The organism is Streptococcus massiliensis DSM 18628 (assembly GCF_000380065.1).
In the GTDB taxonomy this organism is placed as follows: Bacteria; Bacillota; Bacilli; order Lactobacillales; family Streptococcaceae; genus Streptococcus; species Streptococcus massiliensis.
Genome location: NZ_KB904409.1, coordinates 1 through 53,494 on the forward strand (window position 1 = coordinate 1; position 53,494 = coordinate 53,494).

The window sequence follows — 53,494 nt, forward strand, 5'->3', positions numbered from 1 at the left end:
TCGCTTTTCATTATAGGTCTTATGGGACTTTTTTTCTACAACAAAATAGGCTCCATAATTCCTACAGTGGTTTTACCCACTACAGAAATTATAGAGCCCAATAATGCGGCTGCCGCTCCTTTCAGCCTTGATTTAATAGCACTTTCATTTAAAGATGCATTTATTTCATCTATTTCAATTTGAGAACGAACAGGTTGATCACCTTCATTCACGTAAATACAACTTTCATCATGCTCGTCAAATTTATGCGTACTTAAATATACAGTTCCATCTCCTCTTCGATTATAAACTAATCTAGCATTACAGCTATCTGTTGGACAAAAGAGATGTTCTTTTATTTTTAGAAAATCTGACTTATTTGCAATCTCACTTAAACGTATAGAGTATATCCGTTTCCCTCTCTGAACAACTCTTGCACTAGCAAATTTCATATTATATCCTTTCTAATAATTTTATATTTTACAAAACAATTATACTATGAAAGCGCTTTTATGTAAATGAAAAAACAATAAATTGAACTTCTACGAGGATACCAACGGGGCAGGCAATCTCCACGAACACAATGTACCGAGCTTTCTCGCTACAAGAAGTATAAAACATTAAGAAAAACGCAGACATCTGCGTTTTTGCTTTATTCAAAACTATTTTTCTTTAGTTGGACAATCCTTTGCTTGTAAATCCAAGCAAAACGTCCTAAAAGAAGGCCAGAAAGGTACGATAGCCAGCGAATGGACATATTTCTAATTCCCAATTATGATGAGAAAAACAAGGACTTGATACTTGGCTGGCTCCTTCCGCTATTTCCAAGGATTGTAAAAGCGGCTGCCATTGATGAAAAAGAGAGTAAGAGCAATTAGTAAAACAGCAAAGCCTAAAAGAGTCACTAGCTGGTCTGCTCGACCAAATTTTTGAGCAGTGTACCAAGTCCGTTTTTTGTGTTTACCAAAACGTCGCAACTCCATAGCTGTTGCAATGGTCTCAATCCGATCCAAAGAACTGAAAATCAGAGGAGTTATAATTTGTAAATTTCCCTTGATTCGCTGACTTAATTTAGCTTTTTTAGATAATTCCAGACCGCGTGCTTCTTGTGACATTTTAATCATGTAAAATTCTTCTTGCAAGTCAGGAATGTAACGCAAGGTCAAACTGACTGAATAAGCAACCTTATAAGAAAGACCAATCTGATTGAGGCTAGCCGCAAACTGGCTTGGGTGCGTTGTTAGTAAGAAAATCAAAGCCAAAGGAATGGTACAAATATACTTAAGCAGAACATTTCCTAAATAAAAAAGTTCTTGACTAGTAATGCTGTATGCCCCCCAACCCTCAAGTAAAATCTGCTTGGACTGGTAAAGCCCTACTCCATAGTTAGGTGCAAAAAGATAAATCATCACAACATTGAGAAGAGCAAAAAAACTTGCTAGTAAGATCACAATGGATACCTGCTTAAATTTGATCCCAGAAAGGGTAAAAAGGGCTAGTGAACCTAAAGCAATAGCTAAAAGCAGGCGTGTGTCATAGCTCGTCATAGCTGCAATGGACACCAATAGGAAGAATAGCAATTTACTTGTTCCCGACAAACGGTGCAAAAAGCTATCACCCGCTTGGTAACCAATCATTTTTCGACTATCAAACATGAGCTTCCTCCTTGCTCTTACGATAAAAGCGAGTTAAGGCTAAAGGATCTACTCGCAAACGTTCTGCCAGATGGAAAATAGAAGTTTCTTTCAAATTAGCCTTGGCAAGCAGAGCTGGATTGGTCAAGACTTCTAGTGGTGACTGATCTGCAATAATCTGACCATCAACCAAGACCAGAGCCCGATCTGAATAATCCAACATCAGTTGCATATCATGGGTAATCATGATAATGGTATGCCCCTTAGCATGCAAGTCATCTAAGAAATTCATAATCTCTGTATAATTGCGTTGGTCTTGCCCTGCCGTTGGTTCATCCAAAAGGAGAATCTCTGGTCGCAAGACTAAAATAGAAGCAATAGTCACCCGCTTTTTCTGCCCGAAAGACAGGGCTGAAATTGGCCATTTCCGATAAGCATGAAGACCACAAGTTTTCAAAACTTCTTCTACCCGCGCCTCAATCTCGCTTTCAGAAACTCCCCGCAAGCGCAGACCTTTTGCAACCTCGTCAAAAATCATCGTTTCACTAATCATCTGATTGGGATTTTGCAAGACGTAACCAATTCGTTCTGCTCGCTCTTTAATCGAATCTCCTGCGATATCCTCTCCCTGCCAAGTCAAGCTACCAGTCGTTGGAACAAACTGACACAGGGCTTTGGCAAGGGTCGATTTGCCTGCTCCGTTTTTGCCGACAATGGCAATGCGTTGCTTTTTGGGAATTGTCACATCAATACCTTTGAGAACCTCTTGGCTGCCGTAAGAAACCCTCAAATCTTTCACAACCAACAAGGGCTCGTCTGCCGCCAAAGCGCTCGCCTGCTGATTACGTTCTTCAAAAGCAATCCCTGTCAAGTCAATTTGATCCAAGTCTGCTAGATGATCTTGCTTTGTAACATTCATACCCAGCTGACGCAAAGTCGCCAGATAAAGTGGCTCACGAATACCATTTTCTGCTAATAAACTGGTTTTCAAAAGTGCGTCTGGCGTACCATTAAACAGAATTTGACCTTCATTGATGAGGATAATCCGATCAACAGGCCGATACAAAACATCTTCCAAACGGTGTTCAATAATAATTGTCGTTGTGCCCGCTTCTTTGTGCAGCTGATCAATCAAAGCGATAATGTCCTGCCCTGATTTGGGATCAAGATTTGCTAACGGCTCATCAAAAAGCAAAATTGGGCTCTCATCAATCAAAACACCCGCTAGACTGACCCGCTGCTTTTGTCCGCCCGACAAATCCTGCGGCCGATGCTGCAATAAATATCCTAAATCCAATTTTTCAGCCCAGAGCGCCACTTTTTCACGCATAGTTGTTAGTTCTTCAACGTCATTTTCCAGTGCAAAGGCAACATCTTCAGCTACAGTCAAGCCAATAAACTGACCGTCTGTATCCTGAAGAACAGTACTGACCAGATTGGACTTGTCATAAATAGAAAGTTCAAAAGCTTCCTGACCTGCAATCGTCAAACTCCCTGACTGTTTACCAGGGTAAATTGAGGGAATAATTCCATTTAGACACTGGCCAAGCGTTGACTTTCCTGAACCGGAAGGTCCGATGATGAGCACCTTTTCTCCCTCATAGATCGTCAAATCCAAATTTTTCAAGGTTGGTTCTGTCTGTGCTTGATACTGAAAACTAAAATTTTTGCATTCAATCATTGCTTGTTTCATTTTTATCACTCTATAAACGCTGCGCTACCGCTAGGGCAATTGCTGCAACCTTATCCTTTTCATCCAAATCTGCATCATTACCAAGACTGCGTGGATCCCATTTTTCCTCTGATAAGTGGTCTGCTGCATAAAAGAACTGGCACAGGCTTACTTCACGGAAAGCCGCCCAAGCAACCATGGCTGCACATTCCATATCCACACAAACAGCTCCTGCTTCCTTCCTACGATTGAGCTTGTCAATCGTTTCACGATAAATACCGTCTGTTGTCCAGACCTTACCCTGACTATGAGAAATTTTTTCCTCATTGAGAAAATCCAATAAAACTTGTTGAGCAGCTTGATTCAGCAGCAACTCATTTCCTGCCGGAGCATAATGAAAACTTGTTCCTTCGTCTCGCAAGGCGGCAGTCGGCACAATAACTGAAGTCGCAGCAATCGCTTCATTCAATACACCGCATGTCCCAAAAAGCACCAGCTTCTGCATTCCCATAGCCGCCAAATCTTCAGCAATAGCTACACAAGCAGAAGCTCCAACTGGTGAGTTGTAAAGCGCAATGGACTGCCCATCCAGAAGCACCTCATAAACAGGAATTTCAATATTTGCCATACTGGTTCGTGCAATCTCACGATGAGAAAAACCTGCAAGGATTCTAGCAAAAGTTTCACGCGCAAAGCAGGAAACTGCTACCATAGGAAAATCTTTAAGCGACTCAATCAAATCTTCTGGATTAATAATAGCTTTTATCGTTTCTTCAAATTCAGTTAATAGCATACCCGTCCTCACTCCAGTTTGTCTCTCTATTGTACCATAAAAGACGAAGTTCCTCCCCTCACTGTCTACATTTTCTAACTAACACTCGTTATAGTCTACACTTATAACTCTTGTTTTGGAGCATTTTAGTTGATAAAAGCAAAATAAAAAGCCAACTGAAGTTGACTTTTTTCATAAAACACTAATCTTTTTTCAAACTGCCTGCCTTGGTGCGACTACCTGCATAAACAACAAGAAGTAGCGTTCCTGCAATCCCAACAACCAAGGAATTAGCAACTGTTGACCAGATACCTTGGGCAAAGACTTTAGCAGGTGCTTCTGAGTAAATAAGAATATCTCCAAGCGGCGCAATGATTCCCCAACCAATAGCATTGGCTACAACTTGTAAAACATTAAAACGCAGGATGTCTTTGCGAGCAAAAATTCCTTCTTCAATTTTGAATTGTTTACGAGCCAGACCGATAACTAAACCAAAAACTCCTGATACTAAAACCCATGACCACCACGGACTACCAAATTGAATTGCGTCTTTCAAAGCATGCCCGATAAAGCCAATCAGAAAACCAACAACAGGTCCGAAAAGTAGGCTAAAAAGAGCTTGTAAAGCATACTGCAACTGCACGCTCGTATTTGGAATTGGTAGGGGAATATTTACCAAAATCCCGATGATGACAAAGAGGGCCGCTCCAATCCCTGTTGCTACTACATTTTTTATTGAAGTATTTTTCATGATATCTCCTTTTAATTTTTAAACACGTTTGATTTCAATCCGCCATTGCTGGCCGACACCAACATTATAGGCCTTAGCAAAGGATCCTTGGTTAATGGCAAGACCGACTCGATAAACCGAATTGATGTAAAGAATTGGCTGACCAATCCGTACATCGGCAAAAGATTTTCCATAAGTGATCTGGTTTTGATAAACCAGCATGTCTCCATTATAAATGGTTACTTCAAAACGTTGACCAAACTCTGGAGATAGAGTGTTAAATTCCTCGCGCGTGATAGATGTCCAGAGTGACCCAAAACGCACATCAAGAATGTCAATTGCCCCTTGAACAAAGCCTGCTCCAACTACCGTCTCTACGACAGGAAGCTCCACAATATCTGCCACACTTAGCTCAGGTCCTACCTCTTCAAAGCTAATATGTCCACTGGCTAGTTTGGCCCCTGTATAAGCATAGACATCTCTCCCGTGGAAGGTATAGGAATGTTCTGTATTCTTACGGCGGTTGACCACCTCAGAAATTTCCCTTACCGCAACTATTCCGACATGTTTTTTGATGTAGGATAAGGTTCCGTTATCAGGAGTAACGATGTATTGGTTGTTCTTAGTCTTTGCGACAACGCTTTTTCGTTTAGAACCAACACCGGGATCTACGACGGAAACAAAAACAGTATCACTCGGCCAATAGTTAATGGTCTGAAAAAGACGGTAACTCGCTTCAAAGATATTGTAGGGTGTAATATCATGAGTTAAATGATGGATGTCTAGCTCCGGTGCCTCAAGCTTAGCAACACCAACCATGGCAGATACTGCGCCATCCACCAGACCAAAGTCCGATTGCAAGACAAGTAAGTTATTCATTCATTCTCCTTTCTTCTAGGTACACGATAATAGTTTCTTCTATAGCCAACTCAACTTTTATATGAGAACCACTACTTTTGTTTCAAATATTTTTCATTCACCCAACTACCAAGGAAGGCTCCCAGCGCCGCACCCGCAATGACTGTGAAAATAAACCAAGAAATAGTAAAGCCATCTGCTGGCAGCAAGACACGATTGATATAATCAGAGGATTTCCCACGAGCAACTAAAGCTGCTACGTACTGAGAGCGAGCAAGCCACATCAGAAAAATTGGTCCCGTTGTTACAAAGCCAAACAGCAAGAAAGATAAGTTATTGCTGGTCTTATTAATGTAATTCCCCCGTTTAGCCATAAGATCCGCTAACAGACCAAAGAGAAGTCCTGGCACAAAGGCTAGTGCGATATGCCCAGTCAAGAGGAAAAATCCACCCATCATGACACCAACTAAGGTGATCATCCCAAATTGCCGGATACGTGACAAGAAATAAAAGTAAATCAAACCACCAAAAACTCCGGTCAACGCTGGCGCATAAAACATAACTCCCGACTTATCAATAAAACGGTTCACCAAAACGCCCAATCCCATACATAAAAAGTAGAGCACTGCAAATAAAAATGTCTGCTTGATTTTATTAAACATAAATTGCTTTATCATTCTCCCATTTTCATATTCTAATTCCCAATCATTATACCATTTGTAAGAACTCATGTAAACGAATCCTTTTTACTTATGACTTAACTTTCGGGTTAAAAAGTCTCCTGTAAATTGAATTAGGAAAATAATAATGATGATAATTAGAGTGGCTAAAATGGTTACGTCATGATTATAGCGATTAAAGCCATAAGAAATGGCGACATTCCCGATTCCTCCGGCTCCAACAGCACCTGCCATGGCCGTTTCGCCCACAAGGGAAATCAAGGTCACAGTTGTTACACGAATCAAATCAGGTAAACCTTCACTGAGATAAACTCCGACGATATCGCCAAAAGTTGCACCACTCGCTTGTGCCGCTTCAATCACACCGCTATCCAATTCTGCCAGAACCACCTGCACTTGACGTGCAAAAAAAGCAAAAACGGCAAAAGACAGTGGCACTAAAGCAGCATTAGGTCCAATACCCGTTCCCACTATCATATGTGAAAATGGTGATAGTACAGCTAGTAAGATGATAAAGGGAATTGCACGGAAAATAGAGGTCACCTTGTCCAAAATCCAGAAAACCACTTTATTTTCTAAAACGCCCCCTGGAGCAGTCAAAACAAGAAAGAGACCTGCTACTAAGCCTAAGAACCCTCCAATGACAAAGGAAATGACTGTCATGTATAGGGTCAAATAGATAGCCGTTCCCCAACCTGCTTGACCTGCCCAACCCATTCGATAAACATTAGGCAAATACGTTTTAATCAACTCTAACATGTTAGGCACCTCCTTTAAGAACTTTAAGCGTAACTCCAGCTTCATTCAATCCCGCCTGAGCAGCTAAAAGCTGCTCACTATTTCCTGACAAAATAACGACGAGCTCGCCTACAGGTGTGTGTTCTAGGATTTCAATATTACCAAAGAGAATATTAGCCGATACGCCATAGTTCTTGTACAAATCATTGATAATTGCCGTATCGGTCGCTGAACCTGCATATTTTAGATGAGCCAAGATACTATTTTCTGGCAAATTCTTGACAATATCCTGCTGGTAAATCTTCACTAGGGCTTCATCGATTCCTGTTGCTGTTGTGATAAAGTCCTGTGTCAGCTCCTCACGAGGATTTGAAAAGATGTCCAAAACCGATCCTTCTTCAATCAAACTTCCGTCTTGCATAACCGCCACACGATTGGCAATATCTTTGACAATCTGCATTTCATGAGTGATAAGAACGATAGTCAAGCCCAACTTTTGGTTTAATTCTTGCAAGAGCGCCAAGATCTGCTTGGTTGTTTTCGGATCAAGCGCTGAAGTTGCCTCATCTGAAATGAGAATTTTAGGATCGTTGGCTAACGCACGCGCAATCGCCACACGCTGTTTTTGTCCACCTGAAAGTTGAGAAGGATAGTTATCTGCTCGGTCAGAAAGTCCAACCAAATCTAACAGTTCTGTCACCTTCTGTTCTTTCTCTTCTGAAGTTAGATTCGCATGCTTAAGAGCAAAATACACATTTTCTTTAGCTGTTTTTTGACTCATTAGGTTAAAGTGTTGAAAAATCATGCCAATATCACGGCGTTTTTGACGTAATTGCTCAGCTGACAACTGAACGCGCCCTTGGTCAAAGATCACGTCTCCATCTACCGTAATCGTTCCAGCTGTCGGCACTTGTAGCAAATTCACCACACGAACAAGGGTGGACTTCCCAGCTCCAGAATAACCAACAATTCCGTAAATGTCTCCTGCATTGATATGAATGCTTGTGTCTTTGACCGCTTGAATCTGACGTTTTTTCTGCTGAAAAGTCACATCAATGTGCTCCAGCTTGATTATTTCCTTACTCATAACTTGTTATTAACTCCTTGATTAGTTCAACATGGGTGTAGTAGTCCGCAATGCGGACATTCTCATCACCACCATGATCTCGGCTATTTGCGTTGCCCATACCAAAGGCAGCGATCGGCACTTTCAAAGCTTCAAAAACCGTATGCATAGGTCCTGTCCCTGCTGTCGTTGGCAGGACCGCTACACCTGCTGGATAAAAGTTCTTGGCTAACTCAATCACATTTAAAATAGAAGGGGCGCTCATATCACTTCGATAACTCATTTCGCCTAAGGTATAGATGAGTTCCACTTTTTCAAAGCCGTTTTTATCTAATTGCTGACGCAACTTAGCTAAAACATCCTGTGGCTCTAAACCTGGAACTAAGCGCATTTCCATTTTGGCTCTTGCTTCTGCCGGCAAAATCGTTTTTACACCTTGACCTTGGTAGCCCGTGCTCATACCTTCGATATTCAAAGCAGGTTCAAAATAAAATCGACGAAGAAAATCTGCACGTTCAGCTGACAACAGTGGTAAGTCCAAGCCATAAATCGCCTGGGATTCTTCCGGTCCACTCTTAACATATTTTTCAACTAAGGCCAACTCACGCTCATTGGGCTCTTCAATCTGTTCATAGAGACCATCAATCAGGATTTTCCCATTGTCATCTCGCAGGCTAGAGATAGCATTTATCAGGTACCATGAAGCACTGTCAATAACACCACCGAAACTCGAATGAATATCCACCTCTGCGCTCTTCGCTTTCATATCAAAGGTGATGATTCCTTTGTTTCCACCAGAAATTTCCAGACGCCCCAAAGCATCTGTCCTTCCCTGCTCCCAGACTAGCAGATCTGCTCCACGTAAATGTTTCTTATGCTTGGCTAAGTATTTATCCAGATCTGTCGAAGCAGACTCCTCGGCCCCCTCCATGATAAAAGTGATATTGACAGGTAGATCACCTTTTTCTTTTATGTATTTACGGACGGCTGTCAGACGAGCTGTGATATGCCCTTTATCATCGTCAACCCCGCGACCATACATGACTCCGTAGTGAACTGATAAAGTAAATGGGTCTTCTGTCCACGGCTGATCGCTATCAGCTGGCACCGTATCATAGTGGTTATAGAAAATGACCGTTTTAGCTGTAGGATTAGAACTTTTAAACTCTGCAATCACAAAAGGTGCTGTGTAACTCTCATCAATATGCACCGTCGCGCCAGCCGCTGTAAAAATCTCACCTAGATAATGAGCAACCTCAGTCAAGCCTACTTGTTGAGCGAAAACAGATTTTTTAGAAATCAAGGTACGCAGCACTTCAAAATAATGCTGGGCAACCTCATCGCTTTCAAACTTTTTGATTTGCTCTTGCTCTGTTGAAAAAGCCATAACTTCTCTCTTTCTACTTGCCTGCTATTTTATAGCAAAAGTGGAGCTGAAACGCAGACGCCCAGCTCCGATTATATTTCAAAATTTTTATACCTTACAAAACTAAGTTCGAGCTAAATTCTAGAATTTAGACAACTGACCACGGACTTCAACTTCGGAAATTAGAAGGGAGCCCGCACAGTGCTCTCGTTTTCCAACATTCCAAAAACAAAACAGTAATTCTTGATTTTGGAATTAGTGTAGACTTTAGAAAGCGCACACTAGTGGCTTTCGTTTCCCATCAGCACAAAGTGCTAGACAGGAATAAGTCTGTGAGCTGGCTCTGTATCTTATAGAATTGAACACGGACTAAAAACTTCGGAAAAAAGATAATTGTTCCTATTTTTTCCGTAGCCGTTGCGAGTTTTTACTCGCTTACGGATATGGATGCTGGGCGAACAAAGTTCGTGCAGTGCTCTCGTTTTCTTAACGTCCTTTGTATCTTATATTACCACACAGGTTGATCCAAGCCGTCTGATGATTCTTCAATGACTTTCTTAACTTCGTCTGTGTGATAGGCTTTGACGAGTTTTTTGATCGCATCTGCTTTAGGTGATTTTTCCCAGTCTTTTTTGGCAACCAAAACATTATACCACTGATGTGAATTTTCATCTTTTGGTTCGACAAAAAGCGCCTTTTTAAAGTCCAACTTGGCTTCGGTTACAAAAGTATTGTTGACAATCGCTGCATCTGCTGAAGTCAACGAACGTGCTGTTTGGCTAGCATCCAATTCTGTGATTTTCAAGTTTTTCGGATTTTCCTTGATATTTGCAACTGTTGCAAGTGCAGTTCCTGAAACGTCCAATTTAATCAAGCCAGCCGCTTGAAGAACATAGAGGGCACGGCTTTCATTGGTCGCATCGTTTGGCACGGCAATTTCAGCTCCATCAGGAATTTCTGATACCTTAGTGTAGCGATTTTTGCCGTCTTTTGTTCCTGAATAAAGGCGAATTGGTGAAATAACTGTGTCCGCAAAAGCGACTAAATCTTGTTTGTTTTCCTTGTTCCAGTTTTCAAGGAAATTGTAGTGTTGGAAAGCATTGACATCTACTTCACCATCAGCTGTTGCTTTGTTTGGCTGTGAGTAATCGGTAAATTCAGTGAATTCTAATTTGACACCCTCTTTATCTAACAATTCTTGAATTTTATCCCAGAGTTGCTGATCTTTATCACTACGCCCCATTGTTGCAATCTTAATCGTATTTTTGTCTGAATCAGTCTTACTTGTACCACAAGCTGCAAGCCCAAGAGCTGCTACTGCTACAACTGCTATTCCTAGCCACTTTTTAAGTTTCATATTTTTTCTCCTCATATGTAAATTAATACTGTATTAGTATCTCATAGTTCTCTTATTCTGACAAATTGTTATTAACTGGCGAGAGCTATAGGTTAAAACTATACCCCCGCAGACCAACTATAAGAGGCTGTTGCCTCTTATTTTCTATTTGATGTCAGCTTCTGCTGGTAGATAGTTGCCACCAAAGAATTTTTGAGACAATTTTTCAAGCGTGCCATCCTTGTAAAGTTCTTTAATTCGTTTGTCAACAAATGTCTTCAGCTCGTCTTGCCCTTTTGCCAAAAGCGGGTAAACATATGGCTGTTGGTCACTCGGTAATTCAATCACTTTCAAGTTAGTCAATTTTTGATTTTTAATCACCGTTTCAACACCGATTTTATCGAAAATTTTGTAATCGAATTTCCCGTCATTCAAATGACTCATGATTTGTTGGAAGTCAGCTTTGGTGTAGTTCAATTTGGTTGGATTGTCACTGTGTTCTTGATTCCATTTTTCAAGTTGCACCGCAGAGTTGGTTCCTTGAACAACCTCAGTTGATTTACCACCCAAGTCATCTAATGACTTGATGGACTTGTCATTCTTTTGCACTACTAAGACATTAGGATTTTTAGCAGTTGGGTTTGCGTAAAGATATTTGTCTGCCCGTTCTTTCGTATAGCTGATATTGTTAACAGCCAACTGATAGCGATCGCTATCCAAACCTGCAAAAATGCTGGACCATTCTGTTTTTTCAAACTTCACTTCATACTTGTCAGAATCTTTGAAAATGGCCTTGACTACTTCAATCTCGTAACCAGTCAATTCTCCTTTTTCGTCTTCATAGTTGAATGGTTTTGGTGAAGCATTGGTTGCCACAGTAATGGTTTGTTTCTCTGCTGAAGAACTGGAACTTGTCGATGTCTTGCTGTTTGATGAACATGCTGCCAAGAAACCTGCTGCTAACACACCTATTGCTACTAAAGTCGAATACTTTGTAATTTTTTTAAAATTCATCTTTTCCTCCTAAAAAGTTTATAATCAATCCTACCAAATTTTATTTACTTGCGCCAGTATATTGTCTTTATCGCGACGATAGGTTTTCTTTATGGCTCAACAAACTCTTTTTCGGCTGGCAAGTAAGAACCGCCAAAGAATTTCTGGCTGAGTTTTTCCAAAGTCCCGTCCTTGTACAATTCCTTCAAGCTCGCATTAAAATCCTTTTGAAAAGCACTATTTCCCTTGGAAAAGATAATATAATTGAGCGGGTTGCCTTCTAACTCTACTATTGTCAAATCCAAGCCCTTGTCCCGCACAATGGTATCCACCGAAATTTTATCAAAAATAAGGTAGTCAAACTCACCATTATCCAAATCCAGAAGACGCTTGCCCACATCTTCGCCCGAGTAATCAATCTTAGAGGGATTGTCTGCGTGCTTTTCATTCCAGTCGGTCACTAATTTAGCAGTGGAGGTGCCTGTATCATCCTGCGTGGTCTTGCCAGCGATGTCATCCAAGGTCTGAATGGAGGAGCCTTTCTTGGTTACCAGAACCAAGGGATTTTTAGCAATCGGTGCCGAATAAAGATATTTATTGGCTCTTTCTTCGGTGAAGCTGAGATTATTGGCAGCAGCTTGATAACGCCCGCCGTCTATTCCCGGAAAAATGCTTTCCCAACTGGTGCGCTTGTATTCTATCTTGTACTGCGGTAGCTTCTTATCCACAGCCTTTAAAACCTCAATATCATAGCCAGTTAAGTTACCATTTTCTTCAAAATCAAAAGGTTTAATATCTCCAGCCGTCGCAACAACAATGGTCTGAACCTCCTGCTTAGTAGCGTCCTCCTTACTTTGCTGAGCTTGACAGGCAATCAATAAAGGGCTGAGCAAAACAGTCAGAAAAAATAATTTTTTCATAGATAGACAATCCTCCTTTTTTCCTATCATAGCAAAAGAAGAGGAGTCTGCCTATTATAACTTTTTTATCAATGCGATAGCTTTTCTTTATAGTGCTTGAGCAAAAAGAGGGCATTTTCGACATAATAAGGCACAGAGACCCTGAAAGCCTCATCGTCAATCGTCATACAATCGTGGTGTAAATCAGGCGCATCGGGCGCACCGTTTGAGCCGATAAAAGCAAAAACACCAGGGATTTTTTCTTGATAAAAAGCGAAGTCTTCGCCAGCCATAGAAGGGCTGGCAGGAACCAACTCAAGCCCCTCAATATCTCTGGAATTCTCACGGAGGAGCTCTGCCAACTCAGGCGGATTGTAGGTCACTGGCGGAGTATTGTCCCAAGTAAGGCTGACCTTGGCGCCTGTATTTTCTGCTGTATTTTTGACAATACGGATAAAATCTTCTTTCAGCCGCGCCTGCAAATGGGGATTGAAAGAGCGAATAGTCCCCTCAAAAAAGCCCGACTGGGGCAGAACATTCCAAGTAGAACCCGCCTCAATATGCGTCACCGAAAGCACCGCAGGCTCAAAAGGCGATACTGTCCGTGCAACCAAGCGTTGCAAATTTTGCACCATGCTGGTAAGGGTCACAACCGTGTCCACCCCCAAATCAGGGCGCGCCGCATGGCTACTAACGCCATCAACCGTGACTTTGAACTTCTCAACCCCCGCCATGACGCCGCGAGAGCCAATAGCCACTTGCCCCGCGCTTAACTGAGGCATATTGTGAAAGCCGATTATCGCCGCCACATCGTCCAACAGCCCTGTCGCAAGAACGGCTGACGCCCCTTGCGATGTTTCTTCGGCTGGTTGAAAAATGAGCCGAACGGTGCCTGCCAACTCGTCTTCTCTTCTTTTCAGCAATTCTGCTGCACCCAAGAGGCTGGTCTGATGAAAATCGTGCCCACAAGCGTGCATAAGGCCCTCATTTTGACTAGCGTAGGGCAAGCCTGTCTTTTCCAAAATCGGCAAGGCATCAATATCCGCCCGCAGGGCAATAACTGGCTGACCCGATCCGATTTCAGCAATCAATCCTGTCTGAAGCGAGCTATCCAAGACTTTAATCTCCAGCTTTTCCAGTTCTTCACGTAAAAACCGAGTCGTCTCAAACTCCTGCCCAGAAAGCTCCGGATGCTGGTGCAAATAATGACGAATGCCTTTTAATTTCCCATAAAATGTTTCCATATCAAGCTCCTCCACTATCATTTGAAAGCTAGTATAGCATAATTTTGGCAAATAAGAAAAGCCCCACAAGAGGCTTTGGTTTAAAATCCTTCAACGTTAGTATAAACTTTTTGCACGTCTTCGTCGTCTTCGAGGACATCGTAGAGTTTTTCAAAAGTCGACAAATCCTCATCTGACAAGACCACTTCTGACTGAGGAATCATTTCGAGCTCGGTCACTTGGAATTCTTCAATGCCAGAATCGCGCAGAGCAACAATAGCCTTGTGCAAATCAGTCGGCGCAGTGTAAACCGTAATCGTGCCGTCTTCGGCTTCTACATCGTCCACATCAACGTCTGCTTCCAGCAGAAGCTCAAAAATGCTGTCGGCATCGTCGCCCGCAAAAACGACAACCCCTTTGTGGTCAAACATGTAAGAAACAGAGCCAGAAGCCCCCATATTGCCGCCGTTTTTACCGAAAGCTGCGCGGATATTCGCCGCCGTCCGGTTGACATTAGAAGTCAAAGTGTCCACAATCAGCATAGAGCCGTTGGGACCAAAGCCCTCGTAACGCCCCTCGGTAAAGGTTTCGTCCGTGTTTCCCTTGGCCTTGTCCAAAGCCTTGTCAATGACATGTTTTGGCACTTGCGCTTGCTTGGCGCGGTCAATGACAAATTTCAGAGCGGAATTTGACTCAGGGTCTGGTTCACCCTTTTTAGCAGCTACATAGATTTCAACACCAAACTTGGCATACACCTTTGAGTTTGCGCCGTCCTTGGCAGTCTTTTTCGCTACAATATTAGCCCATTTACGTCCCATGGAAATCTCCTTTGTTTCATAGAAAATCTTTTTTCAATCTTTACCATTATACCATAAGTCCCAGCGAATTTCACTAGGGGAGGAAAGATTTTCAGACAAATCCAGCATAAAAATCCAGCCACCCTAAAGCAGCTGGATGCGAAATATAGTTGTCCTCTTTTTAAATATCCTTCGGCTCTGTGATGGAATTTTCATCGACTTTATTCCAAGAAGAATAAGTAACATCTGTTGTGATTTCTAATTTTCCTTTATCTCCATCATAACTTAATTTAAGTTGGAATTCTTTGAAATAAAAATTCTTTTTATCAAATTTCACAGTTAATTCCTTTTGCATATCAGCTTGAGTAATGCCTGTTAACTCAAGGTCAAATTCTTTACCAAACAAACCAATAAGGTCTGTATTTTGGTTTTTCAAGCTAACAACATAGTCATCCCTTTCTTCTTTCAACCTCAGGTCATCGTCAGACATACTTGACAAAGCCTTTAGTAGTTTGAAATAATCCGGTTGTATATAGTAACTTGAATTTTGGCTCTGAACTTGTTTAGTCCACTTTCCATCTTTAGAGCTACGACTGTAAACAGGTAAATTTTCTCCACCAGGCATAATAATTTCCTGATAAGTCTTTTGATCGCCTTGAGTCATATTAAGAACAAGATGTCCTTTAGTCAAGTCAGCATTTTCTTTATTATAAATAAGCTCCCCTTTTATTTCTTGGTTTTTAGCTAGTGAATTTGAGCTCCCAGTGATACCTAGAGCTACATCCACATTCATTGATGTAACATCTGTATTAGCTTTTTTTACTTTGGTTAATAAATCCTTTACTGTTATCGTATTCTTAGTCTGACTTGAAGTCCCTGATTGATTATCAGTAGTCTTCGTAGTAGCCTGTTGACAAGCTACTAAAAAAATTAACATTGGTAATAGTAAAGTAAGTAGCCATAAACGTTTTGATTTCATTTGTAAACCTCCTACAGTTTATGATAAATTTCTCATACAATTATTATAACGCATTTTTAAAAAAACTGCATACATAAATATTAGGACCTTTTATTCTAGTATTGGCAGTCTGCCGTAATTTTGCTCTGGTAAGTCTGGATTGCCCAGCCGGTAAATCCTATCAGCTTGCTGGGTCAGCTCATCCCAAGGGGCTTTGCCAATGCGGCTGACCAAATCAACCTGCGTCTTAATCTTGGACAAATGTTCCTGCCCCTGAGGGCTAAAACCTAAAATATGAATGGATTGAGGCAAACTAGCTTCTCTCGCTTGCACCAAAATATAGGTCAAGATACGCCGAACACGCGCCTTGGTATAGCGCTTGGTGGCTACCGCCTCCAACAATTCGTCCATATTTTCAGCTTTTTTAATTGCTTCTTTCAAGCGCACAGCCAATTCCTGATTGACCTGATAGGTCGCTGTCAAATCGGGCTGGCTGATGATTTGATAGCGCAGCAGAGGAAAATAATCCTGCCAAGTCACGCTGGGGCTTGATGTAATAAGCTGGGCTGCTGGACTAAATTTTTCCAAAAAATCAGACTGGTCAATATGCTGGCGCAAAGCCGTAGCCGAGGCAAAATCGGTGTCTAGCTCCAAGGAATGAAAACCCGCACCCTGCCGCTCAATAGGCTTTAGCTTGATATTTTTGCCCGCGACAACCTTGGCGTAAGCCAGAGCCAAGATGTGGTTGGGCGTATTTCCTGAAAAATCTAAACCTGCGAACTCCTGCCACATGAGCTGGGTCTTTTGCGGATAGCTGAGCGACGGGGAAAGTTGCACCAGAAAATCTTTCATTTGGGTTTGTTTCTCCTCATAAATCTGAGCAACTCTCTCATAATCCAGCCTTTCTTCTGTACCAAAAGCCAGCTGCTCAATGCCCAAACGAGCTAAAATATCAAGGGCACCCTGAGCGAAGAAGTCCGCCGCCTGCACACTGACGAGAAAAGGCAATTCCACCACCAAGTCCGCACCATTTTCCAGCGCCATTTGCGTTCGCGTCCACTTGTCAACGATAGCCGGCTCGCCCCGCTGGACAAAATTTCCAGACATGGCAACAATTTTCAAGCCCTCAACTTGCTCTAATAGATAGGCATGCCCATTGTGGAAAGGATTAAATTCTGCGATAATTCCTGTGATTGCCATGCTATTTCTCCGCGACAAAAAACCAGCGCTTGCTCTTCTCCTCTGGCGCCTTATCCTCAAAATCAGCGTAAATCTGAACATTCTTAAAGCCAGCCTGCTCCAACAGAATTTCGTAGGTCAAAAGTTCGTAGGTCCGCTCCTCATGCACTTCGTCATAGCGCTGAAAGCGCCCGTCCGCCTCCTTGACAAAGAAGGTCAGCTCATGCACCACCGAATGAGGCGGCTCATCGGCGTAAGTATCCCAGACAAAAGCAAAATCCTCCGCATTATCATGGTAGCTATAGCCCGGGAAAACCTGATCCGTCTGATAGGTCGAATGCACATCGAAAAGAAAGCGCCCGCCAGTCTTAAGCTGGGCGTAAACCTGCTCAAAGGCCTGCCCGAGCTCAACTTCGTCCTCCATATAGCAGAGCGAGTCCGAGTAGCAAGTCACCATATCATAGTGGCCAACCTGCGACAAATCCAGCATATTGCCCTCTATAAAATCAAGCTGCGCCACTCCTTGAGCTCGTTTCTTCGCCAGCGCAATCATGTCCGCACTCAAATCCAGCCCCGTCACTTCAAAGCCTTTTTGAGCCAGCATGACCGACAGAATGCCCGTCCCGCAAGCCAATTCCAGCACTTTTTTCTTGCCTTTTGGAAAATGCCGCAGACTAAAATCCAGCCATAAATCGTACAAAGTCTCATCCATAATCGCGTCGTAAACCGACGCAAAGGTTTCGTAAGTTGTCATTTTTTATCCTTTTAAAAACAAACTCAGCCAGCCTTGCTAACCGAGTTCCTCAAAAATATTTGCTTTTACTTTTCCAGCAAAGCTGCCACATCAACGCCTGTCGCTTCGTGCCAGAGCTTTTCTAGATTGTAGTGGTCGCGCATTTCTTCAGAGAAGATATGAACGACGACCCCGCCAAGGTCAAGCAGCACCCAGCCGCCCTTGCTGTCGCCTTCAACATGGCTGGCATTCTGCCCAGCAGCCACGACCTTCTCACGGATATTTTCTGCTATCGCCTCCAACTGGCGGCTGTTCATGGAGCTTGCGATGACAAAATAATCCGTCACACTAGTCAGCCCTTGCAAATCAAGAGCCACAATATCTTCGGCACGCTTTTCATCTGCCGCCTTAATCACGATTTCTAATAATTCTTCTTCTTTCATGTTTTACCTTTCTAAATATTCTACATAAGCATTATAGGTTTCTAGGGTTTGGGGGTAGATCGGCTTGCCCTTATGTGCCAAGTGTTCGACCGTGTGCGCCGTCTCATAGGCGACCGCTTGGTTGAGCGATTTTTGGGCAATAGCTCGCGCTTCTTCCACGCCGGGGAAGGCACGATTGTGCTCGATATAATCCGCCACATAGACAACTTTTTCTAGGTCAGACATCTCACTAGATCCGACCGTGTGAATGGCAATGGCTCCTAAAATTTCCTTGTCTCCAAGTCCCAAATCTTCCTGAATTTTGTAAATACCGACCAAACTATGCCAGACATTATTGCCCCAAGCCTTCAAATCAGGATCTAACTGGTACTTGTCAATCAAAGCCAGAAAATCTTCATCGCTGACTTCCTTGGCATAATCATGGAGAAGCCCCGCCAGTCCAGCCTTTTCACTATCCACACCGTAACGCTGAGCCAAGTCCTTAGCCGCAGCCTCTACGCCTAAAACATGACGGTAGCGCTTTTCCGACATGACCTCCTGCACCTTTTTTAGCAACTCCTCGCGCGACATGCCCACATATTGCTCATAGGTCATTGATAAAGTCCTTCTTTCTGAATGTAATCTAGCACCGCTTTGGGCAAGAGAAAATTCGGCTGGCGCTTCTGGGCAAGAAAATCCCGCACCATGCTGGAGGAGATGTCCATGAGCGGCACATCAACCCAAATGACTGGATAGGAAGTCCCCGCCTTGTAGCGCGGACGCTGAACGCCGACAAATTGTACGAGCTTGAGCAAATCCTCAATCCGATACCATTTAGGCAGATAGTCCACCATATCCGCACCAATAATAAAATAGTAATCCGTATCCGGATGCTGCTCGGTCAAGATTTTCATACTTTCGTAAGTATAGCTGATGCCCTTACGCTCTAACTCAAGCGTTTCAATGCCCAAGCCGTCAACGCCCTCAATGGCTAAGCGCAGCATTTCCAAACGGTGCCGCTCATCAATCGTAGCCTTTTTATCAATGTGTGGCGGCTCATACTCAGGCATAAGCAAAACTTGATCGAGCGAGAGCTGCTGGCGCACTTGGTCTGCTACGACCAGATGTGCATTGTGGACGGGATTAAAATTCCCGCCTAGAATGCCCACTTGCTTGCGCTTTTTGTCCTTGATTTCTGGCTCTAATTCCACCTTGGTAAAAGGAGTTAGTAGTTCGATTGCCATAGATTTCCCTCTTAGATTTCTCTCACCTTGACGGATAATTTCCGATTTTCTTTCTTGCTGGATTGTTTGAAGAGAATGAGCACGCGCCCAATCTTGCGAACCGTTTCGGCTCCAATCTCTTCTTCCAAAATCTCTGCCACCTCGTGCACATTTTCATCTGTGTTTTGCAGCAGGTTAATTTTAATCAATTCTCGTGCATCCAAAGCCTGACGAACAGACGTTTTTATCTGGTCATTGAGCCCATTTTTCCCGATTTGGATAATGGGCTTCATCGTTTGCGCCAAACCGTTGAGATAGGCACGTTGTTTACTTGTTAAAGTCATATTTCTTCTTTCTAAAACTGAAAATAGCTCTTGCCCTACTTCTTAAATAATCGCCTTTCTGACTAGGACTGCGACGCCTTGGGGCGCCCAGGCTGCGATTTTCGCAGGTCCTGTCACGCGCAGCCAGCCCAAGCCTGAAAAGACCACATCCGTCTTTTCCTTGATTGTAAATTCATGGCGGACAAGTTCAGGAAAATCCTCGATTTCCTTCTTCGTCGGCGGCACTAAGAGACTGCCGACATGCTTTTGATAAAAGTCGCTCGCGCCCTCTAGTTTGGTCCTGTGGAGCTTGAGTTCATTGTCAAAATAAGCTGTGAAGCCCTGCTTTTCCCCAGCAATAAAATCAAACCGTCCCAAGCCAGCCAAAAAGAGGGTCTGCTCGGGATTGAGCTGATAAGTCTTGGGCTTGATTCCCTTGCGCGGACTGATGTATTTGAGGTTTTTGGCAGACAAATAATGCGCCATTTGGTGCCGATGAATAATCCCCGGCGTGTCGTAAATATGGCTGCCGTCAGCAAGCGGAATTTCAATCTTATCCAGGGTTGTCCCTGGAAAACGCGAGGTCGTGATGATGTCCTTGTCGCCACTAATTTCCTGGATAATGGCGTTAATCAGCGTGGACTTGCCCACATTGGTCACACCGACCACATAGACATCACGCCCCTTGCGATACTGCTCAATCTTGCCAATCAGCTCCTTAATCGCCGCCTTGTTTTGGGCGCTGGTCAACAGAACATCAATCGGCCGCAAGCCCTCTTCGTGCGCCCGCTCAGTCAGCCACTGGATAACCTTCTTGTCCTTGACCGACTTAGGCAAAATGTCTTTTTTATTGCCGACTAAAAGGACGTCATTTCCCGCCACAAAGCGCGACAAGCCGGGAATGACCGAGCCATTAAAATCAAAAATATCCACGACATTGACAACCAAAGCATGGCTGTCACCCACCTCGTGCAACAATTTCAAAAAGTCATCGTCGCTCAGCTGAACATCTGTGATTTCATTGTAGTGGCGCAGCCTAAAGCAGCGCTGGCAGTAAAGCTCGCCCGTCTCTAAGCCCTTGTCCAAGGCAGATTGGGGCGTGTAGCCCAAGCTCGTTTTGTCCTGAGTCTGAATGGGCGCCCCGCACCCGATACAGAGAATTTCTTCCATGCTAGATTCCTTTTGTATACCGAATTGGTCCGTATTTTTGAGCAATTTTTTGCAAAACGCGCCGCTCACGCGCGCGGTTAATCTGGGTTTTTATCGAATCGTGCTTAACCAAGGGCTTAACCAAAATCGAACGAATGCCAGCCCGATGAGCTGCGCGAATATCGGTCATCAGTTGGTCTCCGACCATGACAACTTCCTTTTTCTCAAAATGAAAGAGGCGCAGAGCCCGATTGATACCGAAAGTAAAAGGCTTGAAAGACCAGTAAACATAATCAATATCAAACTTTTCGACTGCCCGGCGAACTCGCCTTTTCGTGTTATTCGATACGACGATAATCCGAATACCCGCGTCGCGCAAATCATGCAGCCACTGCTTCATTTCAGGCGTTCCGTCAGGATTATTCCAAGCAATCAAGGTATTGTCCAAATCAACCAAAACCGCCTTGATACCGTGCTTTTTTAAACTTTCAACCGTCAAATCATAAACTGCCTCAACTGCAAAATCGGGCATGTAATTCTCAATTTTCACATTCTTCTCCAATTTATGTGCTTCTCTTAGTATAGCATAAAAAGGGTGATTACGCACGATATAAAAAGAGAGGTGCAGAATAAACTTTCCTGACCTCATCTTTTATAAAACATGTATATCTCAGTTTTACATTATTTTCCATGTACTAAACTTGCCTTTTTAATCAAATCTTTAGCAGAAATTAAGGTAACTGCTGACAAAATAAGAACCATTCCTAAAATGTCAATAAAAAAGAAATGCTCACTCATCACCAAAAAAGCAAAGACGACCGCCGCAACCGGCTCGACAGAAGCGAGCAAACTTGACTTAACTGGGCCAATTAAGGTCGCACCTTTTAAAAAGACTGTGTAGGTGAAAATCGTACCAATTCCGATAATCCCGACTAAAGCTAGAAAAATCGGCATAGTTAATTGCCAATGAAAGCTCGCTAAACCACTAAAAGGAAAGATAAGCACTCCGCCCATCAGCATACCAATCCCAATAACCGTGAGGCTACCATATCGACGGATCAACTCGACGGGTAGGATAATGTAGAGCGAGTAAGTCACCGCTGAAAATAGCCCCCAAAAGAGCCCTAGCGGTGTGACTGACAAGACGCCGAGCTCCCCATGGGTCGCAATAAGAAAGGTTCCTAACATAGCAAAAACGATGGCAAACATTTCTAATAAAGTGGGGGCAACTTTATCCTTAATACAGGCATAGCTCAAAACTAAGACAGGACATATATATTGGAGCACCGTTGCTGTTCCAGCATTGGTCTCGTGAATGGCTACCAAATAGGCAAACTGATTGAGCACCAGACCAAAAAGAGCAAAGATAAAGATTTTTCCTAAGGATTTCTTGTTTGATAAAGCCGCCCGAAATTGCTTCCGTGCACTTCCGTATGCCATTAAAGACAACACCAATCCCGCAATTAAGATCCTGATATTGGTCAGGACTAGAGGTGGGATTCCCTGTGCCATCAAATACTGACCACAGGTTCCTGATAATCCCCATGATATTCCTGCTATGAGGACATACAATGTTCCACGTAGTTCTTTTGACATTTCTTTCCCCTTTTCTCACTCCACATTGTATCATAAAAGAGGTCAGTTTCCTAACCTCTTTTGGTAAATAGTAACAATTTAATCCTACTACTGAAATGATTAACATTTATCTCCAACCAGTCATTCTTCTGATATTTACAACTTCTCCAACTCTTCATTGAGCAATTTTTGTGCGACTTGTGGGTTGGCTTGTCCCTTGGTTGCTTTCATGAGCTGACCGATGAGGGACTTGGCCGCGTTTTTGTTGCCGCCCTTGTAGTCGTTGATTGCTTTTTCATTATTGGCAAAGACTTCTTGGATGATTGGCAAAAGCTGCGCTGGGTCAGAGATTTGGATGAGACCCGCTTTTTGCACATATTCTTTAGCAGATCCGCCCTCTTTTGCCAAGTGAACGAAGACTTTCTTGGCAATCTTGGATGAAATGGTGCCATCAGAAACGAGGCTCAACATCTCTGTCAAGTTTTCTGGCGTTAAGCCGATTTCTTCAATGGTCTTGCCTTCGGCATTGAGGTATTGCGCCACATCGCCTTGCAGCCAGTTGGAAACGAGCTTCGCGTCGCCACCTACTGCCACAGCCGCTTCAAAGAAGTCGGAGATGGACTTGCTTGCCGTCAACTGGCGAACATCGTAATCGGACAAACCAAATTCTTCCATGTATCTAGCACGGCGTTCCTTGGGAAAAGCTGGCAATTCTCTACGCACGCGCTCAATCCACTCATCCTCAATCTCAAAGATTGGCAGGTCTGGCTCTGGGAAATAGCGGTAGTCTGCCGAGCCTTCCTTGACCCGCATGAGGAGAGTCTCACCTGTTGCTTCATCGTAACGGCGTGTTTCTTGACGAATTTGTCCACCGCTGCGGAGCACTTCTGCCTGACGCTTTTCTTCAAAAGCGAGACCGCGACGCACGAAGTTGAAGGAGTTGAGGTTTTTAAGCTCGGTTTTGGTACCAAATTCCTCTTGCCCAAAAGGACGAATAGAGATATTGGCATCGACCCGCATTGACCCTTCTTCCATTTTGACGTCAGAAATACCCGTGTATTGGATGATTTCCTTGAGGGCCGTCAGATAGGCATAGGCCTCCTCGGGACTGCGCATATCCGCTTCCGACACGATTTCAATCAAAGGCACTCCCTGACGATTGAGGTCAACATAGGAATAACCGTCGCTACCGTGGGTATTTTTCCCCGCGTCTTCCTCCAAGTGAGCTCGCTCGATACGGATTTTCTTCTTGCTGCCGTCTTCTAGCTCAATCTCAATCCAGCCGTTGTAGCCGATTGGCTCGTCAAACTGGGAAATTTGGTAAGCCTTGGGATTGTCTGGGTAGAAGTAATTCTTGCGGTCAAAGTGCATCTTTTTGTGAATGTCCATGTTGAGCGCAAGAGCTGCCTTGATACCATAGTCAATAACGCCCTTATTCATAACAGGAAGAACACCTGGGAAAGACCAGTCGACAATGTTTGTGTTGGCATTTGGGTCTTCACCAAAGTGGGCTGGCGCTGGTGAGAAAATTTTTGAATTTGTTTTTAATTCAACGTGGACTTCCAGTCCAATAATCGTTTCAAAGTTCATTATTTTCACCTCCAAAAATGACTGGTTTTTGCTTGTGGTAGTCTGTCGTTGCTTCAAAAGCAGCTGCTACTTGGTAAATCGTTTCTTCATCAAAATGATTTCCAATCAATTGTAGCCCAACCGGCAGACCATCCGCAAAGCCTGCTGGAATGGAAATGCCAGGAAGCCCTGCCAAATTGACCGGAATTGTCAAAAGATCAGCCAAATACATAGCTACTGGATCGTGACTTTGAGTTCCTAAGTCGTAAGCAACCGTCGGCGCTGTTGGACCCAAGATTAAGTCGTAATTTTCAAAGACTTTTGCAAAATCCTGCATGATAAGGGTACGGACTTGTCCAGCTTTCTTGAAATAAGCATCGTAGTAACCAGATGACAAGCTAAAGGTTCCCAGCATAATCCGCCGTTTTACTTCGTCACCAAATCCTTCGCTCCGCGATTTAACATAAACATCCTCCAAGTTTTGGATGTCTTCTGCGCGATAGCCATAGCGGATACCGTCGAAACGCTGCAAGTTTGAAGAAGCTTCTGATGAAGCGATGATATAATAAACCGCCACTCCGTACTTGCTGTGAGGAAGACTGACTTCCTCAACCGTCGCACCCAAACTTTCAAAATGCTTAGCCGCCGCAAGAATTGTTTCCTTGATTTGCGGGTCAATGCCCTCGCCGATATACTCTTTTGGAAGAGCAATCTTTAGCCCCTTGACATCCTGACCAATCTTGCTGGTAAAATCAGGCACAGCCACTTGGCTTGAAGTCGAATCTTTCGGATCGTTACCTGAGATGACATTGAGTAATTGCGCATTTTCTTTGACGGTTTGTGAGAATGGTCCGATTTGATCGAGCGAGCTACCAAAAGCGATGAGCCCGAAACGTGACACGCGCCCGTAAGTCGGCTTGAGTCCGACCACTCCGTTGAAGGCTGCTGGCTGGCGAATAGAGCCACCCGTGTCAGAACCTAGCGAGAGGCGCACTTGTCCTGAGGCTACTGCCGTTGCAGAGCCACCTGATGACCCACCAGGTACCTTGGTCGCATCCCAAGCATTTTTGGTTGTCTTGAAGTGAGAATTTTCGCTGGAGCCACCCATGGCAAACTCGTCCATGTTGGTTTTTCCGACGATAATCATGTCACTCCCGTAGAGCTTTTCAACGCTAGTCGCATCAAAAATCGGCTCGTAATTGTAGAGCATTTTAGAGGCTGCCGTGGTCAAAATCCCTTTTGTCGAGATATTGTCCTTGACCGCGAGCGGAATGCCGCTCATAACATTGTCCGCGTCAATTCCCCTGGCGTCAACTGCCGCAGCTTGAGCGAGTGCTTCTTCCTCAGTCACGGTGATAAAGCTATCAACTGCGGCTTCTCGCGCTTTGATGTCTTCCAAGGTCGCCTTGGTCAATTCGACTGCTGAAATTTCTTTTTTGACGAGCAGGTCGTGCAATTCATCGATAGATTTTTGATTGAAAGTCATTAGGCATCTCCTCCTTCGTCAATGATAGCCGGCACTTTGATAAAGCCGTCTTCCTGCTCCGGTACATTTTTAAAGAGCTCCATGCGATCCCAGCCCGCCACAGACTGGTCTTCGCGCATGTAGTTGATATTTTGGGCAACGTTTGAAGTAAAAGGTACACCAGTCGTGTCCACCTCATTGAGCAATTCTACCATGTCCACGATTTTTGACAAGGTCGTCGCAAACTCTGCTGTCTCCTCGGAAGAAAAGGCTAACTTAGAGAGATTGGCAACGTGGGTTACTTCTTCTTGTGTGATTTTCATCTCAAATTCCTTTCGTATCTAGTATTCCTGTTCTATTTTACCATAAAATGCTGTCTTGTGGGTTAGTCTTTTAATTCCAAGCTCAATTCGGCTAACTGCTTGTCCGCAACCAAACTTGGACTTTCAAGCATGGGATCCATTCCTGTTCCATTTTTTGGAAAGGCAATGACTTGGCGGATATTTTCTTCGCCCGCTAAAATCATAACCAAGCGGTCAAGCCCTAGCGCCAAGCCACCGTGCGGTGGGAAACCATAGTCCAGCGCTTCAAGGAAAAAGCCAAAATCACGTTCGTAGCTAACTTTCTCCATACCCAGCAGCTCAAACATTTTTTCCTGTTCTTTACGAGTATGAATCCGCAAACTTCCGCCGCCGATTTCATAGCCGTTGAGGACGATGTCATAGGCGTGGCTGCGGATTTCTGACAAATCTTCTCCCTCGCCAAAAATGCCTTGAGTAAATGGGTGGTGCATGGCTTGATAGCGTTTTTGGTCTTCATTCCACTCCAGAAGTGGCCAGTCGACAACCCAGAGGAAATTGAGCTTGTCTTCATCAATAACATCCAATTCCTTAGCCAGAAGCAAGCGCAGATGTCCGAGCGCTTCCTGCACCCGCTTCTCGCTTCCTGTCACCACAAAGACCAAATCCCCCTCAGCCAGCTCAAAGAGATTTTCAACCTGAGCTTGAGCAGGAGCAAAGCTAAAAGCTAGATTACCTGTAAAGGCGCCATTTTCATAGCTGAAAGTTCCAAAGCTCATAGTGCCAAATTCCTTCATCAGCTCCTTGAAATACTTCATCCGACGATTGCTGAAGGATTTAGCAGCGCCCTTGGCAGCAAGGCCCATAACCACACCATTTTCCTGCACCGCCTTTTGGACAAAGAGGCTAGGATGAGCCTGAGCAATCTCGGTCAAATCCTTGAGCTCCATATCAAAGCGGGTATCTGGCTTGTCTGAACCAAAACGACGCATAGCGTCCGCATAGCTGATAATAGGAAAATCCTCTGTCAACTCTACACCACGCGCAGCCTTGACCACGTCTTTAAGCATTTGTTCCACCAAGGCGCGAATTTCTTCTTCTGTGGCAAAGCTCAATTCCAAGTCCACTTGGGTAAATTCGGGCTGGCGGTCACCGCGCAAATCCTCGTCACGGAAGCAACGCACAATTTGATAATAGCGCTCAATACCTGCTCCCATGAGCAGTTGCTTGAGCATCTGTGGACTTTGTGGCAAAGCGTAAAATTGATTTTTGAAAACGCGACTAGGCACCAAGAAATCACGCGCTCCTTCTGGCGTTGACTTGGTCAGATAAGGCGTCTCCACTTCCAAAAAAGCTGCCTTATTGAGGTAATCGCGAATGGTTGAAGTAACTTGGTGACGCAATTTCAAATTTTGGGTCATTTTCTCCCGCCGTAAGTCCAGATAGCGATATTTCTGCCGCAAATCCTCCCCCGTGTGAGAATGGCTGTCCAGCTCAAAAGGCAAGACCTTGCTGGCTGCCAAAATCTCAATCTTGTCCGCCCGTAATTCGACCTGACCAGACTTGAGGGCTGGATTAACGAAGCGCTCTTCCCGCTGCACCAATTCGCCCGTCACAGAAATCACCGATTCCTTGTGCAAACCAGCTAATTTTTCAAAATCTGCAACCGAGCTATCCACAAAAACCTGCAAAATCCCTTCGCGGTCACGCAACTCGATAAAAGCGAGCTTGCCGTGATTACGGATATTGGCGACCCAACCCGTCGCCGTCAGAGTCTGCCCTATTTGGTCCAGACCATAATCTCCAATAAAAATATCTTTCATCATTTCCTCTTTCTAATTTCTAAAATTTCAAACAAAAAACGACTTTCCTGCTGTTAAACAGACGAAAAGCCGTGGTACCACTGTTCTTCATTGCAAAATGCAATCTCTAGGCTCATAACGTGAGCAACGTTTGCGCTTTTTATCACACAAATGACCTAACAAAGTATGTTTTTCGGACAGATTTCCTTGGCGCTGCTCTCAGCTACCAGCGCTCTCTGGGCAAGCAAACCAGCCTACTCTACTTTTTCATTTTTTATTAAATTGTCTCCATTATAACCGCTCCAAGCACATTTTGCAAGTGCTGAAGGGCAAATTGATGATTTTCTGGCTGAATAGAGGCCACCGCTGACTCCACAACCTCAATCTGGTAACCTAAATTGTAGGCATCAATAGCTGTGTGGAGGACACAGATGTCTGTCAGGACACCGGTCAAAACGACCGTATCCACCCGACGCTCCCGCAAACGAATATCCAAATCCGTTCCCGAAAAAGCCGAGTAATGGCGCTTATCTATCCAGAAAAGACGCTCGCTGTCCTTGTGTTCCTCATAAAAATCCGCCAAAGGACCGTAGAGCTCACGCCCAGCCGTTCCCTTGATATTGTGAGGCGGAAAGAGCTTGCTTTCTGGGTGGTAGCTGTCCTTTTCCTCATGGGCATCAATGGCAAAGAAAATGAAATCTCCGCGCTCATAGGCAGCCTGTGTCACCTGATAGATAGCTTGGGAAATCGCCTGAGCGGGTTTGCCCGCAGTTAATTTTCCCTCGTCAGCTACAAAGTCAAAGGTGTAGTCAATCGAAATCAGGGCTTTTGTCATTTCTCCTCCTCATCAGCTCCAAAATTGTTCAAATTTAGCGACATTTACAGGGTCAAAACCAAGACACCTGCTACAATAAGCAGAGAGCCTGCCACCAGCTTGATACTCAAGGGTTCTCCTAGAAGTACTACCCCTAGAACAATGGCAATGACCACACTCAGCTTGTCAATCGGCGCCACCCAAGAGGCTGGTGCCAGCTGCAGAGCTCGGTAGTAGCATAGCCAGGACAAGCCTGTCGCCAGGCCAGATAAAATCAGAAAGGTAAAAGGACGAGCAGCGATATGCTTAGGAAGTTGCCATTCGTGGCGCCAGCTGATGATAGCAGACGTCACTAGTAAAATGACAACCGTCCGAATAAAGGTCGCTAAATTGCTATTCAGCCCTGCAACACCCAGCTTTCCTAAAATCGCCGTCAAGCCTGCAAAAAAAGCTGAGCCCAAGGCAAACCAAATCCAACTCATACTGCCTCTTTCCTCTACTATTATTTATCTAAGAAACTAGTAATCCCGCTTTTTAATCTCTTCAAAAATATCTGGAATGAGCACTTTCAAGTAAGTCCCTTTCATTCCCAGAGAGCGACTTTCGATGATCCCTGCACTTTCTAGCTTGCGAAGAGCATTAACAATCACAGAGCGCGTAATACCAATGCGGTCTGCAATGACAGAAGCTGTCAGATGACCTTCATTACCGCTTAATTCGCTCAAGATAGCAGAAACTGCTCGCAACTCGGAATAAGAAAGTGTATTGACCGCCATAGTTACTGCCGTCCTGCGACGAATATTTTTTTCGTCTTCTTCGCGCTGAAGGTTGAGCAGTTGAATCCCAACTACAGTGCTGGCAATTTCAACCAAAGTTAAATCATCATTATCAAATTTTTCATCGTTGCGCCAAATAATCAAGGTTCCTAAACGAATCCCTGTCACATGAATCGGAGCAACAGTCGTCCAGCCATCTGGAAACTCATGCTTGGTTTCAACCGGGAAAATAGATAATTCTTGATCTACATCCAAGTTTGCTTCGGTATCATAAATCATATTAGCCGCTTGAATATAAGCTTCTGGGAAGATCTTAGTCTCAAAGAAGGCTTCAACACGTTCTGTATTGGTCTTGTAGCGCATAAAATATCCAAGTAGGATCCCCTTGCTGTTGACAATACAGGCATTACAGTCAATAATATCTGCTAACTGCTTTGTTATAGCATTGTATGGTAATTCATCCTGTAAAGCTTCATCTGAACGCTTAAGGATCGATGTAATTTTTCTTGTTTTCTCTAATAATGTTACCATTGTACACCTCAATTTTATTCAATCCATTATAGCAAATATTCAATAAATTGACAATAATTATCTGAAAATTCATTACTGATATACAATTTTTATACCATTAGCGCCTATATTGATGCAAAAAACGAGTCATCTTTTCTTGAACTTGTGCTAATTCATCAACACGCGGTAGATAAACAATTCGGAAATGATCAGGTTCCTTCCAGTTAAATCCACGACCATGTACTAACAAAATTTTCTCTTGTTTCAAGAAATCAAGAACAAATTGTTCATCATCATCAACCTTATACATGGTGCGGTCAATTTTAGGAAAAATATAAAGTCCTGCTTTAGGTTTTACGGCTGATAAGCCCGGAATATCACTGATCGCTTCATAGATGAAATTTCTTTGTTCGTAGATACGTCCCCCCGGTAGCAAGAGTTCATCAACGGACTGATAGCCACCAAGCGATGTTTGCACGACTTGTTGCGCTAAAACATTTGAGCAAAGACGCATGTTCGACAACATATTAAGTCCTTCAATATAGTCCTTGACATGGCGCTTGGGACCTGACAAGACCATCCAGCCTACCCGAAAACCCGCAATACGATGAGATTTAGATAAACCATTCATACTAACGCAGAAAAGGTCAGGAGCCAGACTGGCAATGGCAATATGCTGCTCGCCGTCCATAACCAAGCGGTCGTAAATCTCATCAGCAAAGATAATCAAATCGTTCTGCCGCGCAATTTCTACGATTTCCTCTAAGATGTCCTTAGGGTAGAGCGAGCCCGTCGGATTATTAGGATTGATGACCACAATCGCCTTGGTATTAGAGGTAATCTTAGACTTAATATCATCAATATCTGGATACCATTCTGCTTGCTCATCACAGATATAGTGCACCGCATTTCCGCCAGCGAGACTCACTGCCGCTGTCCACAAGGGATAGTCAGGCATAGGAATTAAGACTTCATCGCCGTCATCAAGTAAACCCTGCATAGACATGGTAATCAATTCACTGACCCCATTACCCAGATAAATGTCATCAATATCAACAGTTGGGAAATTTTTGAGCTGACAATATTGCATAATTGCTTTGCGAGCCGAAAAAATCCCTCTAGAATCCGAGTAACCTTCGCTGTTGCGTGCATTCATGATCAGATCATGAATCACCTCATCAGGTGCCGTAAAGTCAAATGCAGCTGGATTTCCCGTGTTGAGACGAAGAATTTTTTCGCCATTTGCGATCATACGATTTGCTTCTTCTAATACTGGGCCACGAATATCATAGGCAACATGTTCCAGTTTTGTGGATTTTTTAAATTCCTTCATGGTGAAACCTCGATTTTAAAGACTGTTCTTAATTATACCACAGAATATTCTGTAAAATCCAAAATTCCGCAATGAAATTCTAACGGTAATTTCTTTACATTTTTCATGAAAAGGATTACAATATAAGTAACAAATACATGGAGGTTATCTACTATGGCTCAAAAATATGAAAATATCATGGTTGCTGTTGATGGTTCTAGCGAGTCTGAATTGGCTTTGAAAAAGGGAATTAACGTCGCCCTGCGCAACAAATCCAACCTACTCATAGCCCATGTCATTGATACTCGCGCCCTCCAAAGTGTCTCTACTTTTGACGCTGAGGTTTATAAAGAGCTCGAAGAAGAAGCACAAAAACTAACCTCAAGCTACCAAGAAATGGCAAAAGAAGCTGGCGTTGAACAAGTCGAGGTAGTTATCGAATTTGGAAACCCTAAAACGCTTCTTGCAACGACCATCCCAGATGAACACAAGGTGGATCTCATCATGGTTGGAGCGACTGGTCTTAATGCTTTTGAGCGGCTCTTAATCGGTTCTTCATCTGAATACATTCTCCGTCATGCCAAAGTGGACATGTTGATTGTCCGTGATACCGAAAAGTTATTGTAAAAATAAAATCTCAGTCTTTCAAGACTGAGATTTTTCTGTTTCTGCTGCTATGCTTTGATTGCGCTGATAGGCACGAATTTGTCGCTCTAACTCTGCTTTGATAGCAGGCTCTGGCGCATACTTTTCTTCCCAATCATCAGGTTTGAGAATTTTATGGGTCACTGGGTCAAAGTGCGCTTTTCCATCTGGAAAGATTTTCCCCATATTGGCCTGATGCACGATATCAAAAATCCGTTCAGGATCCACTCCCATAAGAGCAAAACTTCCATAGGTAAAGTAAAGAAGGTCAATTAGAGCATCTACTTGCCCCGTCAGTGAAACTTCTGCTTTTTTCTTACTTTTCACCTTTGTTTGTGCTTTATCTAAAGCGGCATGAAGTTGACGAATTGCAGCATCAAACTCTTCTTCACCCTGACTAGCTGCCTGAACAAACTCAACTAACTCTTCAAGTTTAAAATCGGCGCGATGAATTGCATCTTGATTGCTCCAAACGATCGGCTCTTCCTGAGTGCTCTCGTCCATAAGTCCATGAAATTCTTTAACCTTATTGAAATGGGGGTCGCTGCTGACAAAAACTTTCTCACTAGCTAAAATTCCAAAATGTTCTAGTGCCCTATGAATACCGTCTTGACTATTACTGCTCGTTGTGTGTTTGGCTATTTCTTTAACTTTAGAAGTCCCATTTCCCATAGCGATAGACAGTCCAACACCAGATAACATTTCTAAGTCATTGTCCGAATCACCGAAAGCCATCACCTGACTGATGTCAAAACCGAACTCTTCCCCAATTCGCTTAATTCCCTCAAGTTTTGAGGTTCCTTGATTGATAATATCGGATGCGTAAGGGCTGCTACGAGTAAACTTGAGTTCAGGAAATTGTTCAGCTACCTGTTCACTTTCTTGAGGGGTTGCCAGCATCAGCACTTGATAAATAGGCTGGCGCGACAAAGCTGAAAGTTCTTGAGTATTTTGAGGCACTACCTTTCCAATCAAGCGGTTAAAGCCATTGGTCACACTTTTAACCAATTTCTTGGGCACAAAACGGCTACTCCATTGAGAAACTGGACTAAGCCCAAAACTCATGATCCTACTACCGAATACACCGTCCCTAGTTCCTAGAGCAATTTCCTTACGATTTTTTCGTGCATAAGCGATTAACTGCTGCAAATGCTGCTTATCAATCGGCGTCGCCGAAATAACCTTATCACGCGAGAAAATATATTGACCATTATAGGTAACAGCAAAATCTAACTGAAGTTGCTCCATAAAGGGGCGGACGAAAAAAGGGCCTCGACCTGTGGCTAAACCGACTAAAATCCCTTGTTCTTTTAAACTATGAATGGCTTTTTCCGTTGACTTAAGCACCGTTCGACTGTCATTGATTAGTGTTCCGTCAATATCAAAAAAGACTGCTTTTATTTCCAATTCTTCTATTCACTTTCTTTTATTGTACAATAAATTATATCATATTTAGGAAAGTTCCTCACGAATGAGAACGAAAATTCTTGTATTCCACACTGGTGAAACTATTCCCAACTATGAGAAGATTGAAATTCTAAAAAGCGACTACATCCATATTTTCATAATATAAAAACTGGAATTTCTTCATTTTCCAGTTTTTTATATTATATTCATTCTGCCAACCCTGTAACAGTAACTCCCAGCAGGCGAACGCCGCGCGGTTGCTCTTCCAGTTCGTCATAAAGGGCGTGCGCGACCCGCTCAATCAGCTCCGCCTGATTAGTGGCAAGGCTCAAACTCCGCCGCTTGGTCAAGGTTGAGAAATCAGCGTAGCGGATTTTAAGAACAATGGTTCGCCCCTGTTTTTGATGCTTGGTGAGACCAGCCGCCACCTTCTGCGCCAGCAAGGTCAGCTCTTTTTTGATGTCTTCTTCATCATAGAGCAATTTTTTATAGGTTCGCTCCTTACCGATAGACTTACGAATACGATTGCTTTTGACCGGCGAATTACTGATGCCACGCGCTTTGCGATAGAGGTCAAAACCGAAACGCCCAAACTTGTCTATCAAGGTCATTTCAGGAATTTCCAGCAAATCAGCCCCCGTAAAAACCTGCATGTCATGTAATTTTTCCACTGTCTTTTTGCCTACACCGTGAAACTTGGCGATATCCATTGCCGCCAGAAACTCCTGTGCATCCTCTGGTCGAATGACCGTCAGCCCGTGCGGTTTCTCATAATCGCTGGCAATCTTGGCTAAAAATTTATTATAGGAAACACCCGCCGAGCTGGTTAAATGCAGCTCGTTCCAAATATCATGCTGAATGAGCCGTGCAATCTTGACCGCCGACTTGATTCCCAGTTTATTTTTGGTGACGTCCAGATAGGCCTCATCAATACTCATAGGCTCAATCAAGTCCGTATAACGCTTAAAAATCTCACGAATTTGCAGCCCAACGGCTTGATACTTCTCATAATTTCCCGAAATGAAAACCGCCTGCGGACAGCGCTCATAGGCTTCTTTTGAGCTCATAGCCGAGTGCACGCCGAACTTGCGCGCCTCATAATTGCAGGTCGAAACCACGCCGCGCCCGCCCGTCAAGCGCGGGTCGCTCCCGACAATCACAGGCTTGCCCTTAAGAGAAGGATTGTCCCGCTCTTCAATGGCAGCAAAAAAGGCATCCATGTCGATATGAATGATTTTTCTGGATGTGTCATTGATAAGCGGAAAAATCAGCATGCTGCCCCCTTTAACAGAAATTCTCTTTCCATTATACGCTTTTCTGAAAGATTTGAAAAAGATTTACTATTTACAAAAATATAGTACAAAATTCTTGAAAAATTAAAATCTGTATTATAAAAGAAAGTGTTGTAATTCCCTATTTTGCTTTGTGAAAACGATTACTATATGATATACTGTATCCATAAGTGTAACAGTTCTTGTTACTAGAAAGTCAAAAGAGGAAAAAATATGGTTGTAAAAACAGTCGTTGAAGCACAGGATATTTTCGCAAAAGCTTGGGAAGGCTTTAAAGGCGAAGATTGGAAAGAAAAAGCAAGCGTATCTCGCTTTGTTCAAGCAAACTATACTCCATACGACGGAGATGAAAGTTTCTTAGCAGGGCCAACTGAGCGCTCTCTTCACATTAAAAAAATTATTGAAGAAACGAAAGCTCACTATGAAGAGACTCGTTTCCCTATGGATACAGACCGTGTAGCGTCTATTTCTGATCTACCTGCAGGTTACATTGACAAGGATAATGAAGTTATCTTTGGTCTCCAAAACTCTGAACTTTTCCGCCTTAATTTCATGCCAAAAGGTGGTATTCGTATGGCTGAGACCACTTTGAAAGAAAATGGTTATGAACCAGATCCTAAATTGCATGAAATTTTCACTAAATATGCTACAACTGTAAATGACGGTATTTTCCGCGCTTACACTTCAAACATTCGTCGTGCTCGCCATGCTCATACCGTAACAGGTTTGCCAGACGCATATTCTCGCGGACGGATCATCGGTGTTTACACACGTCTTGCTCTTTATGGAGCCGACTACCTTATGGCTGAAAAAGTTGCTGACTGGAATGCTTTGACAGACATTGACGAAGAAACAATCCGTTTGCGTGAAGAAATCAATTTGCAACACCAAGCACTGCAACAAGTTGTGAAACTGGGTGACCTTTACGGTGTTGACGTTCGTCGTCCGGCCTTTGACACAAAAGAAGCTATTCAATGGACAAATATTGCTTTCATGGCAGTATGTCGTGTCATCAATGGTGCAGCTACTTCTCTTGGACGTGTGCCAATCGTTCTTGACATCTATGCTGAACGTGACCTTGCTCGCGGTACTTATACTGAAAGCGAAATCCAAGAATTTGTTGATGATTTTGTATTGAAACTTCGTACTGTAAAATTTGCTCGTACAAAAGCCTATGACCAACTTTACTCAGGAGACCCAACTTTCATCACAACTTCTATGGCTGGTATGGGAAATGACGGTCGTCACCGTGTTACCAAAATGGACTACCGTTTCTTGAACACACTTGACAACGTTGGTAACTCTCCAGAACCAAACTTGACAGTTCTTTGGACTGACAAATTGCCATATGCCTTCCGTCACTACTGCATGCACATGAGCCACAAACACTCTTCAATCCAATACGAAGGTGTAACAACCATGGCCAAAGACGGTTATGGCGAAATGAGCTGTATCTCATGTTGTGTGTCTCCGCTTGACCCAGAAAATGAAGAACAACGTCACAATATCCAGTACTTCGGTGCTCGTGTAAATGTGCTGAAAGCTCTGCTTACAGGTCTCAATGGTGGTTACGATGATGTGCACAAAGACTACAAAGTATTCGACATTGACCCAATTACTTCTGATGTCCTTGACTTTGATGAAGTAAAAGCTAACTTTGAAAAATCTCTTGACTGGTTGACTGACACTTATGTAGATGCTTTGAACATCATCCACTACATGACTGACAAGTACAACTATGAAGCAGTACAAATGGCCTTCTTGCCAACTCACCAACGGGCTAACATGGGATTTGGTATCTGTGGATTTGCAAATACAGTTGATACCTTGGCAGCTATCAAGTATGCTACTGTAAAACCAATCCGTGATGAAAATGGCTATATCTACGACTACGAAACAATCGGCGAGTACCCACGTTGGGGTGAAGATGACCCTCGTTCTAACGAACTGGCTGAATGGTTGATTGAGGCTTACACAACTCGTCTACGTAGCCACAAACTCTACAAGAACGCAGAAGCTACTGTATCACTTCTTACGATCACTTCAAACGTTGCTTACTCTAAACAAACTGGTAACTCACCGGTTCACCGCGGAGTATACCTCAACGAAGACGGTACAGTCAACACAAGCAAGCTCGAATTCTTCTCACCAGGTGCTAACCCATCTAATAAGGCCAAAGGTGGCTGGTTGCAAAACCTCAACTCTCTCGCTAGCCTTGACTTTGGTTACGCAGCTGACGGTATCTCACTCACTACGCAAGTATCTCCACGTGCTCTTGGTAAGACTCGTGAAGAACAAGTTGATAATCTCGTAACGATCCTTGACGGTTACTTTGAAAATGGTGGACAACACGTCAACTTGAACGTTATGGACTTGTCAGATGTCTATGACAAGATCATGGCTGGTGAAGATGTTATCGTTCGTATCTCTGGTTACTGTGTAAACACTAAATATCTCACACCAGAACAAAAAACAGAATTGACTCAACGTGTCTTCCACGAAGTGCTTTCAGTGGACGATGCACTTAGCTAAGAATTTAGCAAAAGTACTGAAAAACTCTATCTCTTTCTAGCGGATAGAGTTTTCTCTTGCTCATTTTTTTGGTATAATAAATTTAATACGGATAAAGGATTAGACCATGACTGAACGGACACATGTAGACCGCGTGATTGATGTGGCGATGTTAGCAGGGGCTCTGCTCATTCAAAGCGGCTCAGAAATCTATCGGGTAGAAGACACCATGATTCGGATTGCGCACTCTCAAGGCATCAAGGATTTGAATGTCCTAGCCATGCCTGCTGCAATTTTTGTCTCGATTGAGCAAACCAATCTTTCGCGCATGAAACGCATTCTATCTTCATCTTATAATATCGAGAAGGTCTGTGATGTCAATCAGATCTCACGTCAATTAGCCAGTGGCGAGATTGGCTTAGAAGAGGCTTATCAAACCTTGCAAGGGTTGAAAGAAAAACCTCTGCCCTACAAATCTCTACAGACCTTGGCGGCAGCTACTATCGCTGCTCCCTTTTTCTCAGTCATGTTCGGCGGAAATTTTGCGGACGCTTTAGGAGCAATTATCGCTACCTTCCTTGGATTTCTGGTCTATATGGGCATGGAAAAATCGGCTAGAATTCCTTTTGTGTCAGCATTTTTAGGCGCTCTCACCTTTACCATAATTGGACTGATCTGGTCTCACTTTTACCCTGCTGAGACGCATGTGGACTGGATTATGGCTGGCTGTGTCATGCCTTTTGTCCCCGGGATTGCTCTTACTAATGCTGTTCGCGACCTTATGACTAATCATCTCAACACCGGCATGAGTAAGCTCTTTGAAAGTACTCTTATTATCTTTGCCCTTGGAGCCGGAACCACTCTGGGCATTCTCCTAATGAACCAAATCCTATGAATCTAGCAATTTTACTCCTACAAGCTATTTCTAGCTTTATCGCTATCTGGGCTTTCCTGATCGTGCTCAACATCCAAAAGAGCATGCTAATTCCAGCTTCTGTTATCGGTATGGTTACTTGGATGATTTACTATGTCCTAAAGGAACCGACTAATGTCATTGTTGCAACTTTTATTGCTGCTGTTGTCGGCTCTTCTATTAGCCAAATTGTCAGCATCAAGCTGCGCACTCCAACTATCGTTTTTGCCATCGCTATCCTTGCACCATTAGTACCTGGCTACCTGTCCTACCGAACGACTACCCTTTTTGTAAATGGTAATTATAGTCAAGCTGTTGTATCAGCTATTTTGGTTATTATTCTCGCCCTAGCTATTTCGATTGGAATGGCTAGTGGAACTATCGTGCTTAAGCTTTATCGGCGAAACAAACGGAAAAATCTAAAATAGCAAAAGAGGATTAGACACTTGTCTGATCCTTGTCTATTTCCTGAGAGTATTTTTTACCTGCCTTTTTTCGTGAAATATGATAGAATAAGTAGGAAATACTCTTAGTTTTCAAACTAAGTGAACGAGGTTTACTAATGAATATTGGTATTGATAAGATTGGTTTTGCGACGGGTCAATACGTACTACATTTAGAAGATTTAGCTCAGGCTCGCGATACTAATCCTGAGAAATTAAGCAAAGGGCTCTTGTTAAAGGAACTTAGTATCACTCCTGTTACCGAGGACATTGTGACTTTAGGGGCAACCGCAGCTGAAGATATTTTAACAGACGAAGATCGAGCAGCTATTGACATGGTTATTGTTGCGACCGAATCTGGAATTGATCAATCTAAGGCTGCAGCAGTCTTTATTCACAGCCTCCTAGATATCAATCCTTTTGCTCGAAGTTTTGAACTCAAAGAAGCCTGTTATAGTGCTACTGCAGCACTAGACTATGCTAAGCTCCATGTTAGTGCGCATCCTACATCTAAAGTATTGGTTATTGCAAGTGACATTGCTCGCTATGGAATTAAGGCTTCTGGTGAACCAACACAGGGAGCGGGCTCCATTGCTATGCTCGTGACTGCAAACCCACGCATTCTGATTTTCAATGATGACAATGTAGCTCAAACTCGCAACATTATGGATTTCTGGCGTCCTAATTATTCGACAACGCCGTTCGTAGACGGGATGTTTTCAACTCGGCAATATCTAGACTGTCTTAAAACAACTTGGGCAGAATATCAGAAACGTACTGGGCTCGCCTTAAAAGACTTTTCTGCTTATTGTTTCCACCTGCCTTATCCCAAGTTAGCTCTCAAGGGACTTAAACAAATCATGGATAAAAGCCTAAGTGAGGAGCAACAAATTCAACTCCAGGAAAACTTTGATAGCTCTATTTTATACAGTCAAAAGGTCGGCAATATTTACACAGGCTCTCTCTTTTTAGGTTTGCTTTCCCTATTAGAAAATAGTAAACATCTCAAAGCAGGAGATCAAATTATTCTTTTCAGCTACGGCAGCGGCGCGGTAGCGGAGATTTTTAGTGCGAATTTAGTTGAAGGTTATGAAAAACAACTCCGTACAGATCGGCTGGCAGCTCTAGATCGACGTAGTCGTTTAACAGTAGCCGAGTATGAAGCGATGTTTTTTGAGCCAGTAAAACTAGATGAAACAGCTAGTACCAAATTTACAGGCTATGAAAATCAAACTTATGCCTTGACAGAAATTAGCGAGCATAAGCGAGTTTACCAAAAGGTCCTTGCCCATGACTAGTTGGACAGGATTTTCAAAAAAAACGCCGCAGGAGCGGCTGGAAAAATTGCTAACAGAAAAGGTACTTAGTCAAGAAAGAGTACAAGAGTTACGTACAGGAGCGACTCTACCGGTTACAACTGCTAATCAGATGGCAGAAAATGTATTAGGAACTTTTGCCTTACCTTATGCAGTCGTGCCTGATTTTTACGTCAATGGGAAAGATTACTTGGTTCCCTTTGTGACTGAGGAGCCGTCTGTTGTTCTTGCTGCTAGTTTTGCTGCCAAGATTATCAAACACTCTGGTGGTTTTACAACGCTTATCCATGAGCGATTAATGATTGGACAAGTAGCCTTATACGGGTTAGCTGATCAAGTCGCCGCGCAAGAGCTCATTAAAAAAGCTGAAACAGAATTAATAGAGCTCGCTAATCAGGCTTACCCTTCTATTGTCAAAAGAGGTGGCGGCGCAAGAGCAGTCACGACAGCTATTAAGGAAGACTTTCTCATCGTTTATTTGAGTGTTGATACGCAGGAAGCAATGGGAGCCAACATGCTTAATACCATGCTAGAAGCCATCTCTGGTCGACTAGAGGATCTTACAGGTGGCGAATGCTTGATGGCAATCCTTTCTAACTATGCAACAGAAAGTTTAGTGACAGCAAAATGCCAAATTCCCTTTCGCTATTTGAGCCGAGATAGATCAGAAGCAGGAACAATCGCCAAAAAAATGGCCTTGGCTAGCGATTTGGCCCAGGCTGACCCTTATCGTGCTTCAACACATAATAAGGGAATTTTTAACGGCATTGATGCTGTGGTACTTGCAACTGGTAATGACTGGCGGGCTATCGAAGCAGGTGCTCACGCTTACGCAGCTAGGGATGGACAGTACCGTGGACTTAGCACTTGGGCAATCGATAAAGAACAAAACCTCCTTAAGGGACAGCTAACCTTGCCTATGCCGATTGCGACCAAAGGCGGCTCTATCGGGCTCAATCCGACTGTAGCGGCTAGCTTTGACCTGCTGCAAGAACCAACTGCCAAGGAACTTGCCTCTATTATCGTAGCAGTGGGACTGGCACAAAATTTTGCAGCGCTCAAGGCCTTGGTCAGCACAGGCATTCAAGCAGGGCACATGAAACTCCAAGCCAAATCGCTGGCTCTGCTAGCAGGGGCGAAGGAAGAAGAGGTGGCTCCTCTGGTCAAGCACCTGACTGAAGCAAAAATATTTAATTTGGAAAATGCACAAGAAATTCTTAAAAAAATACGACAAGACAAAAAATAGAGTGAGAAAAAATCTCACTCTATTTTTTGTCTTTGAGCTTCTCGCAACCTACCATAAAGCAAATAAGGCACTTGCCTTAGCTCTTTAATCGTCCGGCAATTAAGTGCACACATAATCAGGCGCAGATCTTCTTTCCAACTATTGACAATATCAATCACTTGCTCAACAGGATACTCCTCAACTAATTCAAGCATGGTGCGTGACAGTCCAACCGCTCTTGCACCAAGCACCAGAGCTTTTACCATATCCAAAGGATTCCTAACACCACCGCTGACTAAGATCTCTAACTTATCTCGCATTGGCTGCGCATTGATCAAGGCCTGTAAGGTTGATTGTCCCCAGTTATCTAAGTAACTTCTTTTACCAGCCCTGCGATTTTCGATATAGGCAAAGCTGGTTCCACCCCGCCCTGACAAATCCACCGTGCGAATACCTAAATCGTAAGCTGTTTGCATAGTTCTAATATCCATGCCAAAACCGACTTCTTTGAGAATAACTGGCAGGGAAATTTCTCGTACATAAGCAGTCAAATTGTCTTTCCAGTGCTTGAACTGCCTTTCCCCTTCAGGCATGAGTAGTTCCTGCATGAGGTTGACATGAACCTGTAAAAAGAGCGGGTCTAGGGCTGCAATCGCTTGCTTGCCGGCTGCAACTGGTTTATCAATCCCGATATTAGTCCCCAATAATAATTGAGGAAAATCTTTCTTATCAGGATAAGAATCATCCTCGGGATTTTTAAGTGCAGCACTATAAGAACCCGTAACAAAAAGCAAACCACAAGCTGCTGCTACCTGAGCTAATTTAAAATTAATTTCCTTACCCTTAGCGCTCCCACCTGTCATTGCATTAATATAAAAGGGATAGGTAAAATCTCGTCCAGCAAAATGTGTAGTCAAATCTACTTCTGCCAAATCGATATCAGGAAGCGAGCAATGAATAAGCTCTATTTCATCAAAACTGTTGTAAGGCGACTTGTGTTCTAAAGCGTACTTGATATGCTGGTCTTTCCGATTTTCACTCATTTTGCCCTATCCTTTCCTGATAAAGTAAATCAATGCCCGCTTCTTGCCAACGCTGCTTGATTATTTCTCGTGCTTGCTGGTCAAAAGCAAGAGCAATCCCGCAATCACCGCCACCTGCTCCGCTGCTCTTAGCCACACTATCCAGACCGCTGCTGGCTGATCTTAATTGCTTTAATTTTTCATTGTAAATGGCGGGACTTAAATCAGCCAGGAGTGAGCCGACCTTGTTCAGACTAGCTTTAATCGCAACCTTATCCCCAACTGTCAGAGCCTGCTCTAAGAGTAAAACCTGCTCTTGGGTTGCTGCCAGAAAAGCTGGATTGATAGCTGCTTGCACCAGCTTAATCATATCCTTAGATATAGCGGGTTCCTTAGTCCAACCTACTAAAAAGTCAAAGGATAAACTTGGTGTAATCCTTCTAATAACATAGCCCCAGTCTGCTGCCAAAACTTGCTCTAAGGACATCGCCTCAATCATTTTCTTGATTGCCTGCCGGTCAAAGGCTTGATAATAAATCAGGTCTTCGTAAGCAATGCAGGCCACATCGCCCATAGAACCATTGTCGCCGCGCTTGAGTAGGACATAGGAAGCCAGCTTAAAGAGCTGCTCGCTCGATAAATCCAGCTCATACAAGGCCGCCATAGCCTTAAGCGTCAAGATAACCACGCTGCCGCTGGAGCCCAGCCCGATTTTTTTGCCCTCTTTTTCCATTTTGCCAGAAATGCTGAGCGAAAAAGCACGGCTGCTCAACCCTTGACTAGCAAGAAAGTTATTCATAACGAGAACTGTCTCTTGGATGAGAGCATAGGAAGCATCAGGCTCTAACCCCACGCTATAATCAAACATATCTGACGCCAGTTGATAATGCTCTGCTGTCTCAATCGTCGCCGTCATATAGATAGGAATATTCTTGATAATCGCTCCCTGCTTAGGATAGAGCACCGCATATTCTCCAACCCAGTAGAGCTTGCCGCAAGTTTGAACTGTTTTTTTAGTGCTCATCTGGCAAGTCCTTTGTTTTTGAAACGATGAGCTTGTATTTCTGCTCAAAAATGGAAACTAAATGCTCCAAATCCTCTTCCAAACAGAGCACCTTGACATTAGGCCCCGCGTCCATGGTGAAATAGCAGCGCTCACCTGCTGCCCGCAAGTTTCTCACAAAATCCATGGCTTCTCGCGTCTGCTCGGTCAGATAAGAAAAAGCAGGGCTCGCTGTCTCGGTCGTTGAGTGCATAAAGAGAGCATTGCTCTCAGTTAAATCGCCGACCTTTTCAAAGTCATTGTCCTTAAGATAAGTCAGCATCTGCTGATAATCGTGCTCCGATTGCTTTATCCAAGCAGCAAAATTAGTCGAAGTCTCTGCGCAACGCTTCATTCCCTCACGACTGGAAACGGTCTTTCTCTGGTCGTGGAGCACCAACATAATCATCGCTAGCTTTAAATCTGTCTGAACAGGATAAATGGCTCCGCTATCCTTGTCCCAAGCAGCGAGCGGCCCATAGAAAGAGCGAGCTGATGAGCCTGAAGCGAACTTCGCTTCTTGTGCCAGCTCTTTTGTTGACAAATGCAGCTGGAAAAACTCATTACAAGCCTTGACGAGAGCAGATAAACCGCTGGAGCTAGACGACAAGCCCGCCGCAGTCGGCATATTATTGGTCGTGTCAACCCGCACAAATCCTACTCCTCTTGGACGAAATCGGTCAATAATTCGACCGATTTTTGCGTGCTCTGCCTCATCTTGCAAGACGCCATTGATGTAAAATTCATCTTGCTTGGCAGTTGCAGCCAAAGGACTGAGCTGCGTTTCTGTGTACATATTTTCTAAAGTTAGAGAAATACTACTGGTCGCAGGGATGATTTTTTCTGCATCTTTTTTACCCCAGTATTTGACAATGGCAATATTGGCATAGGATTTTACAGTTACAGGCTTTCTATCCATGTGTTTATCGCACCTTTCTCTCTTAATAAAGTGGCTAATTGCTGAGCTTCTGCCCTTTCTCTGACCAGGGCAATGACGCAGCCGCCCAAGCCGCCACCACTCATTTTGGCACCGAGTGCTCCATTTTCCAAGGCGACCTGCACCAAGTCATCCGCTTTTGAACAGCTGACGCCCAAGGCTGCCAGTTTTTGGTGGGCTGTAGTCATGGCTTGCCCCAAGGTAATCAAATCTTTGATAGAAATGGCTTTTTCGACGATTTTTGTCAAATTTCCCAGTTCTTGTAGCAAAGGCAGAGCTTTTTGCCCTAGCGCTTCTACTTTTTGAATAGCCTCACGTGTCTGCCCATATACCCCTGTATCGGCAATAACCAAATAGGACTCTAATTCCAGTTTCAATTCGGTAAAACCAAAATTCCGGATGAATTTAATAGCCACATCGCTCAGGCAAGTCTTGGCGTCCAGCCCGCTCGGATTCATGTGGGCAATCATTTCCGCCCGATTTGCCAAAATTTCCAAGGTTTGAGCATCCAAGTCTTCTTCAAAATAGTCAAAAACTGCCCGAATGGCTGCAATGCTGACCGCTGCCGATGAGCCCATGCCACGCTTTTCAGGCACCATAGACTCCACCTGACAGCGTATCTTGGCTGCTTCAATGCCCAAGTGCTCCAAGGAGGCAAAGACTGCCATAGATAGCGTATCTTCATCGTAAAGTTCCCAAACCCGATCAGATGGGAAAACCCGACAAGTCACCTCGATATTATTTAAAGGCAGGGCAATGGCTGGATAGCCATAAACCACCGAGTGTTCACCGATTAAAATAATTTTACTATGTGCCTTACCGACACCACATTCTTTTGTCATATACTATTTATTTACTTTCGCTTGTTTAGAAGCATGACATTTTACTTCTACTCTACTTACTATTTTAATACATTTTCTTATAAAAAGCGACCCTCATTTTTCCACAAAAAAAGCCAAGTTTCGCTCAGCTTTTTCGTATTAAGTTCATCAGCTCATTACGCTTTTCAATCCAGTAAGCTCGCTCATCGCGTTCATAAGTTCGATTGGACAAGAAAATGGCAGCTTCTTGACTTTTACGATTATACATCAAAAAAGTTCCTGTGTAGCCCGTATGATCCAGCCAATCTCCCTCTAAATTCCAAGCCAGGCTGCGGGTTTTCCCCGCTTCTCTACTGTAATTTTGTGTCAGGGCTTGAGCAAAATCATCTGTCAAATAATGCTCTAAAAACTTTTTCAAGTCTGCCACAGTCGAAAACAAGCCTGCACTGCCCGCATGAACCCCCAAAACACGCGCCTTGGGATCGTGAACAAGCCCAGCTCGAGCCCCGCGCACCGTTGGCACAGCCTGCGCAAGAGGACCGAAAGAGGTCTCTCGCATCTGCCAAGGCTGGAAAATTTCTCGCTCAAAAAGGACATTCAAAGATTGCCCATAGAGCTCCTCCAAAAGAAAACCCAGCAGCAAAAAATTAACATCGGTATAGTGAAAAGATTTGTCAACTTTCAACTGCAAGTGATTGAGAGCTTCTTTCAGCTGCTCTTGGTCAAGTTGATCCCGATTGGGAATGAAAGGATTGAGACCCGACGTATGGGTGAGTAACTGGCGCAGGGTCACTTGCTCATGGTCAAAAGTCGGATAGAGCTCTTTCAAGGTCTGGTCAAGTTCCAATTCCCCCTTGTGGGCCATAAAAGCAAAAATCGTTCCCACGCCCACGACCTTGCTGACACTAGCCAAGTCGTAAACCAAGCCCGCTTGACTGGCTAAACCTGTCTCAGGATCCGCCAAACCAAAGTAACTATCCTGCCAATCCCCAACTTGATAAAGGCTAACACTGGCCCCCGGATAAAGGTTTTCAGCTAGCTGCTCGGAAATCTTGTCAAAAATTAGTTTTTTATTCATTGTCATTCTTAACGTATAAAATTTATTTCTAATCTTTAAGCTTTCTCAAACCGCAATTCAATCTGGCTTTCATCTGTTACTACAAAAAATTTCTCAGATTTGGGAACAAAGAAATCTCGCCCTTCAAAATGCTGACATAAAGCTGCCACTGGCACTTGTTCTAACAGGATATAAAAAGCACTCAAGTCCCAAGTTAGGCTATTTACTTGCGTTAGGTCTGCTCCTACACCCTGAACAAAAGCTATAGGCAAATCCAAATCTTGATAGAATTGCTTGGCTTTAACCACATCAGGAACACGAAGAGTGACTTCTGTTATCTCAAAAGCAGTTAAACCGTTAAAATCATCTATTTCTACAAAGTCCGTTTGCTCAATGACTTTCAATTTTTCCACTTGTTCTTCTGCATGAAGCAAGAAATGATCCCCTTCAGGCGAAGTAGCTGAAAAGGCATAGCCTTTTTCTCCACGATAGAGTTGATCATACTTGGCGCCCCGTGCTAAAAGACTCTCAATTTCCTTTGGCTCTCCCACCCTGATTGTGATTTGAGCCAGTTTTTTAGCTCCCTCAACCTTGCGGGCACGATTTCCCGGCGTCTCTTCTAAAACTAGTTTTTCAATCTTAGATTTGTCTCCTAGACTGGTAAAAGCTCCTTCTTCTAACAAATCTTTTATTCCCAAGGTTTCTTGATAAAATTCTAAATTTCTGTGTCGATTATTAATTTTCAAAACAGGGATAAACGACACTATCTTCTCATTCAAAATCATGATTTCCTCCAGCCCTACTATTGTAAAAAATTTTTAACTATTTTACAAACAATTATGCGCAGATTTCAAAAAAATGTTTGCAACTCTAAATGCAAACACTTTCAAATCACAAAATCTATTGATAAATATTCTCAGCGATGACCAAGCTCCGACTGGATTCCAGCTCATATTGAAGATAATTTTGATAGGTCCCCGGAGCGATAATGCCACGCGGACTGACAATGTCGGTTCCTGCCTTGCCCAAAATCGAATCCGCCAGAAGAACGCAGTTGGTCGACAAGACAAAATAGGTCTTAAAACGGCCGGACTTGAACTTGTAAACTTCCGCCCCCAGGTCATACTTGAGATGATAAGGATAGATGTGCTGTCCGTCCTTAAGCTCGCTAGACGGCTCCCAAGCATAGGTCAGCTGGTCAATTTCTGCCAAACGCTCCTCAACCGCCTGCTCCTGCTCCTTGGTCAAATGCAAAGAATAGCCAAAAAGCGTTTTCTTGCTTTCCTTTTTGCAAAGCTCAATATAGGCTTTCTTGTCCACCTTAAAGAGCACACCGTCGCCCACCGTGCCAAAGAGGCGCTCGGAAAAAGGGTCGTAATTGCCATAAGAGATGACCTTGCCTTTATAGCAAATATCGACATGCCCAATGGCACCCAAAAAACTGGTCTCTGACGTATGAACAAAAACTTCCAAGTCGCTGGGCAGAACTTCTTCCACAATATGCCGGCTTTGCGCTTGCTGCTCTGGATTCTCTCCTTGCAGGATTTTATTGAATTGATTGAGCCGCTCCGCTGGGATAAAAGCAGCGATAACAATGGGCAAGCTCACCCGCATCCGCCGCCGAACAATATTTCTATCTTTATCATTATCAAAAAAGAGCCCGTCACGCAGATTAGAAATTCCCAGCGCAATCAAATAAATTCCCAAAAAGAGAAACTGAAGGTCGCTGTCTGCATTGGGAGCAATGATCGTCGAAATCCCAATCCCACCGTAGAGAAGCGTATCAAACAAAAAACGCCAGCTGCCCTTGATTTTATTTTGGCGGAAAAGAACGAAAGTCACGCCGTAAATGGCTGCCATAAAAAGCTGATAGCAGCCCAAGAGGATCAGAAGAGTATTGAGCGGAAGACTGGTAAAATCATTGAGCAAGTCCAGCCCAATCCCCACAAAAATCCGCCAGAAACTGCTGGTTATGGAAATTTCCTTGCGCCTCAAAACAAGATGCAAAAAGAGGTCAGAAAGTCCTGTCCCAATCAAGTAAATAGCTAGCAAGGTGATGCTCAGGTGGGTCACAGCGCTGCCATTCCACAAAACCACCACTCCGAGAACAAAGGCGACTAAGCCAAAAAGTAAAGTGCGCCGCTTGCTTAATTCTCTTAACTCTGTTTTCAGTTTCATCTTCATCATACTCTAAAATATGTCCACTAAATTCTTTTTATTCCTATATATTTTACCTCAAACTCCATCTTTTGTCACCCACACCAAAAGAAGAAGACCTATCAGTCTCCTCCTCGTGTTGGTTCATCAGGCGTCTTGCTGATGAATCCTTCTATTCCTCTTCCTTGCGTCCACGAACCAAACCGGCTGCTGTAAACAAGGCTCCAACTCCTAACAGAGAAGCAAGGGCTGAGCTTGCTACCTTGTCCCCTGTCTTCGGTAAAATAGGCTTATTCGGTTGACCCGGTTTCTGTGGTTTGTCAGGTGTATTCGGTTGTTTAGGTTGATCCGGATTCGGAGTCGGTTTTGGCTTGCGGTAAACCACCGGTGTGTCCTTGGTCGGATCCTGTGGAGTCACTTCTTTCACATCCGGTGTCCAGCCAGAAATCTCAGGAACAGGTGTGACCAAGACCTTGGTTGGATCCGTTGGGTCGTTCGGATAAATCGGATGATCTGCTCCCGGTATCTCCTTACCGTCCTCGTCAACTGGAATCACATGCCCGATCGGCGCATAATTAACGTCCTCTACTTGATTGTCAAGAGTCACTGCTCGTCCTGAAACCACTGCCTTATCTGCCACAAAGGTTTGGACTAGAGGAGTCTTGACTTCTTCATAATTGGCCTTATCCGCTGTCCATGGGGTTGCGCTGATTTCGCTTCCTGTCACCTTATCAAGGGTCACAGTCCGTGTCCATTGGGCCGTTTGAACCCTGTCTGCTGGGGTTTGGCTGCCTGCACCATGGTAACGAACCGTCAAGCTCACATCCTTGGTTTCTTGCTTGTCTTCGGTCTCATGTTTGACATGGATAATGACTTCTTGGTCAATGTTATTGTCATTGTCGAAGGTAGCTGGTAATGGGTCATGTGAGACTAAGCCATAACCCTTGCTGGTGTAAGAAGCAATAATGTTGTCATATTGCGTTTGTGCCGCAGCTGGTAGGGTGCTGTTTGATGAGCCAGTTGTCAGAGCAACCTTATCGGCTAGCTTCGTTCCTGTCGTGTCATCAATCACCGTGTAGACCACTTTCTGGTCTTGGGCAGGAGCTTCTTTGGTATAGTTCACGTCCTTGACAATATTGTCTTGGGTCACCGCTTCTTGTGGTACAGTCGCTACATCGACCGTATAGCCCGGAATGACTGGAGACGGTACCGCATCATAGTTGACCTTATCTGCTGTCCAAGGGGTTGAGGCTACTTCACTTCCTGTCACCTTATCTAGGGTTACCGTCCGTGTCCATTGAGCGGTTTGAACCTTGTCGGCTGGGGTTTGACTGCCTGCACCGTGGTAACGAACCGTCAAGCTCACGTCCTTAGTCTCTTGCTTGTCTTCGGTTTCATGTTTAACATGGATAATGACTTCTTGGTCGACCTTATTATCGTTGTCAAAGGTAGCTGGCAATGGGTCACGTGAGACTAAGCCATAACCCTTGCTGGTGTATGAAGCAACGATATTGTCATACTGCGTTTGTGCCGCAGCTGGCAGGGTACTGTTTGATGAACCAGAAGTGAGAGCAACCTTATCGGCTAGCTTGGTTCCGGTCGTGTCATCAATCACCGTGTAGACCACTTTCTGGCTCTGGGCTCGATAGGTCACCGTCACCACACTATCACTACTATCCGCTGTCACATTATCTACCGCAGGAACAGTGGCTTGGTCTGGTGTGAAGCCCGGAATGACCGGAGAGTCTACTGCCGCAAAGCTCGTGCCGCCAGTCGCTGTCCATGCCCCCTTGGTGTCCTGATGAGTCACGGCATCTGTTGTCACTTCACGAGTGAAGGTGAGTTTGCTTTCCTTACTGTCTGCCGCCTTAGTGCCGTCCTCGTAGACATAGCGAATGGTTTGTTTGACGTCCTTGCTTTCTGTGGTCTTAGTGACCTTGTGTTTCAAGTGGACTTCAAACTTCTGCACCGTTTCATTGTAGGTCACCCCTGTGCTTGGGTAGTTGTCAGAGACCAGCTCATAGCCTTGGGCTTGGTAGTTTTGAATGCTTGGCTGGGTGCGGTAAGTGTCTGTAGTATTGTAATCACCGGTCAGCTCTTTGGTTTCCAGCGTTGCGCCCGTTGTGTCGTCAATATAGCGCACTTGGGCTTTTTCTTTATTGACCGAGTAGACGAAATAGACATCTTTATCCGCTGCTCCGAAAGCGACCTTGGTGTTGTCTAATAACTGGGTACCTGCTACACTTGCGATCGGCTGAGCCGTTTTGACGAGGGTGTAGCCCGTGATGTTCTTGGTCTTGACATCATAGTCTGGCGACGGAGAAGCAATGGTAGAGCCTACTGGGTAGCCGTATTGGTAGGCTTGTGAGGCAATTTCATTGCCTACGGTATCCACATAGCGGACGGTAATCTTGGTTTGCCCTTCAGCGCGAGCGTTGGAAGGTCTAGTAGCTGCATTTATGTTCCATTTAGATAATTGTGTAGTCGTATTATCATCTTTAACTGCATATCGAGCTGTTGTTCCTGTGATACTATTAACGATCGAAGCATCTGAGAAATACATTGTCTGCATGTAAATGAGACCGTTAATAACATTTGTTTTAGCTAAAATCTTATTTACTTTTTCATTCACTTCATCAGTCCGATCAATTTCTTGATGTTGATCCGAAAGAGTGGATACATCATCTTCGGGTCTAATGTCATGATAGGTTAAGGCTTTATTACCAGTAAACTGTCCGAAATTATAGGCGAGTGTGTAAGTACCATCACCATTGTTAATTGCAAGACGAGAATTTGGTCCAGCAGCCTTTAAAGCTTTTATAATATCTTCATCAGTTGCTCCAGCAGGTAAAGTCACATTGGCTGCTGGATTATTTGTAATATTCAAGGAAGTTGCTGGGTCATTTTTAACCACATAAGTTCCATCTTCACTAATAGACGGGGTAACTGTCCCTATGGTAGCAGGAGAATTTACAGAGATGACCTTAGAACCACTAGGCTTCACTCGATTGACCATAATCACATCACCCTCTGGAATACCAGTATTACCCGGGTCAGTTCCATTACTTGCCAACATGTTATTTAAGTAATTAGGATCCAGTATCATGGCGCCTACATTAATTTGATTGGCAGCATTACTTTGTGAAAGGGTACTGATGAGAAAATCCAATTCATCTTTTGGAAACTCTCTCGGTTTTGGAACAAAATTAAAGGTCATACCATTAATATTTAAAACAATATTTTTACGACTCAATGTTGCTCTCAAAGATGCCTGAGATGACGGCTTCTGGGTGACAGAAATTGCCTTTTGAGTCCCCGGCGCAAGATTTTCAAAATCACTGTTTAATGTAATGACATAAGCTAAATTGTTTGGGTCTGATGCATCAAACCAGAGTGTCCCCACGCCAGCGATAGTTGAAGCGGTAGCTGAACTAAGAATTAAATCGTAGTATCGATAAGAATTATTAGTCAAAGTAACCGGAATTCGAACTTTATCACCAGCCTTCAAATTGCCGTCTTGAAGGAGGCTAAACTTCATTTTGATTTCACTTAAAAATGCATTCTGCCCATCCAAATTCGTCGAATCACCATTGTGTAGCTCCACTCCGTCTTTTGTAGTAACCGTCGCTTCAAAAGAACCAATAGGAGAGCTGATTTGGGTATGCGATACCGAACGCGCTTTTCTCTGAAGAATGGCTGTTGGGATTTCCTTAGGAGCTGCCGAAGGACTTGCGGGTGCCTTGTCCTCTGCCACTGCACTGGTCACAGGCATAATCGGTGCTTGGCTCAGGTCGAGTTCTGTGTTCTCGCCTGTTGCCTCCTCCTCAGTCTTCCCCACCAAGGAATCTGTACCTGTTTTTGGAACATCTGTTTCAGCCGGAGTTTGAATGTCCTTCTCCTGCGTCACAGCTTGCTCTCTTTTGCCTGTGTTCTCTTCTTCAACCAATGTTCCTTCAACAGCCGTTAAGGGGCTAGTTACCCCCCCCAGATATCTGGGTAACGGGTTGAAGGCTCATTTCTGTCTCATCTGCTTGCGCACTTGCACTTGTACCATAAATGGCTAGTGCTGCGATCGCCAATGAAACCACTCCTACACTCAGTTTTCGGATCGAAAACTTCTCGTGTTTGCCTTTGTATAGCTTAAAACTTTTCATTTTGAGCCTCCTTCTATGTTATACAACAATATTATCATAAATGCTTTGATTAGTCCAGTTGTTGGACATAGAAGTCATTTGGTAGACAAAGAAGAGGCTGAGACAAAAGTCTCTGGCCTCTGAAATTTATTTGATTTATGTACTAGACGCGGTAGCCTCTTGACTTCTACGTTCGCCATTACAGGCTTCGTACAAGTCTAATAGGCATCGCGGGGGTGGGACGACGAACTATTCCTTTTAAGGGACGAGTTCTGTCCCACTCCCTTCTTTCTTGGTATTTTCCTTTTTGTTCAGCCCCTTGCGTCTTGCCAAGACATCAGCGTAATACTTACGGCTGTTGTTGAGCAGGTTCAAGGTCTTTTGGTAAAGCTCATCGTCCTTAACTTGGACTAAGATTGCCACATAGTCACACAACTGTTGGTAAGGGGCTACCAAGTCCTTGCGTAATTGCTTGGTGTCATAGCTGACCTTTGCCAACTTTTCTTGCGAGCGTTCAGAGAAGACTTTGTCAAAGGCTGCTTGACTTTCAGTCAGATTGGTGACGAAACGACCAAGCGCTAATACTTCAACCGCTGCTTGATAGTCCGCTTGTTTGAGCTTGTCCAAGAGACTGTTTAGAAGGGCTGTTTCTTCCTCATAAGAAACTTGGCTCGCTTTTTTGTATTGGTCAAAGAGCAAGTCCAAGGTCTTGTAGGCAGCTTTTTCATTTTCACGCCGACTAGAACGATAAGGCTTGATAGCGTCTCTCAGGGCTTGGAAATCTTCGTCCCGCAACTGGTCCGCTTCAGTAATAGACGCTGACTTTTCACTGGCACGCACCTGACCTAGAGAGGCCTGATAAGCTGGCAGCTTGCTTTTGAGTGTTGCAAGCAGTCTAGAGAGCACGTCCTCTTTCTTCACATCCAAGTTTTCCTTTTCCACATCGTCTAGGAAACGAGCGATAAACTGCGAAAACTCCGCATGACGAAGATGGCCCAGTCTAAAATCAATAATCTTTAACTCTTTTGTCAAAAGTTACTCCTCCAACATGTTCTTATTTTTTTCGTCTGATAATTCATCCCGTCGACTGGGTCGATGAGGTGAACCAATGCTCAGACAAGCTGTCGACCCAGTCGACAAGGTGAACGAATACTCGGGCATAACGTCGACCCGGTCGATAAGGCAAACGAATACTCAGGCATAGCGTCGACCGAGTCGACGAAATAAAATAATGCTTGGGCATCCTTTCGACTCAGTCGACGGGGGAAAGTAACACTCAAGTAGATCGTCGACCGAGTCGACGAGGAAAACAAATTGTTACTTTTCATGAAAGTAACAATATTTAGTATAGCATAAATGGAAAAGAGGTCAAGTCCTTCCTCTGTAAAAATCATTTTAACTTTAGAAACCTCCCTGCTCACGACTAAGAAGAGCAAAAGGATACAAAAAAAGAGGCTCTATAATTTCTGTAGTGGGTAAAATCACTTTAGGGATTATGGAGCTTATTTTGTTGTAGAAAAAAAGTCCCATATGACCTATAATGAAAAGCGACCAAACCATCATTAGAAAGACTCATATGGAACAATTAAATTTTATCACAAACTTACTGGAAATCAAAGACCCTAACATTACGATTTTGGATGTTCTAGATGCTGGAACGCATAAAGAAATCATCGCGAAGTTGGATTATCCTGCTCCTAAATGCTACAGCTGTCATGGTC

51 protein-coding genes and 1 pseudogene are annotated in these 53,494 nt (G+C 43.8%); 7 read left to right on the forward strand and 45 right to left on the reverse strand.

Translation table 11 applies throughout. The features are described 5' to 3' along the window. Window positions 1-35: 35 nt before the first annotated feature. The 33 genes from A3I3_RS11020 to A3I3_RS0107770 all read right to left on the reverse strand — a co-directional run bounded on the left by A3I3_RS11020 (window position 36) and on the right by A3I3_RS0107770 (window position 30,873). Window positions 36-431 (reverse strand): hypothetical protein, encoded by a 396-nt coding sequence (locus tag A3I3_RS11020; RefSeq protein ID WP_018372122.1) that lies wholly within the window; start codon window positions 429-431, stop codon window positions 36-38. Between the two features lie 366 nt (window positions 432-797). Then, entirely contained in the window at window positions 798-1,634 is an 837-nt protein-coding gene (locus A3I3_RS0107615) for an energy-coupling factor transporter transmembrane component T family protein (protein ID WP_018372123.1), read from the reverse strand. Next, a complete protein-coding gene (locus A3I3_RS0107620; RefSeq protein ID WP_018372124.1) occupies window positions 1,627-3,306 on the reverse strand; it encodes an ABC transporter ATP-binding protein in 1,680 nt (559 codons plus the stop codon). The genes A3I3_RS0107615 and A3I3_RS0107620 overlap by 8 nt, the downstream gene beginning before the upstream one ends. Before the next feature lie 10 nt (window positions 3,307-3,316). After that, the gene (locus A3I3_RS0107625; RefSeq protein WP_018372125.1) at window positions 3,317-4,078 is read right to left on the reverse strand and encodes a nucleoside phosphorylase; all 762 of its coding nucleotides are present in this window, start codon (window positions 4,076-4,078) and stop codon (window positions 3,317-3,319) included. A 181-nt stretch (window positions 4,079-4,259) separates the two neighbouring features. Continuing rightward, window positions 4,260-4,808, reverse strand: a complete 549-nt coding sequence (locus tag A3I3_RS0107630) for an ECF-type riboflavin transporter substrate-binding protein (RefSeq protein WP_018372126.1) — start codon at window positions 4,806-4,808, stop codon at window positions 4,260-4,262. 18 nt (window positions 4,809-4,826) lie between these two features. Further along, a complete protein-coding gene (locus tag A3I3_RS0107635) occupies window positions 4,827-5,666 on the reverse strand; it encodes an SAM hydrolase/SAM-dependent halogenase family protein (RefSeq protein WP_018372127.1) in 840 nt (279 codons plus the stop codon). A gap of 71 nt (window positions 5,667-5,737) precedes the next feature. Next, on the reverse strand, window positions 5,738-6,376 hold the full coding sequence (locus tag A3I3_RS0107640) for an MptD family putative ECF transporter S component (RefSeq protein ID WP_018372128.1): 639 nt from the start codon (window positions 6,374-6,376) through the stop codon (window positions 5,738-5,740). A gap of 15 nt (window positions 6,377-6,391) precedes the next feature. After that, on the reverse strand, window positions 6,392-7,084 hold the full coding sequence (locus A3I3_RS0107645; protein WP_018372129.1) for a methionine ABC transporter permease: 693 nt from the start codon (window positions 7,082-7,084) through the stop codon (window positions 6,392-6,394). A 1-nt stretch (window position 7,085) separates the two neighbouring features. After that, window positions 7,086-8,150 carry a methionine ABC transporter ATP-binding protein gene (locus tag A3I3_RS0107650; RefSeq protein ID WP_018372130.1) on the reverse strand — a complete coding sequence of 355 codons (1,065 nt, stop codon included), beginning with the start codon at window positions 8,148-8,150 and terminating at the stop codon, window positions 7,086-7,088. After that, a complete protein-coding gene (locus A3I3_RS0107655) occupies window positions 8,143-9,516 on the reverse strand; it encodes a M20/M25/M40 family metallo-hydrolase (RefSeq protein ID WP_018372131.1) in 1,374 nt (457 codons plus the stop codon). Before A3I3_RS0107655 ends, A3I3_RS0107650 begins: the two co-directional genes overlap by 8 nt. A 487-nt stretch (window positions 9,517-10,003) precedes the next feature. After that, window positions 10,004-10,852 (reverse strand): MetQ/NlpA family ABC transporter substrate-binding protein, encoded by an 849-nt coding sequence (locus tag A3I3_RS0107660; protein WP_018372132.1) that lies wholly within the window; start codon window positions 10,850-10,852, stop codon window positions 10,004-10,006. A 144-nt stretch (window positions 10,853-10,996) separates the two neighbouring features. Beyond that, window positions 10,997-11,845, reverse strand: a complete 849-nt coding sequence (locus A3I3_RS0107665; RefSeq protein WP_018372133.1) for an amino acid ABC transporter substrate-binding protein — start codon at window positions 11,843-11,845, stop codon at window positions 10,997-10,999. A gap of 89 nt (window positions 11,846-11,934) precedes the next feature. Further along, window positions 11,935-12,744: an amino acid ABC transporter substrate-binding protein gene (locus A3I3_RS0107670; RefSeq protein ID WP_018372134.1), complete on the reverse strand. Its 810-nt coding sequence runs from the start codon at window positions 12,742-12,744 to the stop codon at window positions 11,935-11,937. A 68-nt stretch (window positions 12,745-12,812) separates the two neighbouring features. Continuing rightward, window positions 12,813-13,967, reverse strand: a complete 1,155-nt coding sequence (locus tag A3I3_RS0107675; protein ID WP_018372135.1) for an amidohydrolase — start codon at window positions 13,965-13,967, stop codon at window positions 12,813-12,815. A gap of 80 nt (window positions 13,968-14,047) precedes the next feature. Further along, on the reverse strand, window positions 14,048-14,764 hold the full coding sequence (locus A3I3_RS0107680) for a YebC/PmpR family DNA-binding transcriptional regulator (protein ID WP_018372136.1): 717 nt from the start codon (window positions 14,762-14,764) through the stop codon (window positions 14,048-14,050). Between the two features lie 160 nt (window positions 14,765-14,924). After that, window positions 14,925-15,722, reverse strand: a complete 798-nt coding sequence (locus A3I3_RS0107685) for a DUF6612 family protein (protein ID WP_018372137.1) — start codon at window positions 15,720-15,722, stop codon at window positions 14,925-14,927. Window positions 15,723-15,812: 90 nt separating this feature from the next. Continuing rightward, window positions 15,813-16,901: a nucleotidyltransferase gene (locus tag A3I3_RS0107690; RefSeq protein WP_018372138.1), complete on the reverse strand. Its 1,089-nt coding sequence runs from the start codon at window positions 16,899-16,901 to the stop codon at window positions 15,813-15,815. 1 nt (window position 16,902) lies between these two features. Next, the gene (locus A3I3_RS0107695) at window positions 16,903-17,634 is read right to left on the reverse strand and encodes a class I SAM-dependent DNA methyltransferase (RefSeq protein WP_018372139.1); all 732 of its coding nucleotides are present in this window, start codon (window positions 17,632-17,634) and stop codon (window positions 16,903-16,905) included. Window positions 17,635-17,699: 65 nt separating this feature from the next. Further along, complete coding sequence (rsfS, locus tag A3I3_RS0107700) at window positions 17,700-18,056, reverse strand: ribosome silencing factor (protein ID WP_018372140.1); 357 nt, start codon at window positions 18,054-18,056, stop codon at window positions 17,700-17,702. Between the two features lie 3 nt (window positions 18,057-18,059). Beyond that, window positions 18,060-18,650 carry a bis(5'-nucleosyl)-tetraphosphatase (symmetrical) YqeK gene (gene yqeK, locus A3I3_RS0107705; protein WP_018372141.1) on the reverse strand — a complete coding sequence of 197 codons (591 nt, stop codon included), beginning with the start codon at window positions 18,648-18,650 and terminating at the stop codon, window positions 18,060-18,062. After that, a complete protein-coding gene (locus tag A3I3_RS0107710; protein WP_018372142.1) occupies window positions 18,647-19,279 on the reverse strand; it encodes a nicotinate-nucleotide adenylyltransferase in 633 nt (210 codons plus the stop codon). Before A3I3_RS0107710 ends, yqeK begins: the two co-directional genes overlap by 4 nt. Window positions 19,280-19,290: 11 nt before the next feature. Beyond that, entirely contained in the window at window positions 19,291-19,602 is a 312-nt protein-coding gene (gene yhbY, locus A3I3_RS0107715) for a ribosome assembly RNA-binding protein YhbY (protein ID WP_018372143.1), read from the reverse strand. 42 nt (window positions 19,603-19,644) lie between these two features. Then, window positions 19,645-20,751: a ribosome biogenesis GTPase YqeH gene (gene yqeH / locus A3I3_RS0107720; protein WP_018372144.1), complete on the reverse strand. Its 1,107-nt coding sequence runs from the start codon at window positions 20,749-20,751 to the stop codon at window positions 19,645-19,647. A 1-nt stretch (window position 20,752) separates the two neighbouring features. After that, entirely contained in the window at window positions 20,753-21,280 is a 528-nt protein-coding gene (locus A3I3_RS0107725; RefSeq protein ID WP_018372145.1) for a YqeG family HAD IIIA-type phosphatase, read from the reverse strand. A gap of 131 nt (window positions 21,281-21,411) precedes the next feature. Beyond that, window positions 21,412-22,326 carry a DMT family transporter gene (locus A3I3_RS0107730; RefSeq protein ID WP_018372146.1) on the reverse strand — a complete coding sequence of 305 codons (915 nt, stop codon included), beginning with the start codon at window positions 22,324-22,326 and terminating at the stop codon, window positions 21,412-21,414. 135 nt (window positions 22,327-22,461) lie between these two features. Beyond that, window positions 22,462-23,895, reverse strand: coding sequence for an Asp-tRNA(Asn)/Glu-tRNA(Gln) amidotransferase subunit GatB (gene gatB / locus A3I3_RS0107735; protein WP_018372147.1), 1,434 nt, complete (start codon window positions 23,893-23,895; stop codon window positions 22,462-22,464). Next, window positions 23,885-25,360 (reverse strand): Asp-tRNA(Asn)/Glu-tRNA(Gln) amidotransferase subunit GatA, encoded by a 1,476-nt coding sequence (gene gatA / locus A3I3_RS0107740; RefSeq protein ID WP_018372148.1) that lies wholly within the window; start codon window positions 25,358-25,360, stop codon window positions 23,885-23,887. The genes gatB and gatA overlap by 11 nt, the downstream gene beginning before the upstream one ends. Beyond that, entirely contained in the window at window positions 25,360-25,662 is a 303-nt protein-coding gene (gene gatC / locus A3I3_RS0107745) for an Asp-tRNA(Asn)/Glu-tRNA(Gln) amidotransferase subunit GatC (RefSeq protein ID WP_018372149.1), read from the reverse strand. The genes gatA and gatC overlap by 1 nt, the downstream gene beginning before the upstream one ends. A gap of 62 nt (window positions 25,663-25,724) precedes the next feature. Then, complete coding sequence (gene aspS, locus A3I3_RS0107750; RefSeq protein WP_018372150.1) at window positions 25,725-27,461, reverse strand: aspartate--tRNA ligase; 1,737 nt, start codon at window positions 27,459-27,461, stop codon at window positions 25,725-25,727. A gap of 256 nt (window positions 27,462-27,717) precedes the next feature. Continuing rightward, the gene (locus tag A3I3_RS0107755; protein WP_018372151.1) at window positions 27,718-28,275 is read right to left on the reverse strand and encodes a cysteine hydrolase family protein; all 558 of its coding nucleotides are present in this window, start codon (window positions 28,273-28,275) and stop codon (window positions 27,718-27,720) included. 44 nt (window positions 28,276-28,319) lie between these two features. Then, window positions 28,320-28,736 (reverse strand): EamA family transporter, encoded by a 417-nt coding sequence (locus A3I3_RS0107760; RefSeq protein ID WP_018372152.1) that lies wholly within the window; start codon window positions 28,734-28,736, stop codon window positions 28,320-28,322. A gap of 36 nt (window positions 28,737-28,772) precedes the next feature. Next, window positions 28,773-29,561, reverse strand: a complete 789-nt coding sequence (gene codY / locus A3I3_RS0107765) for a GTP-sensing pleiotropic transcriptional regulator CodY (RefSeq protein ID WP_018372153.1) — start codon at window positions 29,559-29,561, stop codon at window positions 28,773-28,775. Window positions 29,562-29,658: 97 nt separating this feature from the next. Next, window positions 29,659-30,873 carry a pyridoxal phosphate-dependent aminotransferase gene (locus tag A3I3_RS0107770; RefSeq protein WP_018372154.1) on the reverse strand — a complete coding sequence of 405 codons (1,215 nt, stop codon included), beginning with the start codon at window positions 30,871-30,873 and terminating at the stop codon, window positions 29,659-29,661. A gap of 153 nt (window positions 30,874-31,026) precedes the next feature. On the opposite strand from A3I3_RS0107770, the gene A3I3_RS0107775 reads away from it, so the two are divergent. Continuing rightward, complete coding sequence (locus A3I3_RS0107775; protein WP_018372155.1) at window positions 31,027-31,479, forward strand: universal stress protein; 453 nt, start codon at window positions 31,027-31,029, stop codon at window positions 31,477-31,479. Between the two features lie 18 nt (window positions 31,480-31,497). On the opposite strand, the gene A3I3_RS0107780 is transcribed toward A3I3_RS0107775, so the two are convergent. Continuing rightward, window positions 31,498-32,904 carry a Cof-type HAD-IIB family hydrolase gene (locus tag A3I3_RS0107780; RefSeq protein WP_018372156.1) on the reverse strand — a complete coding sequence of 469 codons (1,407 nt, stop codon included), beginning with the start codon at window positions 32,902-32,904 and terminating at the stop codon, window positions 31,498-31,500. Between the two features lie 206 nt (window positions 32,905-33,110). Then, window positions 33,111-34,178, reverse strand: a complete 1,068-nt coding sequence (gene dinB / locus A3I3_RS0107785) for a DNA polymerase IV (RefSeq protein ID WP_018372157.1) — start codon at window positions 34,176-34,178, stop codon at window positions 33,111-33,113. Window positions 34,179-34,409: 231 nt separating this feature from the next. Between dinB and pflB the strand changes: the two genes are divergently transcribed. The 5 genes from pflB to A3I3_RS0107815 all read left to right on the forward strand — a co-directional run bounded on the left by pflB (window position 34,410) and on the right by A3I3_RS0107815 (window position 40,625). Continuing rightward, on the forward strand, window positions 34,410-36,728 hold the full coding sequence (pflB, locus tag A3I3_RS0107795; RefSeq protein WP_018372159.1) for a formate C-acetyltransferase: 2,319 nt from the start codon (window positions 34,410-34,412) through the stop codon (window positions 36,726-36,728). 106 nt (window positions 36,729-36,834) lie between these two features. Beyond that, on the forward strand, window positions 36,835-37,602 hold the full coding sequence (locus tag A3I3_RS0107800; RefSeq protein ID WP_018372160.1) for a threonine/serine exporter family protein: 768 nt from the start codon (window positions 36,835-36,837) through the stop codon (window positions 37,600-37,602). Beyond that, window positions 37,599-38,048 (forward strand): threonine/serine exporter family protein, encoded by a 450-nt coding sequence (locus A3I3_RS0107805; RefSeq protein WP_018372161.1) that lies wholly within the window; start codon window positions 37,599-37,601, stop codon window positions 38,046-38,048. Before A3I3_RS0107800 ends, A3I3_RS0107805 begins: the two co-directional genes overlap by 4 nt. Window positions 38,049-38,182: 134 nt before the next feature. Then, window positions 38,183-39,361 carry a hydroxymethylglutaryl-CoA synthase gene (locus A3I3_RS0107810; protein WP_018372162.1) on the forward strand — a complete coding sequence of 393 codons (1,179 nt, stop codon included), beginning with the start codon at window positions 38,183-38,185 and terminating at the stop codon, window positions 39,359-39,361. Further along, window positions 39,354-40,625: a hydroxymethylglutaryl-CoA reductase, degradative gene (locus tag A3I3_RS0107815; protein WP_018372163.1), complete on the forward strand. Its 1,272-nt coding sequence runs from the start codon at window positions 39,354-39,356 to the stop codon at window positions 40,623-40,625. The genes A3I3_RS0107810 and A3I3_RS0107815 overlap by 8 nt, the downstream gene beginning before the upstream one ends. Before the next feature lie 14 nt (window positions 40,626-40,639). Here the strand turns inward: A3I3_RS0107815 and fni are convergent, their stop codons facing one another. The 10 genes from fni to A3I3_RS0107860 all read right to left on the reverse strand — a co-directional run bounded on the left by fni (window position 40,640) and on the right by A3I3_RS0107860 (window position 52,805). After that, complete coding sequence (gene fni / locus A3I3_RS0107820) at window positions 40,640-41,647, reverse strand: type 2 isopentenyl-diphosphate Delta-isomerase (protein ID WP_018372164.1); 1,008 nt, start codon at window positions 41,645-41,647, stop codon at window positions 40,640-40,642. Then, window positions 41,640-42,650 (reverse strand): phosphomevalonate kinase, encoded by a 1,011-nt coding sequence (locus A3I3_RS0107825; RefSeq protein WP_018372165.1) that lies wholly within the window; start codon window positions 42,648-42,650, stop codon window positions 41,640-41,642. The genes fni and A3I3_RS0107825 overlap by 8 nt, the downstream gene beginning before the upstream one ends. Next, on the reverse strand, window positions 42,640-43,587 hold the full coding sequence (gene mvaD / locus A3I3_RS0107830) for a diphosphomevalonate decarboxylase (RefSeq protein ID WP_018372166.1): 948 nt from the start codon (window positions 43,585-43,587) through the stop codon (window positions 42,640-42,642). The genes A3I3_RS0107825 and mvaD overlap by 11 nt, the downstream gene beginning before the upstream one ends. Next, the gene (gene mvk, locus A3I3_RS0107835) at window positions 43,569-44,447 is read right to left on the reverse strand and encodes a mevalonate kinase (protein WP_018372167.1); all 879 of its coding nucleotides are present in this window, start codon (window positions 44,445-44,447) and stop codon (window positions 43,569-43,571) included. Before mvk ends, mvaD begins: the two co-directional genes overlap by 19 nt. A gap of 124 nt (window positions 44,448-44,571) precedes the next feature. After that, window positions 44,572-45,510, reverse strand: coding sequence for a serine hydrolase domain-containing protein (locus A3I3_RS0107840; protein ID WP_174222132.1), 939 nt, complete (start codon window positions 45,508-45,510; stop codon window positions 44,572-44,574). A 29-nt stretch (window positions 45,511-45,539) separates the two neighbouring features. Beyond that, on the reverse strand, window positions 45,540-46,268 hold the full coding sequence (locus tag A3I3_RS0107845) for a CppA N-terminal domain-containing protein (RefSeq protein WP_018372169.1): 729 nt from the start codon (window positions 46,266-46,268) through the stop codon (window positions 45,540-45,542). Between the two features lie 115 nt (window positions 46,269-46,383). Beyond that, on the reverse strand, window positions 46,384-47,667 hold the full coding sequence (locus A3I3_RS0107850; RefSeq protein WP_026129849.1) for a hypothetical protein: 1,284 nt from the start codon (window positions 47,665-47,667) through the stop codon (window positions 46,384-46,386). 145 nt (window positions 47,668-47,812) lie between these two features. Next, window positions 47,813-51,586 carry a mucin-binding protein gene (locus A3I3_RS10355; protein ID WP_051073100.1) on the reverse strand — a complete coding sequence of 1,258 codons (3,774 nt, stop codon included), beginning with the start codon at window positions 51,584-51,586 and terminating at the stop codon, window positions 47,813-47,815. 25 nt (window positions 51,587-51,611) lie between these two features. After that, complete coding sequence (locus A3I3_RS10360; RefSeq protein WP_051073101.1) at window positions 51,612-51,794, reverse strand: YSIRK-type signal peptide-containing protein; 183 nt, start codon at window positions 51,792-51,794, stop codon at window positions 51,612-51,614. 237 nt (window positions 51,795-52,031) lie between these two features. After that, window positions 52,032-52,805 (reverse strand): DUF6261 family protein, encoded by a 774-nt coding sequence (locus tag A3I3_RS0107860; RefSeq protein WP_018372171.1) that lies wholly within the window; start codon window positions 52,803-52,805, stop codon window positions 52,032-52,034. Between the two features lie 544 nt (window positions 52,806-53,349). Here A3I3_RS0107860 and A3I3_RS10260 point away from each other — a divergent pair. Beyond that, window positions 53,350-53,494 (forward strand): annotated as a pseudogene (locus tag A3I3_RS10260) (ISL3 family transposase); the annotation flags it as partial.

Coding starts and splice junctions, on each gene's coding strand:
- A3I3_RS11020 (WP_018372122.1), bottom strand. CDS start 431: ATGAAATTTGCTAGTGCAAGAGTTGTTCAGAGAGGGAAACGGATATAC.
- A3I3_RS0107615 (WP_018372123.1), bottom strand. CDS start 1,634: ATGTTTGATAGTCGAAAAATGATTGGTTACCAAGCGGGTGATAGCTTT.
- A3I3_RS0107620 (WP_018372124.1), bottom strand. CDS start 3,306: ATGAAACAAGCAATGATTGAATGCAAAAATTTTAGTTTTCAGTATCAA.
- A3I3_RS0107625 (WP_018372125.1), bottom strand. CDS start 4,078: ATGCTATTAACTGAATTTGAAGAAACGATAAAAGCTATTATTAATCCA.
- A3I3_RS0107630 (WP_018372126.1), bottom strand. CDS start 4,808: ATGAAAAATACTTCAATAAAAAATGTAGTAGCAACAGGGATTGGAGCG.
- A3I3_RS0107635 (WP_018372127.1), bottom strand. CDS start 5,666: ATGAATAACTTACTTGTCTTGCAATCGGACTTTGGTCTGGTGGATGGC.
- A3I3_RS0107640 (WP_018372128.1), bottom strand. CDS start 6,376: ATGAGTTCTTACAAATGGTATAATGATTGGGAATTAGAATATGAAAAT.
- A3I3_RS0107645 (WP_018372129.1), bottom strand. CDS start 7,084: ATGTTAGAGTTGATTAAAACGTATTTGCCTAATGTTTATCGAATGGGT.
- A3I3_RS0107650 (WP_018372130.1), bottom strand. CDS start 8,150: ATGAGTAAGGAAATAATCAAGCTGGAGCACATTGATGTGACTTTTCAG.
- A3I3_RS0107655 (WP_018372131.1), bottom strand. CDS start 9,516: ATGGCTTTTTCAACAGAGCAAGAGCAAATCAAAAAGTTTGAAAGCGAT.
- A3I3_RS0107660 (WP_018372132.1), bottom strand. CDS start 10,852: ATGAAACTTAAAAAGTGGCTAGGAATAGCAGTTGTAGCAGTAGCAGCT.
- A3I3_RS0107665 (WP_018372133.1), bottom strand. CDS start 11,845: ATGAATTTTAAAAAAATTACAAAGTATTCGACTTTAGTAGCAATAGGT.
- A3I3_RS0107670 (WP_018372134.1), bottom strand. CDS start 12,744: ATGAAAAAATTATTTTTTCTGACTGTTTTGCTCAGCCCTTTATTGATT.
- A3I3_RS0107675 (WP_018372135.1), bottom strand. CDS start 13,967: ATGGAAACATTTTATGGGAAATTAAAAGGCATTCGTCATTATTTGCAC.
- A3I3_RS0107680 (WP_018372136.1), bottom strand. CDS start 14,764: ATGGGACGTAAATGGGCTAATATTGTAGCGAAAAAGACTGCCAAGGAC.
- A3I3_RS0107685 (WP_018372137.1), bottom strand. CDS start 15,722: ATGAAATCAAAACGTTTATGGCTACTTACTTTACTATTACCAATGTTA.
- A3I3_RS0107690 (WP_018372138.1), bottom strand. CDS start 16,901: ATGGCAATCACAGGAATTATCGCAGAATTTAATCCTTTCCACAATGGG.
- A3I3_RS0107695 (WP_018372139.1), bottom strand. CDS start 17,634: ATGACAACTTACGAAACCTTTGCGTCGGTTTACGACGCGATTATGGAT.
- rsfS (WP_018372140.1), bottom strand. CDS start 18,056: ATGAAAGAAGAAGAATTATTAGAAATCGTGATTAAGGCGGCAGATGAA.
- yqeK (WP_018372141.1), bottom strand. CDS start 18,650: ATGACCTATGAGCAATATGTGGGCATGTCGCGCGAGGAGTTGCTAAAA.
- A3I3_RS0107710 (WP_018372142.1), bottom strand. CDS start 19,279: ATGGCAATCGAACTACTAACTCCTTTTACCAAGGTGGAATTAGAGCCA.
- yhbY (WP_018372143.1), bottom strand. CDS start 19,602: ATGACTTTAACAAGTAAACAACGTGCCTATCTCAACGGTTTGGCGCAA.
- yqeH (WP_018372144.1), bottom strand. CDS start 20,751: ATGGAAGAAATTCTCTGTATCGGGTGCGGGGCGCCCATTCAGACTCAG.
- A3I3_RS0107730 (WP_018372146.1), bottom strand. CDS start 22,326: ATGTCAAAAGAACTACGTGGAACATTGTATGTCCTCATAGCAGGAATA.
- gatB (WP_018372147.1), bottom strand. CDS start 23,895: ATGAACTTTGAAACGATTATTGGACTGGAAGTCCACGTTGAATTAAAA.
- gatA (WP_018372148.1), bottom strand. CDS start 25,360: ATGACTTTCAATCAAAAATCTATCGATGAATTGCACGACCTGCTCGTC.
- gatC (WP_018372149.1), bottom strand. CDS start 25,662: ATGAAAATCACACAAGAAGAAGTAACCCACGTTGCCAATCTCTCTAAG.
- aspS (WP_018372150.1), bottom strand. CDS start 27,461: ATGAAAGATATTTTTATTGGAGATTATGGTCTGGACCAAATAGGGCAG.
- A3I3_RS0107755 (WP_018372151.1), bottom strand. CDS start 28,275: ATGACAAAAGCCCTGATTTCGATTGACTACACCTTTGACTTTGTAGCT.
- A3I3_RS0107760 (WP_018372152.1), bottom strand. CDS start 28,736: ATGAGTTGGATTTGGTTTGCCTTGGGCTCAGCTTTTTTTGCAGGCTTG.
- codY (WP_018372153.1), bottom strand. CDS start 29,561: ATGGTAACATTATTAGAGAAAACAAGAAAAATTACATCGATCCTTAAG.
- A3I3_RS0107770 (WP_018372154.1), bottom strand. CDS start 30,873: ATGAAGGAATTTAAAAAATCCACAAAACTGGAACATGTTGCCTATGAT.
- A3I3_RS0107775 (WP_018372155.1), top strand. CDS start 31,027: ATGGCTCAAAAATATGAAAATATCATGGTTGCTGTTGATGGTTCTAGC.
- dinB (WP_018372157.1), bottom strand. CDS start 34,178: ATGCTGATTTTTCCGCTTATCAATGACACATCCAGAAAAATCATTCAT.
- pflB (WP_018372159.1), top strand. CDS start 34,410: ATGGTTGTAAAAACAGTCGTTGAAGCACAGGATATTTTCGCAAAAGCT.
- A3I3_RS0107800 (WP_018372160.1), top strand. CDS start 36,835: ATGACTGAACGGACACATGTAGACCGCGTGATTGATGTGGCGATGTTA.
- A3I3_RS0107805 (WP_018372161.1), top strand. CDS start 37,599: ATGAATCTAGCAATTTTACTCCTACAAGCTATTTCTAGCTTTATCGCT.
- A3I3_RS0107810 (WP_018372162.1), top strand. CDS start 38,183: ATGAATATTGGTATTGATAAGATTGGTTTTGCGACGGGTCAATACGTA.
- A3I3_RS0107815 (WP_018372163.1), top strand. CDS start 39,354: ATGACTAGTTGGACAGGATTTTCAAAAAAAACGCCGCAGGAGCGGCTG.
- fni (WP_018372164.1), bottom strand. CDS start 41,647: ATGAGTGAAAATCGGAAAGACCAGCATATCAAGTACGCTTTAGAACAC.
- A3I3_RS0107825 (WP_018372165.1), bottom strand. CDS start 42,650: ATGAGCACTAAAAAAACAGTTCAAACTTGCGGCAAGCTCTACTGGGTT.
- mvaD (WP_018372166.1), bottom strand. CDS start 43,587: ATGGATAGAAAGCCTGTAACTGTAAAATCCTATGCCAATATTGCCATT.
- mvk (WP_018372167.1), bottom strand. CDS start 44,447: ATGACAAAAGAATGTGGTGTCGGTAAGGCACATAGTAAAATTATTTTA.
- A3I3_RS0107840 (WP_174222132.1), bottom strand. CDS start 45,510: ATGACAATGAATAAAAAACTAATTTTTGACAAGATTTCCGAGCAGCTA.
- A3I3_RS0107845 (WP_018372169.1), bottom strand. CDS start 46,268: ATGATTTTGAATGAGAAGATAGTGTCGTTTATCCCTGTTTTGAAAATT.
- A3I3_RS0107850 (WP_026129849.1), bottom strand. CDS start 47,667: ATGAAGATGAAACTGAAAACAGAGTTAAGAGAATTAAGCAAGCGGCGC.
- A3I3_RS10360 (WP_051073101.1), bottom strand. CDS start 51,794: ATGAAAAGTTTTAAGCTATACAAAGGCAAACACGAGAAGTTTTCGATC.